This is a genomic window from Arenimonas metalli CF5-1 (assembly GCF_000747155.1).
Lineage (GTDB): Bacteria > Pseudomonadota > Gammaproteobacteria > Xanthomonadales > Xanthomonadaceae > Arenimonas > Arenimonas metalli.
Genome location: NZ_AVCK01000017.1, coordinates 1 through 55943, shown reverse-complemented (window position 1 = coordinate 55943; position 55943 = coordinate 1). Strand labels below are relative to the sequence as shown.

Below are 55943 nucleotides of genomic sequence, written 5' to 3'. Positions count from 1 at the left end.
TGCGCTGCATGAAGCGGGCGACATGGGCGGGCTCGCGCTCGACCAGGGTCTGGAAGGCCTGCTGGGTGACTTCGTAGAGCACGCCCGGGGTCTCGGCCACGGCACGTGCAAAGCGCTGGTGGCGACCGATGAACACCGCGAGCTCGCCGAAGTACTGGCCGGGGCCGAGCAGCTTGTCGGCCAGGCCGTCGTCGAAGCCGAGCCGCACTTCGCCGGTATCAATAAGGAACATGCTCTGCGCGGACTCGCCGCGCCGGAAGAGCTCCTCGCCAGGCAGCACCGCCCGACTGACTCCCGCGCCGGCAAGGACGCGGAACTCTTCGGGCGACAGCTGCGAGGGAAGCCGGGCGTCGCCGCCACCTGAGGCGGCGGCGGGGGCCTGGCTGCCGGGGAGATCTACGGGGATCACGGGCGGCTCGGCAGGAGGGACTGCCCGAGTGTATCCAAGCCCGGGGGTCGGGGACAGCGACTTTCGTCGCATGTCCCCACCCGGGCCGTACGGCGGGGCACGGCCGGGAAAGTTTTACCCGGTGGCTCAGGCCGCGGCGGCCTTGGCCTCGCCGTGGAACTGCTCTTCCTCGGTCGAACCCTTCAGGGCCGTGGTCGAGCTCTGGCCGCCCTGGATGGCCTGGGTGACCGAATCGAAGTAACCGGTGCCGACTTCGCGCTGGTGCTTCACGGCCGTGAAGCCCTTGTCGGCGGCGGCGAACTCGGCCTCCTGCAGCTCCACGAAGGCGCTCATCTGGTTGCGGGCATAGCCGTACGCCAGGTTGAACATCGAGTAGTTGAGCGAGTGGAAGCCGGCCAGGGTGATGAACTGGAACTTGTAGCCCATGGCCGCCAGCTCCTTCTGGAACTTGGCGATGGTGGCGTCGTCGAGGTTCTTCTTCCAGTTGAAGGACGGCGAGCAGTTGTAGGCCAGCATCTTGCCCGGGTACTTGGCGTGGATGGCGTCGGCGAACTTCTTCGCGAACGCGAGGTCCGGCTTGCCGGTCTCGCACCACACCAGGTCGGCGTAGGGCGCGTAGGCCAGGCCGCGGCTGATGGCCTGGTCGGCGCCCGGGCGGGTCTTGTAGAAGCCCTCGACGGTGCGCTCGCCGGTGCAGAACGGCTGGTCGTTCGGGTCGACGTCGCTGGTGAGCAGGTCGGCCGCCTCGGCGTCGGTGCGGGCGACGATCAGGGTCGGCACGTTCATCACGTCGGCCGCCAGGCGCGCGGCGATCAGCTTCTGGATCGCCTCCTGGGTCGGCACCAGCACCTTGCCGCCCATGTGGCCGCACTTCTTGACGCTGGCCAGCTGGTCCTCGAAGTGCACGCCGGCGGCGCCGGCCTCGATCATCGCCTTCATCAGCTCGAAGGCGTTGAGCACGCCGCCGAAGCCGGCCTCGGCGTCGGCGACGATCGGCTGCAGGAAGTCGATGCTGTCGTTGCCTTCGGCATGGTGCAGCTGGTCGGCGCGCAGCAGGGTGTTGTTGATGCGCTTGACCACCAGCGGCACCGAGTTGGCCGGGTACAGCGACTGGTCCGGATACATCTCGCCGGCGACATTGGCGTCGGCCGCGACCTGCCAGCCGGAGAGATAGATGGCGTTGAGGCCGGCCTTGACCTGCTGCATCGCCTGGTTGCCGGTGAGCGCGCCAAGCGCGTTCACGAAGGGCTTTTCGCCCAGGTACTTCCACAGCTTGTTGGCGCCGAGGCGGGCGAGCGAATGCTCGACGGCGACGGTGCCGCGCAGGCGCACCACTTCCTCGGCGGTGTAGCCGCGCTCGATGCCGGCCCAGCGCGGGTCGGTGGCCCATTCCTTCTTGAGCTGCTCGGCGGTGGGGAGGGTCGTGGTCATGTCGTCGTTCCTTGGTTCAAGTGAAGTGGGAGGTAAACGTTTTCTCCCTCTCCCCTTGGGGAGAGGGCCGGGGAGAGGGGTCGGCTCTAGCCAAGCCGCTCGTAGGCCGGCAGCGTCAGGAACGGCACCAGCTCGTTCGCATGCGTCAGCTCATCGAGCAGCGCGATCGCCTCGTTGATCTTCGAGCCGCCCGGCAGCTTCATCCGGTCGGCCAGCTTCGAGGGCAGGGTCATCAGCGCGCGGTCGAACAGCGAGAAGTCCACCGGCGTGCCGTCGTCGAGGTGCAGGTGGCCGCCGCCGTTGTCGGCCATGTGCAGCCACTGCCAGAGCTGGGCGCGGCCGATCTCGGCGGTGGCGGCGTCTTCCATCAGCCAGTGGATGGGCACGCAGCCCTGGCCGTCGAGCCAGGCGGCGATATAGCGCACGCAGACTTCCACGTTGTTGTCGAAGCCCTTGCGGGTGATCGTGCCCAGGCTCGGGCGGATCAGGTCGTCGCGGGTCACGGCCACGTCCTCGCGGCGCACCTGCTGCTGGTTCGGCGTCGGCATCTTTTCGTCGAAGACCTCGCGAGCCACCGGGATCAGCGCCGGGTGCGCGACCCAGGTGCCGTCGTGGCCGGCATTGGCTTCGCGCAGCTTGTCTGCGCGCACGCGGGCGAGGGCTTCTTCGTTGGCGATCGGGTCGCCGGCGATCGGGATCTGCGCCGCCATGCCGCCCATCGCATGCGCGCCGCGGCGGTGGCAGGTCTGGATCAGCAGCTCGGAGTAGGCCTTGAGGAAGGGCTGGGTCATGCCGACCTGGCCGCGCTCGGGCAGCACGCGGTCGCGGTGGCGGCGGAAGGTCTTGAGGTAGCTGAAGATGTAGTCCCAGCGGCCGCAGTTCAGGCCGGCGATGCGGCCGCGCAGCGCGTGCAGGATCTCGTGCATCTCGAACACCGCGGGCAGCGTTTCGATCAGCACCGTCACCTTCATCGTGCCCACCGGCAGGCCGAGGCGCACTTCAGTGAAAGCCAGCACGTCGTCCCACAGCGCGGCTTCTTCCATGCTCTCGAGCTTGGGCAGGTAGAAGTACGGGCCGCGGTCCTTCGCATGCAGGCCGGCGGCGTTGTGGAAGGCGAACAGGCCGAGGTCGAACAGGCTGCCGCTCATGCGCTGGCCGTCGACCAGCACGTGCTTCTCGTCGAGGTGCCAGCCGCGCGGGCGGACGATCAGCACGGTCTTCGAGGTCGCATCGAGCACGTAGTGCTTGCTGCCGTCCGGCGCCATCCAGTCGAGCTGGCCGGTCACGGCCTTGCGCAGCGCGCGCTGGCCGACCAGCAGGTTCTCCCAGGTCGGGCAGGTGCTGTCCTCGAAGTCGGCCATGTAGCAGTTGGCGCCCGAGTTCAGTGCGTTGATGACCATCTTCGGGTCGACCGGGCCGGTGATCTCGACGCGGCGGTCCTGCAGGGCGGCCGGCAGGGGCGCCACGGTCCAGTCGCCATCCCGGATCCCGCGGGTGTCCTCGCGGAAATCGGGCAGCGCGCCGGCGTCGAAGCGGGCCTGGCGCTGGGCGCGGGCCGCGAGGCGCTGCTGGCGGGTGGGCTCGAAGGCGCGGTGCAGGTCGACCAGGAAGGCTTGGGCGGCCGGGGTCAGCAGGTCTTCCTGGCCGGCCAGGCGCGGGCCGGTGAGCGAAAGGGGCGGAACGGTGCGGGCTGCGTCTCCGGCCATGGCCATGACTCCTGAGGGATTCGATGGACCGAACCTAGGCGTCGGAATGGACTTTGACAAAACATATGTTTTGATACTTAGTATTAGCCTTGCTTATACCTGCTTCGGAACAAGGGCTTATGGCCACCGGCAACCCGCGCTTCTACTACAAGGGCGACCGCCTGAAGCCGCTCCGGGCCTTCTGCCAGGTGGCCCGGCTCGGGTCGGTGTCGCGCGCGGCCGAGGCGCTGTTCCTCAGCCAGCCGGCGGTGACCCTGCAGCTGCAGGCGCTGGAGCGGGAGCTGGGCACGGCCCTGTTCGAGCGGATCGGCCGGCGCTTCAGCCTGACCCGGGAAGGCCAGGTGCTGTACGAGATCGCCCGGCCGCTGGTCGAGGGCCTGGACGGGCTGGACGGGGAGTTCCGCAGCAAGATCAAGGGCCTGCAGGCCGGCGAGCTGCACGTGGCGGCCGGCAGTTCGACCATCCTCTACCTGCTGCCCAAGCTGGTGCAGGCCTTCCGGGCCCAGCACCCGGAGGTGCAGCTGGTGCTGCACAACGTCACGGGTCAGGACGGCCTGGGCCTGCTGCGCTCGGACGGCGTCGACCTGGCCGTGGGCTCGATGCTGGACGTGCCGACCGACCTGGCCTACGCGCCGGTCTATTCCTTCGACCCGATGCTGATCTGCCCGCCCGGGCACCCGCTGGCGGACAAGCCCGACCTCAAGCTCGAGGACCTGTCGCCCTACGGCCTGATCCTGCCGCCGCGGCGCCTGACCACCTACCGGCTGGTGGACCTGGTGTTCCAGCAGCGGCGCGTGCCCTACACGGTGGCGCTGGAGGTCGGCGGCTGGGAGGTGATCAAGCAGTACGTGGCGATGGGCCTCGGCATCTCGATCGTCACCAGCATCTGCCTCACCGAGGCCGACGAGCAGCGGCTGGTAGCGCGCAACCTCGGCGACTACTTCCCGCCGCGCAGCTACGGCGTGGTGATGCGCAAGGGCAAGTACCTCAGCCCGCAGGCGCGCGCCTTCATCGACCTGGTCAAGCCCGGCCTGTTCGAGCGCCGCGACTACTTCGACGCCGGCCACTCCGAACGCTGACCGCTCCTGTAGGAGGGCCTTCAGGCCCGAAGCTTTTCGGCGAACAGCTTCGGGCCTGAAGGCCCTCCTACAGGAAGCCCGGGCTCAGAGCGTGTCGCGGTTCTTGCCCATGTGCGGCCGGTAGATGGCGCGGATGCGGGCCATGTCGGCCTCGTAGTCATCGCCCGGGTGGAACAGCTGGTCGAGCAGGATCTGCTTCGACGGATAGTGGAAGGCGGCGCAGAACACTGGAACACCGGCCTGGCGGGCAATCCGCCAGAAGCCAGGCTTCCAGCGCTCGACGCGCTTGCGGGTGCCTTCCGGGGCGAGCACGAACCACATGCGCTCGGCATTGCGGATCTCGGCCGCCGTCTGTTCGACGATGCCGCCGGGCGCGCTGCGGTCCACCGGATGGCCGCCGAACTTGCGCAGCAGCCAGCCCAGCGGGCCGCGGAACAGCTCGGCCTTGGCGATGAAAGTGATGTCCACGCCCATCGCCAGCTTGGCGGCCAGCCCCCAGACCGCATCCCAACCCGAAGAGTGCGGGGCGACGATCACCACGATCTTGGGCAGGTCGGGCCAGTCGCCTTCGATGCTCCAGCCGCCCAGGCGCAGCAGGCTGCGGCCCAGCCAGCGGCCGAAGGCGCTGCCGTTGCGCGGCGCGGAGGGCGGCATCACCGGGATGCGGGTCATTCCTTGTCCCAGCCGCTGCTGCGGCGCTGCTGCTTCACGGTGGAGCGCTCGCGCTTGGCGCCGAGCCGGCGCTCCTTCGAGCCCTTGGTGGGTTTGGTGGCGATGCGCTTCTTCGGCGGCACCAGCACGGCGGCGATCAGCGCGGCCAGGCGCTCGCGGGCGTCCTCGCGGTTGCGGTCCTGGGTGCGGAAGCGCTGGGCGCTGAGCACCAGCACGCCCTCGTCGGTCAGGCGGCGGTCGCGGCGGGCCAGCAGGCGCGCGCGCACGGGCTCGGGCAGCGAGGGCGAGTTCACCACGTCGAAGCGCAGCTCGACCGCGGTGGCGACCTTGTTCACGTTCTGCCCGCCCGGGCCGCTCGAGCGCACGAAGCGCTCGACCAGCTCGTCGTCGGGAATGGCCAGCGTAGGAGAGACCTGCAGCATCGCCAGATTGTAAAGCGGTACCGGGTTCATTTTCTTTCTCCGTGAGACTGGTCCGGCCCCCGGAACCGGGCCAGTCTCACGGAGAAAGAAAATGAACCCGGTACCGCTTTACAATCCCCGGCCTCATGCATGGCCTTAATCCTCCCCAGAAAGAAGCGGTCGCCTACGTCGGCGGCCCCCTGCTCGTGCTGGCCGGTGCGGGCAGCGGCAAGACGCGGGTGATCACCGAGAAGATCGCCCACCTGATCGCCACCGGGCGGCACGAGGCGCGGCACATCGCCGCCATCACCTTCACCAACAAGGCCGCGCGGGAAATGCGCGAGCGCGTCGCCAAGCGCGTGAAGGGCGAGGCCGCCGAAGGCCTGATGGTCACCACCTTCCACTCCCTAGGCCTGCGCTTCCTGCAGATCGAGCATGAGCGCGCGAAGCTGCGCCGCGGCTTCTCGATCTTCGACGGCGACGACCAGATGGCAATCATCAAGGACCTGGCCACGCCGGGCCTGAAGAACGACGCCCTGTACTCGATCCAGAACCTGATCAGCGCCGCCAAGAACAACGCCCTCTCGCCCGAACAGGCCGCCGAGGCCGCCCGCTCGGCCCGCGAGCGCGAGGCCGCCGGCCTCTACGCCCGCTACCAGGCCCGCCTGCAGGCCTTCAACGCGGTCGATTTCGACGACCTGATCCGCCTGCCGCTGACCCTGCTGGAAGCCGACCCCGACCTCGCCGCCGGCTGGCGCGAGCGCATCCGCTACCTGCTGGTGGACGAGTGCCAGGACACCAACGGCGCCCAGTACCGGCTGCTGCGCCAGCTGGCCGGCACCAAGGGCAACATCACCTGCGTCGGCGACGACGACCAGAGCATCTACGCCTGGCGCGGCGCCCAGCCCGAGAACCTCGACCTGCTCGGCCAGGACTACCCGAACCTCAAGGTCATCAAGCTCGAGCAGAACTACCGCTGCACCAGCCGCATCCTGCGCTGCGCCAACACCCTGATCGCCAAGAACCCGCACGCCCACCTCAAGCAGCTCTGGAGCCAGCACGGCGACGGCGAGCCGGTGCGGGTGTGGGCCTGCACCAACAACGAACACGAGGCCGAGCGCGTCGCCGCCGAGATCCACTACCTGCACCAGGCCAAGGAAATCCCCTGGGGCGAGTTCGCGATCCTGTTCCGAGGCAACCACCAGTCGCGGCCGCTGGAAAAAGCGCTGCAGCTGCTGCGCATCCCCTACCACCTCACCGGCGGCACCAAGTTCCTCGACCGCGCCGAGGTGAAGGACGCGCTGTGCTGGCTGCAGGTGCTGGCCAACCCCGACAACGACGCGGCCTTCCTGCGCGCGATCGCCTCGCCCAAGCGCGAGGTCGGCGCGACCACGCTCGAGAAGCTCGCGGCGATGGCGCAGCAGGCCGGCCTGCCGATGTCGGTGGCGGCCGGGCAGATTGGCTTCCTGAAGCAGCTGACCCCGCGCGCGGCCGCCGGCCTCGACGAGTTCAGCCGCATCGTCGACAAGCTGCGCGACGCCGCCGAGAAAGTGACGCCGGCCGAGCTGGTGCCCATGCTGGCCGAGCAGAGCGGCCTGCTGGCGATGGTGCGCAGCCAGTGCAAGGACGAGGCCAGCTTCCTGCGCCGCAAGGCCAACCTCGAGGAGCTGGCCTCGTGGTTCGAAGGCGCCCGCGGCGGCGGCCCGGGCGAGCTGGCCGCGCAGCTGGCCCTGCTCTCGAACGCCGACCGCGGCGAGCCCGGCAACGCCGTGCGCCTGATGAGCCTGCATGCGGCGAAGGGCCTGGAGTTCCGCGCCGTCTTCGTGGTCGGCTGCGAGGACGGCAACCTGCCGCACGAGGCCAGCCTCGAGGAGAACCGCCTCGAGGAAGAGCGCCGCCTGATGTACGTCGGCATCACCCGCGCCAAGGAGCGCCTGTACCTTTCGCACAGCGCCGAGATCAAGCGCTGGGGCAGCGTCGACCACCTGCTGCCGAGCCGCTTCCTCGATGAACTGCCGCAGGGCGACCTGCTCCGCGACGGCACCGACCCGGAGCGCGAGACCGCGGAGAAGAAGCAGCGCGGCCGCGCCCACATGGACGCCATCGCCGCCCTGTTCGGCGACGGCTGAAAAGCGGGGTCCAAGGAACGGGGTCAGGTTCAATTCCCGTGAATGGCATCGGGCTCCCAGGCACGGGTGGTGGGCAGCGGGGAAGTGGACCTGACCCCGTTCTTCTGGCTCGCTCCTGGCCCCCTGTCATGACCCCACCACCCGACCCCGGTAAACTCCGCGCCATTACGAACGGACGCCCGACCATGACCCTGACCAAGACCCTCGCCGTCTCCGCCCTCGCCCTCGCGCTGGCCGCCTGCCAGGCGATGCCCGTGCGCGAGGCGCCCGTCGCCGCACCGGCCGCCCCGGCGCCGACCGCCCAGCCGGCGCCCGCCGCCGGCCCCGGCCACAACGACAACCTCAACGCCGTCGCCTGGGTGCAGGCTTCGCTGGAATACCGCCTGCTGGCCGGCCAGACCTACCGCAGCGCGCTCTACCAGCTCGACCGCGCGCTGAAGACGCCGGACTGGGACGCGCTGACCCCGGACGAGCGCCTGGCGCCGGTCGACGGCCTGCCGCCGGCGGTGATCGTGGACATCGACGAGACCGTGCTGGACAACTCGCCCTACCAGGCCCGCCTGGTCCGCGACGGCGCCTTCTACGACGAAGTCACCTGGGACGCCTGGGTGCGCGAAGAGAAGGCCAAGCCGGTCCCGGGCGCGCTCGAGTTCGCCCAGGCCGCGGCCGCCCGCGGCGTCACCGTGTTCTACCTGAGCAACCGCGCGGCGCACCTCGAGGAGCCGACCCTGGTGAACCTGCGCGAGCTCGGCTTCCCGATCGAATCCGGCACCCAGTTCCTGGGCCTGGGCTTCTTCGTCGAGGACTGCGAGCAGGAAGGCTCCGAGAAGGGCTGCCGCCGCAAGCACGTCTCCAAGAGCCACCGGGTGCTGATGCAGTTCGGCGACCAGATCGGCGACATGGTCACCATCTCGGCCAACACCCCGGCCGGCCGCGAGCAGGCCATGGCGCCCTACGCCGCCTGGATCGGCGAGCGCTGGTTCGTGCTGCCCAACCCGACCTACGGCAGCTGGGAGCCGGCGCTGTTCAACAACGCCTGGACCCTGCCCGAGGCCGAGCGCCGCCAGATGAAGCTCGACGCGCTGGACTACGCCGAGTAAGCCGACGCCCATGCCCGCCGTCCGCGATCGCCTGATCTTCGCCCTCGACGTTTCCACCGCCGCCGAGGCCCGCGCCTGGGTCGACCGGCTGGGCGACAGCGTGTCCTTCTACAAGATCGGCATGGAGCTGCTGACCAGCGGCGACTACTTCCGGGTGCTGGAGGAGCTGGCCGGGCGGGGCAAGCAGGTGTTCGTGGACCTGAAGTTCCACGACGTGCCGGCCACCGTCGGCGCGACGATCAGGGGCCTGGCCCGCTACCCGGTCTCGTTTTGCACCATCCACGGCCAACATGACGGCATGATGCGTGCCGCTTCGCAGGAGAAGGGCGATATCAAGCTCCTGGCGGTGACCGTGCTGACCTCGATGGATCGCAGCGATCTTCGGCAATTGGGCATCGATCGTGAGCCATCCGAGGTGGTGCTGGAGCGCGCCGCCGCGGCCCGGGCCGCCGGCTGCGACGGTGTCATCGCCTCGGGCCAGGAAGCCGCCGCCCTGCGCCAGGCCAACGGGCCGGGCTTCCTGATCGTCTGCCCTGGCATCCGCCCGGCCGGCCCGGCCGGGGACGACCAGAAGCGCACCGTGGACGTGCCGCAGGCCTTCGCGGCCGGCGCCGACCACATCGTCGTGGGCCGACCGATCCGCCAGGCCGCCGACCCCGCGGCCGCCGCCGAGGCCATCCAGGCCCAGATCGCCCGGGTCTTCGCGGCCTGAAGCGGGGCTGGCCGGGAAACCGGCCCGACCCCGGGCCCGGAGCCCCGATCTGCTAGATTCAGCGCCCCAGACCCGTCCAAGACGCCTGACCGCATGACCCCAAGACTGCCCCTGCGGGCCCTGCTCGCCCTGCTGTTGTTCGCCCTGGTGCTGGTCGCCTGCAAGCGCGAGACGCCGGCCGACCAGGCGCGCGCGCCCGGCGACCCGGTCGAGGCGGTCGAGTCCATGGCCGCCGCGCTGCGCCAGAACGACCTGGTGCGCTACGGCCACCTGAGCCTGCCGCCCGACCTGCACGCCCGCAGCGCCGCCCTCTGGGACCGCCGCGCCGCCGAGGCCGAACCGGCCTCGGACGAGGACGCCGAGAAGTACGACCGCCTGATGGCCCGCCTGCTCGCCCCCGGCGCCGAGGAAGACCTGGCCCGCGACCTGGACCAGCAGCTGGCCCGGCTCGAACAGGAGATCGGCGGCCAGTGGCCGCTGATGCAGGCCACCGCCACCATCTTCCTGACCGCCGCCATCCAGGCCAACACCGAGCTGAGCGAGGACGAGAAGGCGCACGGCGCCGAAGTCGCCACCCAGCTGATCGACTGGGCGGACCCGGCCCTGTTCACCGACCGCGAGCGCGGCCGCCAGGCCATCGCCGTCGCCGTGGACACCGCCCGTGAGCTGCAGCTGCCCACCCTCGCCGAGGCCCGCGCGCTCACCCACGGCCCGGCCATGGAAAAGGCCGGCATCGCCCTGGCTGGCACCAAGTCGCTGCTGCGCGTGTACGGCCTGGACCTGGACGCCATGCTGGATGGCGTCGATGCCGAGCTGGTGTCCGCCGAGGGCGACACCGCCACCGTGAAGGTCAGCTACCCGCTGCAGGGCAAGACCGTGGCCTTCGAGATGGAGATGCTGCGCCGCGACGGCGCCTGGTACGGCGCCAATGCCGTCCGCGACGCCGAGGCCGAGCTGGCCGAGGCGGAAGCCGGGATCGCCGACCTGGCCGCGCCGGCCTCCGACGGCGACGGCGCCGCCCGCTAAGCCACGGACCGCCCATGGACGCCACGCCCTCCCCGGCCGCCCCGCCGCCGCGCCCGACCGCGAAGCCGCCCCTGTGGGCGCGCTTCATGGAAAAGCTGCTGCAGCCCTGGATCGAGATCCACCGCGAGCCCGCCACCCCGCCTTTCGACCTCGACCGGCCGATCTGCTACGTCATCGAGACCTACGGGCTGTCGAACACCCTGATCCTGGACCGCGCCTGCCGCGAGGCCGGCCTGCCCTCGCCGCTGGCGGCGCTGCCGGGCGACCCGCTCGGCCGCAAGCGCGCCTACGTGGCGCTGTCGCGCCGCCGCGCCGGCCTGTTCGGGCGGCCCAAGAACCGCAGCCATTCCGACGCCCTCTCGCGCCTGCTGATGGCGCACCGGCTGTACCCGGACCAGGACGTGCAGCTGGTGCCGGTCTCGATCTTCGTCGGCCGCGCGCCGGCGCGGCAGTCGGGCTGGTTCTCGGTGCTGTTCTCGGAGAACTGGGCGCTGGTCGGCCGCTTCCGCCGCCTGCTGGCGATCCTGCTCAACGGCCGCGACACCGTGGTGCAGTTCTCGCCCGGCGTGCGCGTCTGGGAAATCCTGGGCGAGGAGCTGCCGCACGAGCGCCAGGTGCGCAAGGTCAGCCGCGTGCTGCGCGCGCACTTCCGCCGCATCAAGACCGCCGTCATCGGGCCCGACCTCTCCACCCGCCGCCTGCTGGTGGACCGCGTACTCGACGCCGAACCCGTTCGCAAGTCGATCACCGACCAGGCCCGCAAGGACGGCACGGAATACCTCGAGGCCTGGAAGAAGGCGCATCGTTTCGCCTGGGAAATCGCCGCCGACTACTCCAACCCGGTGGTGCGCTCGGCCTCGTTCGCGCTCACCGGCTTCTGGAACCGCATCTACGACGGCGTCAACGTCAACCACCTCGACACGCTCAAGCAGGTCGCGCCCGGGCATGAAGTGGTCTACGTGCCCTGCCACCGCAGCCACATGGACTACTTGCTGCTGAGCTACCTGCTGTACACGCGCGGCATCGTGCCGCCGCACATCGTGGCCGGCATCAACCTCAACATGCCGGTGATCGGGCCGATCCTGCGCCGCGGCGGCGCGTTCTTCATCCGCCGCTCGATCAAGGGCAATGCGCTCTACGCCGCGGTGCTGGGCGAATACGTGGCGCAGCTGGTCGGCGAAGGCTTCTCGCTCGAGTACTTCATCGAGGGCGGGCGCTCGCGCACCGGCCGCCTGCTGCAGCCCAAGGGCGGCATGATCGTGATGACCATCAAGGCCTTCCTGCGCGCGCCGCGGCGGCCGGTGGTGTTCCAGCCGGTGTACATCGGCTACGAGAAGCTGATCGAGGGCAAGAGCTACCTCGACGAGCTGACCGGCCAGCCCAAGGAAAAGGAAACCATCTGGGCCCTGCTCAAGGCCGGCGCCGGCATCCTGCGCCAGCACTACGGCAAGGTGGCGGTGAACTTCGGCGAGCCGATCTTCCTGGACGACGTGCTGGCCCGGCACGCGCCCGACTGGCGCGAGCGCAGCGCCGACCCCGAGGACAAGCCGACCTGGATCAACCCGGCCGTGGCCGAGCTGGCCCAGCAGATCCAGGTCAACATCAACCGCGCCGCCGACGTGAACCCCGTGAACCTGCTGGCCCTGGCCCTGCTGGCCACGCCCAAGCACGCGATGTCCGAGGCCGACCTGCTGGCCCAGCTGGCGCTGTCGAAGAAGCTGCTGGCGAAGCTGCCGTATTCCGACCGCGTCACGGTGACGGCGATGGAGCCGGCCGAGATGATCGCCTACGGCGAGAAGATCGGCGTGCTGACCCGCACCGTGCACCCGCTGGGCGACGTGATCAGCATCGAGGGCGAGACCGCGGTGCTGCAGAGCTACTTCCGCAACAACGTGCTGCACCTGTTCGCGGCCGCGAGCTGGGTGGCGCTGTGCTTCCAGAACAACCGCCGCATGAGCCGCTCGGGCCTGCTGCGGCTGGGCCGCACGATCTATCCGTTCGTGCAGGAGGAGCTGTTCCTGCCGTGGACGCCGGAGGAATTCGCCGCGCGTCTGGACGCCACGCTGGACCTGTTCGTGGCCGAGGGCCTGCTCAGCGTCGCCAGCGAGGACGAGGGCGGCTACCTCACGCGCGGCCCGGGACAGACCGACGAAGTGTTCCGCCTGCGCGTGGTCTCGCACAGCCTGCAGCAGGCCTTCGAGCGCTACTTCATCGCCATCACCACGCTGGTCAAGAACGGCCCGCGCACGCTCAGCGCCGGCGAGCTCGAGACCCTGTGCCAGCTGACCGCGCAGCGCCTGAGCCTGCTGTACGCGCCGGCGGCGCCGGAGTTCTTCGACAAATCGCTGTTCCGCGGCTTCATCCAGAAGCTGCGCGAGCTCAAGCTGGTCTGGATCTGCCCGGACGGCAAGCTCGACTTCGACGAGACGATGATGGTCTGGGAAAAAGACGCCAAGGTGGTGCTGGGCCGCGACCTGCGCCACACCATCTCCAAGCTCTCGCCCGAGGCGGTGAGCCGGGCCACCGGCACCCAGAAGGCGCTGCCGGCGAAGACGGGCTCGACCGAGGCCTGAGCCCGCGGCTCAGGCGTCGAGGTCGGGGATCAGCCGGCTCTCGAGCGCGGCGATCATGTCCTTGATCTTGAGCTTGCGCTTCTTCAGGCGCTTGATGGCCAGTTCGTCGGCCTCGATGCTGGCGGCGAGCCGGCCGATCACCTCGTCGAGGTCGCGGTGCTCGACCTTGAGCTCGACCAACTGCGCGGCAATCCTGGCAAGGTCTTCGTCGGCCATCGGCATCTCCGGTTCGCCCGCAGCTTAACCCTTCACCGCGACTTGTAGGAGGGCCTTCAGGCCCGAAGCCTTTCGCCGAAAAGCTTCGGGCCTGAAGACCCTCCTACAGTCCCTCCCATAGGGAAAGCGACTAAAATGGCCGGCATGACGCTTCCCCTCCACGACCCCCTGCCGCGCAAGGCCAGCCACGAGCGCCACAAGCTGGCGAAGCGGCTGCGCCGCCAGGTCGGCCAGGCCATCGCCGACTACGGGATGATCGAGGAGGGCGACAAGGTGATGGTCTGCCTGTCCGGCGGCAAGGACAGCTACACCATGCTCGACATCCTGCTGCAGCTGCAGAAGAAGGCGCCGGTGCGCTTCGAGCTGGTGGCGGTGAACCTCGACCAGAAGCAGCCTGGCTTCCCGGAGCACGTGCTGCCCGACTACCTGCGCTCGATCGGCGTGGCCTTCACCATCATCGAGCAGGACACCTACTCGGTGGTCAAGCGCGTGGTGCCCGAGGGCAAGACCATGTGCTCGCTGTGCTCGCGCCTGCGCCGCGGCGCGCTGTACCGGCACGCCAAGGAGAACGGCTTCACCAAGATCGCGCTGGGCCACCATCGCGACGACCTGGTGGCGACCTTCTTCATGAACCTGTTCCACCACGCCAAGCTGGCCTCGATGCCGCCCAAGCTGGCCAGCGACGACGGCGAGCACGTGGTGATCCGCCCGCTGATCACCTGCCGCGAGGCCGACCTGATCGAGTACGCCGACTGGAAGCAGTTCCCCATCATCCCCTGCACGCTCTGCGGCTCGCAGGAGAACCTGCAGCGCAAGCAGGTAGGAAGAATGCTGGCCGCGTGGGAGAAGGAAAGCCCGGGCCGCATCGAAACCATCGCCAAGGCGCTGGCCGACGTGCGACCCTCGCAGCTGGCCGACGCCAGCCTGTTCGACTTCGCCGCCCTCGGCCGCCACTCCGACGCGCCCCTGCCCGACGCCCACGCCTGGCTCGCCGGCGACCCCGATACTTCTGCACTGGAAACTTGATGTTCTTTCGTAATTTGACGTTTTTCCGCTTCCCGACCACCGTCGCCAAGTCCCTCGCTGAACTCGATGCCCGCCTGGAGGAGTGCCGGCTCAAGCCGGTCGGTCCGTCCGAGCTGATGTCGCGCGGCTTCATCCCGCCCTTCGGCCGCGACGCCGAGGCGATGAGCCACCGCGTCGGCGACGCGATCTGGATCACCCTCGGCGGCGAAGACCGCCTGCTGCCCGGCGCCGTCGTCAACGACGAGCTGGGCAAGCGCATCGCCGCGATGGAGGAGAAGGAGGGTCGCAAGCTCGGCGGCCGCGCCCGCAAGCGGCTCAAGGAAGACCTGGTGATGGAGCTGCTGCCGCGCGCCTTCGTGCGGCCGGTGCAGACCAACGCCACGCTCGACCTGCAGCACGGCTTCATCGCCGTGGACGCGAGCTCGAAGAAGTCGGCCGAGTCGGTGGTGTCCGAGCTGCGCCACGCGCTCGGCAGCTTCCCGGCGCTGCCGCTGAACGCCGAAGTGTCGGCGCGCGCCGTGCTCACCGGCTGGATCGCCGGCGAGCCGCTGCCGGCCGGCCTGGTGCTGGGCGACGAGTGCGAGCTCAAGGACCCCATCGACGGCGGCGCGGTGGTGAAGTGCCAGCGCCAGGAGCTGCTGTGCGACGAGATCAAGAAGCACCTGGAGTCCGGCAAGCAGGTCAGCAAGCTGGCGCTGGTGCTCGACGACCACGTCAGCTTCGTGCTCGGCGACGACCTGGTGGTGCGCAAGCTCAAGTTCCTCGACGGCGTCGTCGACCAGCTCGAAGGCACCGAACGCGACGGCCTGCACGCCGAACTCGACGCCCGCTACGCGCTGATGGCCGGCGAGCTCAAGCGCCTGTTCGCCGTGCTCGAGCCGGCCCTGAAGCTCAGCCCCGCCGAGGCCTGAGCCGCGCCCCTGTAGGAGGGACTTCAGTCCCGAAGCTCTTCGGAGAAAAGCTTCGGGACTGAAGTCCCTCCTACATTCTTTCGGCTGCTTCCGGCTAAAGTCGCAGCATGTTCCTCAAGCTCACCCGCCCCGCCCCGCCCGCCGTCGAGCTGCGTCCGCTCGCGCTGGCCGACGGGCGCGAGGTGGACGTGCGCTGGGTCCGCGATCCGCGCGCGCGCCGCCTGCGGCTGATCGTCACCGAGAAGGGCGCGCGGCTCACCCTGCCGCGCGGCGTGTCCGAGCGCCTGGCGCTGTCCTTCCTGCACGAACACCGCGACTGGCTCGCCACCCAGTTCGATCGCCAGCCCGCCCTGGCCGAACCGCCGCTGGTGCGCGGCGGCACCGACGCCCTGCCGCTGCGCGGCGGCGAGGTGCCGGTGCACTGGCGCGAAGGCCGCTACGTCCGCACCCGCCTGGAAGACGAGGGCATCGTGCTGCAGCTGCCTGAACGGGCCAGCGACGCCCAGCTCAAGGCCAGCCTGCGCGACTTCTACCAGCAGCAGGCGCGCCAGGACCTCGGCGCCTGGCTGCCGCGCTACCTGCCCGGCCTGCCGCGCGCGCCGCGGCAGTTCACGCTGCGGCCGCTGTCCTCGCTGTGGGGTTCGCTCAGCCCCAGCGACGAGCTCAAGCTCGACCTGAGCCTGGTGCTGGGCCGCCCCTCGGCCTTCGAATACGTGCTGGTGCACGAGCTCTGCCACCTGGTCCACGCCAACCATTCCCGCGCCTTCTGGCGCGAGGTCGAGGCCCGCTGGCCCGGCTGGCGGGAAGAACGCGACTACCTGCGCGGCGACGGCTTGGCCTTGAAGGGGCGGCTTGCGCGTTTGATCCGCTGAAGGGTTCCCGCGCGGGACCCGCCCCGTCCGGAGCCCACCATGTCCAGCCACCGCACCCTGCTGTCCGCCGCCCTGCTCGCCCTGCTGGTGTCGGGCTGCGGCAATTCCGAAGAAGCCGCCTCCGAGGCGCTGGCCGAGCAGGCGCTGGAAGCCAGCACCGGCGCCGAGGTGGACATCGAGAACGAGGATGGCGTGCACCGCGTCACCGCGCAGACCGAGCAGGGCGAACTGGTCCACAGCAGCGGCGAGAACGTGCCGCTGCCCGACGGCTTCCCCACCGACATCACCCTGCCCGGCGACTACCAGGTGATGTCGGTGATGACGATGGGCCCGGCCACCTCGGTCGTGCTGCGCAGCCCCGAGCCGGCTTCGGAAATTTTTTCCCAGATGCGCAGCGGCCAGTCCGGCGCCGGCTGGAAGGAAACGATGTCCATGCAGGGCGCCGACGGCTCGATGCTGGGCTTCGAGAAGGACGGCCGCAGCCTGCTGGTGAACCTGCGCGACGACCTCGACGGCCAGTCGGTGGTGTCGCTGAGCCTGCAGGCCGCGAACTAGCCCGCCAGGAACCGCCGCAGGGGTTCCGCCACCCGCGCCGCCTGCTCCATGTGCAGGTGGTGCCCGCCCGGGATCACCTCCAGCGCGCCGTCGGCCAGGCAGGCCAGGCGCTGCGTGCGCACGTCCGGGGTGAAGTAGGGCGGCGACGGATCGGCCGCCACCACCAGTACCGGCGCTTCGATCGCGCGCAGCATGGCCTGCACCGTTTCCTCGGTCAGGCGCAGCTGGCTGGGCAGCGTGAGCCGCGGGTCGCTGCGCCAGGCGTGGCCGCCCTCGACCCGGCGCAGGTTGCGCTCGACGATCAGGCGCGCGGCCTCCGGCGTCATGCGGCTGGCCGCGAGCCGGGCCGCCACCGCGGTGTCGATGGCGGGGATGACCCGCGGCGCCCTTGCCGCCAGCGCCCGGCGCGCCGTCACGGCATCACGCAGGCGGGTGCCGGCCGCGGCCGGATCACCGGCGATCGGGCCCAACGCTTCGACCAGGGCCAGGCGCCGCACCCGCGAGGGCGCCGCGGCCGCCACCGCGCAGGCGATCGCGCCGCCCATCGAATGACCCAGCAGGTCGGCCTGGTCCCAGCCCAATCCGTCGAGCGCGTCGAGCACGTCGTGGATCCAGTCCGCGAAAGCGTAATCGTGGCCCGGCGCACGGTGCGCCGAGGCGCCGTGCCCCGGCAGGTCCAGCGCCACCAGGTCGAAGTCGGCCAGCTCCGGCGCCAGCGGCAGGAAGCTGGCGGCGTTGTCCAGCCAGCCGTGCAGGCACAGCAGGCGCGGGCCGCCGGCGGTGCCGCCACGCAGCGCCGCCAGTTCGCCGCGCGGGGATTCGAGCCGGATCTCGCGCAGCCCGCCGCCCGGCATCAGTGCGGCCAGCCCTGCAGGTGGCGGCGGGCCAGCGCGGCCAGCGCGGCGACGTGGCCCGGCTCTTCGTTCAGCGCGCTGATGTAGCGCAGCTGCTTGCCGCCCGCGTGGCGGAAGACCTCGTCGTTCTCGACAGCGATTTCCTCCAGCGTCTCCAGGCAGTCGGCCGCGAAGCCCGGGCAGACCACGTCCACCGTGCCCACGCCGTCCTTGCCCCACTGCTCCAGCGTCTTGTCGGTGTAAGGCTGCAGCCATTCCTCGCGGCCGAAGCGCGACTGGTAGGTCAGGAACCATTCGTTCTCCGACAGCCCCAGGCGCTGGGCCAGCAGGCGCGCGCCGGCCTCGCACTGGCGCGGGTAGGGATCGCCGGCGCGCTCGAAGCGCTTGGGCAGGCCGTGGAAGGAGAACAGCAGCTTGTCGGCGCGGCCGCGCAGGTCCCAGTGCGCGCGGATGCGCGATTCCATCGCGTCGAGCCAGCCGCCGTCGTCGTGGTAGTCGGCGATGAAGCGCAGCTCGGGCACGCGGCGCCAGGTCGAGATTTCCTTGTTCACCGCATCGAGCACGGTGGCGCTGGTGCTGGCCGAATACTGCGGATACAGCGGCAGCACCAGCAGGCGCGTCATGCCCTCGGCCTCGAGCTGGCGCAGCACCGAGGGGATGGACGGGTTGCCGTAGCGCATCGCCATCCGCACCGGCAGGTCGGGCAGCGAGTGCTGCATCGCCCTGGCCAGGCGCTGGGTGTGCACCAGCAGCGGCGAGCCGCCCTCCATCCAGATCGAGGCGTACTTCTTCGCCACCTTGCCCGAGCGCAGCGGCAGGATGATGAAGTGCAGGATCGGGCACCACAGCCAGCGGGTCAGTTCGACCACGCGGTGGTCGTGCAGGAACTGGGCCAGGTAGCGCTTCACCGCCGGCCGGGTGGCGGCGTCGGGCGTGCCCAGGTTGACCAGCAGCACGGCGGTCTTGCCGGGGCCGGTGGCGGCGGGGGCATCGCGATAGGGCGGGGTCATGCGTCGCTGTCCGGGTGAGGGGAACACAAACTATCATCGCCGGAATGAAGGCACGGCTCACGCCCGGTTCATGGCGCGAAGCCATACTCGTCCCGTCGCTCGTTCCCGGAGGTCCCCCATGAATCGCCTGCTGGCCCCGCTCGCCGCCGCCCTCGCCCTGCTGATCGCCTTCGCCGCCCCGGCCCGTGCCGGCGAGAAGGAAGACGCCAAGGCCAACGACGCCGCCCGCGTGCTCGGCGAGATCATGCGCATCCCGGAAACCGCGGTGCCGGAGAAGATGTTCACCGACGCCCACGCCATCGCCGTCATCCCCGACGTGGTCAAGGCCGGCCTGGTGCTGGGCGGCCGGGGCGGCAAGGGCCTGATCTCGGTGCGCAGCCCGGACGGCACCTGGTCCAACCCCAGCTTCATCAAGCTCGGCGGCGGCAGCATCGGCTTCCAGGCCGGCGTGCAGTCCTCCGACGTGATCCTGGTCTTCCGCAGCCCGCGCGGCGTGGACAACATCGTCAACGGCAAGTTCACCCTCGGCGCCGACGCCAGCGTGGCCGCCGGCCCGGTCGGCCGCACCGCCCAGGCCGCCACCGACGAGCAGCTCAAGGCCGAGATCTACAGCTACTCGCGCGCCCGCGGCCTGTTCGCCGGCGTGGCCCTGGACGGCACCGTGCTGCGCATCGACCACCGCGCCAACCAGCGCGCCTACGGCCCCAACACCACCCCGCGGGCCATCTTCGAGGGCCGCGCCAATGCCGCCCCGGACGCGCTGGTGCTGTTCCGCGACCGCCTGGAAGAAAACACCCTCGCCCAGTGACCAACGGGCAGCGCAGCCGCGGGCCGGCTGCGCTATCCTTCCCGGCATCGGATCAACGCAGGGAAACCCCCATGGGCAGCTTCAGCATCTGGCACTGGCTCATCGTTCTGGTCGTGGTGGTGCTGGTGTTCGGCACCAAGAAGCTCAAGGGCGTCGGCAAGGACCTGGGCGAAGGCATCCAGGGCTTCAAGGAAGGCCTGAAGGGCAAGGACGAGCCGCCGTCGCAGATCGGCAGCGAGAAGCGCGACATGCCGTCCGACGAGACCTCGCGCCAGGACAGCCAGCGCAAGGACTCCTGAGTCCCGGCCCCGCGCCGGCACCCTTGCCATGTTCGACATCGGCTTCAGCGAACTGCTGATCATCGCGGTCGTGGCCCTGGTCGTGCTCGGGCCCGAGCGGCTGCCCAAGGCGGCGCGCTACACCGGGCTGTGGGTGCGCAAGGCGCGGGCGCAGTGGTATTCGGTCAAGGCCGAATTCGAGCGCGAGATGGCCGCCGACGAACTCAAGCGCAGCGTCGGCAACCCGGCCGCGGACCTGCGCACCGAACTCGAGGCCGTCGGCAAGGAAGTCACCGCCGCCGGCCAGGCCGCCAGCGAGGGCGTCCGCGATGCCGAGGCGCTGGCCAAGGCCGATGCCGACACCGCGCTGCAGGACATCCCGCCAAGAACGGGGTCAGGTTCAGTTCCCGGGACGGACACGTCGACTGTCGCCGCGGCCGAACCGGGAACTGAATCTGAACCCGTTCCCGCCGCGGACCCCGGGCCGGACTTCGAGTTCTACAGCGACCCGGAGCCGTTCAAGCTGACCCCGGACGACGTGCCGGCGGACGCCGAAGCCACCAAGCGGCCCGGGGCGTCCAAGCCATGAGCGCCCCGGCCGAAGAATCGCTGATGGGCCACCTGCTGGAGCTGCGCGCGCGCCTGATGCGCGGGGTGGCGGCGGTGCTGGTGGTCTTCCTGGCGCTGGTGCCGTTCGCCAAGGAGCTCTACAACCTGTTCGCGCAGCCGCTGGTGGCCAAGCTGCCCACCGGCGGCACGCTGCAGGCCATCGACGTGGCGGGCGGCTTCTTCATCCCGATCAAGCTCGCCTTCTTCGTGGCCTTGCTGGCGTCGATGCCCTGGCTGCTATACCAGGCCTGGGCCTTCGTGGCGCCCGGCCTGTACCAGAACGAGAAGCGGCTGGCGCGGCCGATCCTGCTGGCGGCGGTGCTGCTGTTCTACATCGGCTGCGCGTTCGCCTGGTTCCTGGTGCTGCCCACGGTGTTCGGCTTCCTGGCCATGTTCACGCCGGATACGGTGGCGATGGCGCCCGACGTCTCGCGCTACCTCGATTTCGTGCTGGTGATCCTGCTCGCCTTCGGCCTGAGCTTCGAATTGCCGGTCGCCGTGGTGGTGCTGGTGGTGCTGGGCGTGGTGACGCCGGCGCAGCTGCGCGAGGCGCGGGGCTACGTGATCGTGGGCGTGTTCATCCTGGCCGCGATCATCACCCCGCCCGACGTGGTGTCCCAGCTGATGCTGGCGATCCCGATGTGCCTGCTCTACGAGCTGGGCATCCTCGCCGGCGCCATGCTGCGCCCGGCGCGGGCCGCCAGCTGATCGCATGAACCCGCCGGCCGGCTTCTGGCGCCGCTACGCCGCCTACAGCGCCGACGCCAGCGCCATCAGCCTGCTGGCGCTGCCGCTGCTGTGGCCGCGGCTGCAAGACGCCTGGTTCGTTTTCGACCAGGGCCTGCAGACGCTGCAGTCCCGTATCTGGGACCTGCTGGACCTGTCGCAGGCGCGCGGCGACGAACCGCTGCGCCAGCTCGGCCTGTTCACCGGCGACGAGGTGCTGCGCGCGGAGATGACCGGGCTGGCCGGCGAGCTGCTCTGGCTGGTGCTGGCGGTGTCGCTGGTGCTGTTCGCGATCGCGGCCGCGTGGTTCGTGGCGTTCGAGAGCTCGCGCTGGCAGGCCAGCCCGGGCAAGCGCCTGCTGGGCCTGCGCGTCACCGACCTCCAGGGCGCGCGCTGCGGGCCGGGCCGGATCGCGCTGCGCTTCGTGGCCGGCATCCCGAGCTGGTTCGCCCTGCACCTGGGCCACGCGCTGTCGGCGTTCTCGCCCGGCAGGCGCGCCCTGCACGACTACCTCGCGGGCACCCGGGTCGAGCTGGCGCCGGGCGCCCCGGCGGCGATGCCGCGCGGCGGCCGCAGCTGGCTGCTGCTGCAGGTCGCGCTGTTCTTCGGCGCGGTCGGCTTCATCGGGCTGCGCTACGTGCAGCTCATCGTCGAGGTCGCGCAGGGCGGCCTCTGAGCGACGCGAATCAGGCTTCCAGCGCGTCCACCGGGCCGTCGGCGACCTCGCCGAAGATCTCGCGCCACGCGTGGTAGTAGAAGCCGAACATCACCACGTAAATCACCAGCATCAGGACCAGGTAGAGCGGCACGATCACGGCCATCGCCAGCACCGGGCTGACCAGGCCCAGCAAGCCCGCCACCAGGCCGGCCACGAGCGCGAAGACCAGCACCAGCACGAAGCCAACGACCATGGCGACGATGAAGAAGCCGACCAGCGGCAGCAGGTTGCGCAGCGTCGCCGCGAGCCCGCCGCCCACCGCACCCACCGCGCCCTGCCCGGCCATCGCGGCGTGGGCGAAGGCCAGCATGTAGGCATTGCCCAGCACCACCAGGAAGGCCGACGCCGCCAGCAGCCACAGCAGGAAGCTGGGCGGCAGCGGCGGCATGCCGGTCATGTCGGGCTGCCCGCCGGGCGGCGTGGCGGCCGCGCGCGCGAACAGCTCGGAGAAGAACTCCTTGCCCGGCACCACCGTGAACAGCAGGGCGAATACCGCGAGGTAGGCCACCATCAGCAGCAGCGCGGTCATCACCATCCGCACCGCGAAGTCGCGGTCGCGGTAGCCGTTGAAGAGATCGGTCGCGGCGGCGGGCCGGCCCGTCTCGCAGTCGTGCAGCAGGCGGAACGCGGCGCCGCTCAGCGGCGGCATCAGCACCAGGCTCAGGCCGATCACCGCGCCGTAGGCCACCATCAGCGCGCCCGGCGAGGCGGGGAACAGCGCCTGGGCGGCCAGCTGCAGCACGGACGGCACCATGCCCACGGCCAGCAGCAGCGCGAAGCCACCGAACAGGGCCCGCGGCTGCCGCCGCCCGGCGTCGAGCGCCCTCATGAACCAACGGAAGGGGGCGGCCATGCTTACGGAACGTGCGGTCATGCGGATTTCCTGCTGCGGGCGCGCGCATGCGCCACGTGGATGAAACGACGAAGCACCCGGCGCGCCAGCGGGGCCGGCTTCACTTCCGCCAGCAGCTGGCGGTGGCAGCTGCCTTCCGCGGCCAGCGCATCAGCGCGGGCCTGGATGTAGCCGCGCATCATGTGGGTGCTGAATTCAGGGTGGAACTGCACGCCCCAGGCCGCCTCGCCCCAACGGAAGGCCTGGCAGTCGTCGCGTTCGGAGCGCGCCAGCACCGCGGCGCCCGGGGGCGGGGCGGTGACCGTCTGGAGGTGGGTGGTCTGGGCGTCGAAGGCGCCGAGCCCCGCGAACAGCGGGTCGTCGGCGGCGGTCGGCGCCGCGGCCACCGGCACCGTGCCCATCTCGCGGCCGCGCGGGTTGTAGTCGACCGTGCCGCCCAAGGCATGCGCGATCAGCTGGTGGCCGTAGCAGATGCCGAACAGCGGCTGGCCGGCGTGGGCGGCGTCGCGCAGCCAGTCGGCGGTGCGCTCGCTCCAGTCCAGCCGCTCGGTGACCATGGCGCCCGAGCCGGTGACCAGCACGCCGGCGTAGTCGGCCGCGTCGGGCAGCGCCTCGCCGTCGAGCACGTGGCAGTGGCGGACGTCGCGGGCGTGCAGCCCGGCGGCGACCCGGATCCAGTGGCCGAAGCCACCGTGCCGGCGCAGCTGCGGCAGGGGCCGCCCGGTCTCGAGGATCAGGAAAGGTTTCATCGGGCGTGTCGCGGGCCGTGCGGGGGTTCGCCGCTATACTAGCGCGCTGAATCGACAGGGCGAATCCGCGATGAGCGCACCCACCTTCCAGGAACTGATCCTGAGGCTCAACCAGTACTGGGCCGACCAGGGCTGCGTCCTGGTCCAGCCGCTCGACCTCGAGGTCGGCGCCGGCACCTTCCACCCCGCCACCTTCCTGCGCGCGCTGGGCCCCGAGCCCTGGCGCGCCGCCTACGTGCAGCCCTGCCGCCGCCCCACCGACGGCCGCTACGGCGAGAACCCGAACCGCCTGCAGCGCTACTACCAGTACCAGGTGGTGCTCAAGCCGAACCCGGACGACATCCTCGACCTGTACATCGGCTCGCTGAAGGCGCTGGGCATCGACCCGCTGGTGCACGACCTGCGCTTCGTCGAGGACAACTGGGAATCGCCGACGCTGGGCGCCTGGGGCTTGGGCTGGGAAGTCTGGCTCAACGGCATGGAAGTCACCCAGTTCACCTACTTCCAGCAGGCCGGCGGCATGGAGTGCCGCCCGGTGACGGGCGAGATCACCTACGGCCTCGAGCGCCTGTGCATGTACCTGCAGAACGTGGACAACGTCTTCGACCTGGTCTGGACCCGCGGCCCGCAGGGCGACGTCACCTACCGCGACGTCTACCACCAGAACGAAGTCGAGCAGAGCACCTACAACTTCGAGCACGCCGACGTGGCCGAGCTGTTCCACCGCTTCGACGCCTGCGAGGCCGAGGCGCTGAAGCTGGTCGAGGCCGGCCTGCCGCTGCCCGCCTACGAGCAGGTCTGCAAGGCCAGCCACTCGTTCAACCTGCTCGACGCCCGCCGCGCGATCTCGGTCACCGAGCGCCAGCGCTACATCCTGCGCGTGCGCACGCTGTCGCGCGCCTGCGCCGAAGCCTATTACGCCCAGCGCGAGAAGCTCGGCTTCCCGGGCCTCAAGAACCAGGAGGCCGCCCATGGCTGACCATCTGCCGCTGCTGATCGAACTGGGCACCGAGGAGCTGCCGCCCAAGGCCCTGCCCGACCTGGCGCAGGCGTTTTACGACGGCGTGCTCAAGGGCCTGGCCGCGCGCCGCATCGACGTGCGCACCGACGCCAGCGACCTGCGCGCCGGCCCGCTGTATTCGCCGCGCCGCCTGGCGGTGTTCCTGCCGGCCGTGGCCGTGCAGCAGCCGCAGCAGCAGAGCGAAGTGCTGGGCCCGTACATGAACATCGGCCTCGATGCCGAGGGCAAGCCGACCCCGGCCCTGCTCGGCTTCGCGCAGAAGAACGGCATCGCCTGGGAGAAGCTCGACCGCGTCACCGACGCCAAGGGCATGCGCTTCGTCGCCCGCAGCTCGCGCCCCGGCGCGGCCACCCTCGACCTGCTCGCCGAGATCACCGCCGAGGCCCTCAAGGGCCTGCCGATCCCGAAGCCGATGCGCTGGGGCAGCCGCGACATCGCCTTCGTGCGCCCGGTGCACTGGCTGGTGATCCTGCTCGGCCGCGACGTCGCGCCCGGCGAAGTGCTGGGCCTGAAGGCCGACCGCATGAGCCGCGGCCATCGCTTCCACCACGGCAAGGGCGTCTGGCTCAACGACGCCGGCGAGTACCTGCAGGCGCTGCGCGAGGCGCACGTGCTGGCCGACCCGCGCGAGCGCCGCGAGCGCGTGCGCGCCGAGATCGCCGCCGCCGCGCGCGAAGCCGGCGGCCAGGCCCGCGTGCCGGCCGAGCTGCTCGAGGAGGTGAACTGCCTGGTCGAGTGGCCCAAGGCCATCCTGTGCAGCTTCGAGCCCGGCTTCCTGCGGGTGCCGCACGAGGCGCTGGTCTCGACGATGGAGGCGAACCAGAAGTTCTTCCCGGTGCACGGCGCCGACGGCAAGCTGAGCGAGAAGTTCATCGGCATCGCCAACCTCGACAGCAAGGACCCGGCCGAGATCCGCAAGGGCTACGAGCGCGTGATCCGCCCGCGCTTCGCCGATGCGCAGTTCTTCTTCGACGAAGACCTCAAGCAGGGCCTGCCGGCGATGGCCGAAGGCCTGGCCTCGGTTACCTACCAGCAGAAGCTGGGCACGCTGGCCGACAAGACGGCGCGCGTGGCCGAGCTGGCCGCCGCGCTGGCGAAGGCGCTGGGCATGGACGAAGCCGCCGCCCGCCGCGCCGCCGCGCTGGCCAAGGCCGACCTGCAGAGCCGCATGGTCGGCGAGTTCCCCGAGCTGCAGGGCATCGCCGGCCGCTACTACGCCACCGCCGCGGGCGAGCCCGAGGCCGTGGCCCGGGCGATCGACGAGGCCTACCAGCCGCGCTTCGCCGGCGACGCCATCGCCTACTCGCCGCTGGGCCGCGTGCTGGCTATCGCCGAGCGCCTGGACAGCCTGGCCGGCGGTTTCGCCGCGGGCCTGAAGCCGACCGGCAACAAGGACCCGTTCGCCCTGCGCCGCAACGCGCTGGGCCTGGCGCGCACGATCATCGAGGGCGGGCTGGAGCTCGACCTGCCGGCGCTGGTCGCGATCGCCGCGAAGTCGCTGCCGGCGGGCGTCTCGCTGGACGCGAAGGAGCTGGAGGACTTCATCCTCGACCGCCTGCGCGGCTACTACGCCGACCAGGGCGTGCCGGGCACGCAGTTCGACGCCGTGGCCGACGTGCGGCCGGCCTCCCTGCTCGATTTCGACAAGCGCCTGAAGGCGATCGCCGGCTTCGCGCGCCTGCGCGAGGCCAGCTCGCTGGCGGCCGCGAACAAGCGCATCCGCAACATCCTGCGCAAGGTCGAGACGCCGATCCCGGCCGCCGTGGATCCGGCGCGCCTGGTCGAGCCCGCCGAGCAGTCGCTGCACGGCGCGCTGGCCAAGGCCCTCGCCGACACCGACCCGCTGCTGGCCCAGCGCGACTACGTCGGCACGCTCAAGCGCCTGGCCGAGCTGCAGGGCCCGGTCGACAACTTCTTCGACCGGGTGATGGTGATGGCCGACGACGCCGCGGTGCGCGACAACCGCCTGGCGCTGCTCAAGCTCATCGCCGACCGCTTCGCCAAGGTGGCGGCGGTGGAGCAGCTCTCAGCCAGCTGAGGGCGCGCGGGCGCGCGCCTGCTCGCGCTCGCGCCGGCGCGCCAGCCCGGCGCGCTTCTTCGCGCGGCGATCGAGGTAGAGCTGCAGGCCGGTGACGGTGAACAGCGGCATCGCCAGGCTGGCCACGCAGAACACGAACAGCCCGATCCCGCCGAACCAGCTGCCGCTGTGCAGCGGGAAGATGCCCGCCATCAGGCGCTGGCCGATCGGCTTGTCGAGATAACGCTCGTGCGCGGCCACCGCCAGCGTGGCGGGATCGAGCACCAGCCGGTTGTTGGCGCGCTCGTGCGGCGGCGCGGGATCCTGGTAGCTCCATTCGAGCGGCTGCCCGGCCGCGGCCGGCAGCCGCAGCGTCACCGTGGACCAGGCCGGCACGGCGCCTTCGAACGACGCGAAGGCCGCCGCCACGTCCACGTCCGGCGCACCGCCCCCGGCTTCACCCCGGCCCGCGGCGGCCGGCGGCCCGCGCTGCGCGTTGTCCGGCGTGCCGCTGAGCGCCAGCAGGCCCTCGCGGTACCAGCCGTAGGACCAGTACAGCCCGCTCAGGGCCATGACCAGGTAAGGCAGCAGCAGCCACGTGGCCACCACCGAGTGCAGGTGCCATAGGAAGCGGCGGCCGGTGAGGGCCCCGTCCAGGTGCAGCCATGCGCGCGGGCTGGTCCAGCGCCGCGGCCAGCGCAGGTAGATCCCCGACACGCAGAAGAACACCAGCGCCAGCGTGGAGGCGCCGACGATCTGCTTGCCCACCTCGCCCGCGGCCAGCCAGCGATGCAGCTGCATGGTGGTGCGGAAGAAGGCTTCGCCGCGGGGCTTCGGCAGCAGCGCGCCGGTGTACGGGTCGACGTAGCGCGTCTCGCCGCGCGCGCGGCCGCCCGGCGCCGCGGCGGCGCCCGGCGTCGGCGCGAAGCTGACGCGCGCCGCCCGCGTGGGGTCCGCGGACAGCGTGAGCGCCTGCGCAGGCATCGCGTGCTGCGCCTGCACGCGCGCCAGCAGCACCGTGGGCGCCAGCGCCTGCCGGCCCTCGGCGGAAACGGTCATCACGCCCGGGTTGAGCGCGCGCAACAGCGGCTGCTCGTACGACAGCACGGCGCCCGTCACGCCGACGAGGGCCAGCACCAGCCCGGCGGTGATGCCGAGCAGCCAATGCGTCTGGAAGATGAGTTTGCGCAGCATGGGTTCCCTCAGGCGTCCGACCAGCGGCGCAGCAGGTTGTGGTACACGCCGGTGAGCTGCACCAGCGCGGGATCGCCCGGCGCGGCGACGGTGAGCCGCTGTATCGCGCGGTCGAGTTCGAACAGCTCGCGGCGCTGGCCGGCGTCGCGCACCAGGCTCTGGGTCCAGAAGAAGCTGGCGAGGCGCGCGCCGCGCGTCACCGGCGTCACTTCGTGCAGGCTGGTGCCCGGGTACACGACGAGGTCGCCGGCGGGCAGCTTCACGCGCTGGGTGCCGTAGGTGTCCTGGATCACCAGTTCGCCGCCGTCGTACTCGTCGGGCGAACTCAGGAACAGCGTGGTCGAGACGTCGGTGCGCACCGGCACCTGCGCGCCGTTCGCGCCGCGCTCGTAGCGGATCGCGTTGTCGACGTGGAAGCCGAACGACTGCCCGCCCGCGTAGCGGTTGAACAGCGGCGGGAAGATCCGCCGCGGCAGCACCGCGCTGAAGAACAGCGGGCTGCGGCCCAACGCATCGAGCACGCGGCCGCCCAGCTCGCGCGCCACCGGGTCGGCCTCGGGCAGCTGGGCGTTGTCCTTGGCCTGCGCGGACTGGTAACCGGCGGTGCGTTTGCCGTCGGCCCAGCCGGCGCCCGCCAGCCTGCTTCGGAAATAGGCCACCTCGTCGGCGGACAGCACGTTCGGGATGTGCAGCAGCATGCTCAGGCTCCGGGTGGGCCCGCGTCGCCGCGGGCCTGCCGTGGATGGGTCAGAAGGCGAGGTTGGCGGTCAGCACTAGCGAGCGCGCCTCGCCGGGTGTGGCCCAGCCGTTGTTGCGCACGCGGGTGAAGTACTGCTTGTCGAAGAGGTTGTTGGCGTTGAGCTGCAGCGCCAGCGTTCCGTTCACCGCCCAGGCCAGCATCGCCCGGTGCGTGGTGTGGCTCTTGACGTCCGGCAGGCCGGCGACGCGGCCGCCGTCGAAACCGCCCTGGTAGGTGATGCCGTAGCCCACCGTCCAGTCCGGCGCGAAGGCGTAGGTGGTCCAGGCGCTGGCGGATTGCTCGGGCGTGTTGATGATGCGCTGGCCCCGCTGCGGATCCGGGTTCGCGGGCGTGTTGGTGCAGCCGTTGAGGCCGGGATTGGCCAGGCAGTAGTCGGACACCGACTGCAGCACCTCGCTGTCGAGCAGGGTGGCGTTGGCGAACACCGACCACTGGTCGGTCAGCTCGCCGGCGATGCCGAGCGACACGCCGTCCACGCGCGCCTGACCGTCCAGCTGCTGCTCGCCGCTCGGGTTGGCCGGATCGAAGTCGGCGACGCGGTAATTGGTGCGCTCGTTGCGGAACACCGCCGCCGTCAGCGCGAGGCGGCCGCCGAGCACGTCCCACTTGGTGCCCAGCTCGAGGTTGCGCGCCTCTTCCGGATCCACGCCGCAGGTGGCGGCGCTGCAGGCGCCGTTCACGGACGCCTTCGAGGGCGTGTTGCTGTTGGCGTAGCTCAGGTAAACGCTGCCGTTCTCCGAAGGCTTGAAGACCAGGCCACCGCGCCACGAGAACAGGTCCTCGTCGCTGCGGAAGTCCGGGCCGCGCGCCACCAGCGAACCCAACCCGGTGTTGTCGGCGCCGGCGGCAGCCGAGTAGGTCTTCACCGTCCAGCTGTGGTTGGCGCCCTCGTTGCGCTCGTAGCGCGCGCCGAGGTTCAGCAGCCACCGCTCGCCGAAGCCCAGCGTGTCGAACACGTAGATCGCCTGGTTCCCGAGCGTGCCGGACGACTTCCCGGTGCGGAAATAGTTCACCGGCCCGGTCCAGCGTGAGTCCGGATGGCCCAGGTCCATCACCGGCAGCGGCGCCGGGCTGCCGTCGGCGTTGCGCAGCACGTTGCCGGTGTCGAGCTCGAAGGTTTCGCGGGTGAAGGCGACGCCGGCCACCAGCGCGTGGGTCACGCCGCCGGTCTTGAAGCGCGCGGTCAGGTCGGTCTGGCTCGCGAACAGGCGGTTTTCGGTGTCGCGCCGAAGGCCGCGCGGACCGCTGGGCTGGTAGGTGCCGGGCGCCGCGCAGGCCGCGCCGGTAGCCGGGTTGATGCCGCTGTCCAGGCACCAGGTGCCTTGCACGGCGTCCACCACGGTGGTCTGGTCGACCGCCTGGTAGCGCGCGAGGCTGCGCAGGTGCAGGTCGGCGCTGAAGTCATGCTCGAACACCGCGGTCACCGTGTCGTTGGCGATCTCCTGGCGGTCGAGGTTGTGGTAGCCGTAGTAACCCTCGCGGTCGGCGCCGGGCAGCAGGCCGCCGTAGGCAGGGAAGTACGGCACGCCGTACTGCGGCACGTTGTCGTCGCGCTGCACCAGCGCGCCCAGGGTGAGGCGCGTGTCGGAATCCAGGCCGAGCCCCAGCGAGGGCGCGAAGCCCCAGCGCTCGAACGACTCGAAGTCCCGGCCCGGCACGTCGTTCTGGTGGACCATCGCGTTCAGGCGCAGCGCATTGGCCTCGCCGAGCCGATGGTTGCTGTCCGCCGTGAGCCGGCCGTAGCCGTCGGTGCCCGCGCCGGCCGAAAACGCGCTGAAGTCCTCCAGCATCGCCACCTTGCTGACCAGGTTGATGTTGCCGCCGACCGAACCGGCGCCGGAATGCACCGAGTTCGCGCCGTTGACCAGCTCCAGCGACTCAAGGTTGAAGTTGTCCGAGCGGGTGTACTGGGCGCTGTCGCGCACGCCGTCCACGGTCAGGTCGGCATTGGCGCTGAAGCCGCGCAGGTTGATGCTGTCGCCGTAGCCGCCTCCGCCCTCGCCCGCGCCGAAGGTGATGCCCGGCAGCGTGGTCAGGATCTCGCGCAGGGTGACCAGGCCCTGCTGGTCCATCGTCGCCTTGTCCACGACGGTGATCGTCTGCGGGGTATCCACCAGTGCCTCGGTGTACTTGGGCGACGCGGCCTTCTCGATCCGCTCGCCGGTGACCTCGACCCCGTCGAGGCGGGTGGCGCGGTGGGCGCCGTCGGGCTGGGCCGGGGTTTCGCGGCCCGCGGCCTCCGTGGCGGCGGTGGCCAGGGCCAGGGGAGCGGCGGCAGCCAGCACCGAGGCGATGGCGAGCGAAACGAGGCGCGGCGCCGGCCAGCGGCCGGCCGACGGGGTCGGGATGGACATCAGTGGAGTTCCTGCGGACGTATTGCTGGCTTGGCCGTTGCGGCTAGCTAATGCGAATCAATCTTATTTGCATCGGAACCGTTTCGCAACCGTTTCCTCGCAAGGCAAGAACATGGCCGCCGGGTATTCTTGGGCCACATGCCAAACGCGCGCCGCCTCCCCCCGCTCCTGCCGCCCGCCCTGCTTGCCTGCGCCCTGCTGCTGCCCGCCCCCGGTTCGGCGCTGGAGCTGCGCGCGGTCGAGGTGCGCGGGCTGGACGACGAGGACATGCGCGACAACGTGGACGACACGCTGTCGATCCAGCGGCTCAACCCCAACCGCCGCAAGGCGCTGACTGAAAGCCGGCTGTCCTACCTGCTGCGCCAGGTGCCGCGGGAGACCCGCGAGGCGCTGGAGCCCTTCGGCCACTACGACCCCAAGGTCGTGACCGAGCTGGTGCGCGAGGGCGAAGTCGTCACCGTGATCGTGCAGGTGGACGCGGGCGAGCCGGTGCGCGTGCGCGGGCGCGACCTGCGCATCGACGGCCCGGCCGGCGAGGACCCGGCGATCACCCGGCGACTGCAGCGGCTGCGCCCGCGCGAGGGCCAGCCCTTCGACCACGGCGTGTACGAAGCCGGCAAGGCCCAGATCGACGCCGGCCTGGCGGCCCGGGGCTATTTCGACGCCGTACTCGAGACCCATCGCGTCGAGGTCAGCCGCGCCCAGCGCAGCGCCGACATCACCCTGGCCTGGCGCAGCGGCGAGCGCCACCGCTTCGGCGAGGCGCGCTTCGAAGGCCACCCGTTCCGCCCGGGGCTGCTGGAGAACCTGGTGCCATGGGAGCCGGGCGATCCCTACCAGCAGTCCGAGCTGCTGGCGCTGCAGACGTCGCTCGCCGAACTCGACTACTTCAGCGCCATCGACATCCAGCCGGAGCCGGCCGAAGGCGACGACCTCACGGTACCGGTGGAGGTATCGCTGGCGCCGGCCAAGCGCAGCATCTATTCGGCCGGCCTGCGCTTCGGCACCGACACCGGCGCGGGCGTCACCGCCGGGCTCGAGCGGCGCTGGGTGAACAATCGCGGCCACAAATTGCGCAGCCAGGTCAGCCTGGCCGAGCGCCGCAACGACCTCACGGTGCAGTACCGCATCCCGGCCTTCGCCTGGCTCGACGGCTGGTACACGGTGGCGGCCAGCGTGCGCGAGGAGCCCTTCGACTTCATCGACAGCGAGCTGATCGAACTGGTGGGCAGCCGCAGCGGGCGGATCGGCAACTGGGAGCTGGTGGCGGGCCTGAACTACCGGCGCGAGCGCTTCGACGACTCGGTGACCGGCGAGAACCGCAGCTACAGCAGCCTGGTCTATCCCTCGCTGTGGGCGAAGTGGGGCGACCGCGACAACGCGCTCTACCCGCGCAGCGCGCAGTCGCTCGAACTGGAGCTGCGCGCGGGCAGCACCGCGCTGGGCTCGGACATCGACTTCCTGCAGCTGCGCGCCGAAGGGCGGATGGTGCGCAGCTTCGGCCGGCGCAACCGCGTGCTGCTGCGCGCCGAGGCCGGCACCACGGTCAGCGACGACTTCCCCGATTTCCCGCCGTCGCTTCGTTTCTACGCGGGTGGCGACCGCAGTGTGCGCGGCTACGGCTACCAGGAGATCGGCCAGTTCTTCGAAGCGGCGGACGGCCAGCGCCTGGTGTTCGGCGGCAAGCACCTGATGGTGGTGAGCGCCGAGGTCGAGCGCATGTTCAACCGCACCTGGGGCGCCGCCGTGTTCGTGGACGCGGGCGATGCCTTCGATGACTTCAACGCCTACGACTGGGAGATCGGCGCCGGCGTCGGCCTGCGCTGGCGCTCGCCGGTGGGTCCGGTGCGGCTGGACGTGGCGCATGGCTTCGGCGACGCGGCGCAGCAGTCGGTGCGCCTGCACCTCAACATCGGGCCCGATCTGTGACGGCCGCGCCGCGCCCGCCGCGTTCCTTCGCCCGGCGCTGGGGCCGGCGCGTGGGCGGGGGCGGCGTGCTGCTGGTGCTGGCGGCCGGCGTGCTGCTGTTCTGGCTGCTGGCGACCAGCGGTGGCCGCGATGAGCTGCTGGGCCGGCTGCTGCGGACGCTGCCGCCGGAGTCGCTTCAGTACTCGCGCGCCGAGGGCACTGTGTCCGGACCGCTGGTGCTGCATGACGTGGTGTATCGGCAGGAAGGCCTGGAGTTCCGCGCGCGCCGCGTGCTGCTCGATGCGCGCGTGCTGCCGGCGCTGGGTCGGCGGCTGCAGCTCGAGGCGCTGGAGGTCGACGGCGCCGAGCTGATCCTCGCGCCCGGGGAAGACACGCCGTTCGCGCTGCCGGAGTGGCCGGAGGTCCTGCCGCGGCTGGCGGTGCCGCTGGACCTGCGCGCCAAGCGCTTCGTGATCGATGGCTTCGTGCTGCGCCAGGGCGAGTCCCCGCCGTGGACGCTGGTCCGCGCCGAGGGCAGCGACCTGCGCCTGATGGAGGGCGGCCTCCGGGTCGGCGCGCTCGAGGCAACGCACGCAGCCGGCCGGCTGTCGCTGTCGGGCGAATACCTGCCGGACCGGAATTTCCGCACGCAGCTGAAGGGCCGGCTCGACCTGCCGGCCACCGACGCCCTGCCCGCCGCGAGCCTGGCCTTCGACGGCCAGGGCGACCTCGACCGCTTTGCCCTCGAGGCCGCGGGCACGCTGTCCGAACGCAGCGCGCTGTCGCTGGCGTTCGAGGACGGTGCCGGCCCGGCGCCGGCCTGGACGCTGTCGGCGGAATCGGCCGGGCTGCTGCCGGCGCGGTTCGGGTTCGGCGAAGGCGAAGCGGTGGCGTTCAAGCTCGACGCCCGCGGGTCCGGCGGCCTGGCCGAGGTCGAAGGTCGGTTCGCGCAGGGCGAACTCGCGCTCGACGTGCTGCCGTCGAAGCTCACGCTCGCCGCCGGCCGGCTGCAGGCCGATCCGCTGCGACTGCAGCACGAGAACGGCGAGGTCGTGGTGGCCGGCGACCTCGAGGTCGAGGGCGAATCCCCGCGCTTCGACCTGCGCCTGGCCACCGAACGCTGGCGCCAGCGTCCCACCACCGCCGGGGCCGACGCCCTGCCGGTGGATGTTTCCGGCGAAGTCACCGCGCGCGGCCGCTTCGAGGCCTGGGAAATCGCCGGCGACGTGGCGCTGGTGCGCGCCGGCGAACGGGCCGACGTCACGCTGGCCGGACGCGGCGACGCGCGGCAGCTCGCGCTGGACACGCTGCGCGTGCGCACGCCCGGCGGCCAGCTCGACGGCCGCGGCCAGGTCGCGTGGTCGCCCGGCGTGGCGGTACGGCTCGACGCCGCGCTTGGCGGCTTCGACCCGGGCTACTTCCTGCCCGACTATCCGGGCGCGGTGAGCGGCCAGCTGGTGCTCGATGCGACGCAATCCGACGATGGCCGCTGGCAGGGCCGCGCCTCGCTCGACGGCCTCGCGGGCCAGCTGCGCGGCCGCGCGCTGGGCGGCCGGGCGCGCGCCGACTGGAACGGCCAGCGCGGCGAACTCGACGCCGCGCTGCGCATCGGCGACAGCCAGGTCGAGGCGCGCGGCGGGTTCGGCGATCGCTACGACCTGCAGGCCCGGTTCGCGCCGCTGCAGCTGGCCGACCTGGTGGCGGACGGCCGCGGCCGCATCGAAGGCACGCTCTCGGTGCGCGGTCCGGCGGCGGCGCCCGACATCGATGCGGCGCTCGCGGGCCGCGACCTCGCGTGGGGCGGCGCCACGGCCGACGCCGTTTCGCTGTCGGGCCGCCTGCCCGCACGCGGCGCGGGCGGCGACCTGCGGCTGCAGGCCACGGACTTCGGCCTCGCCAACCTGGCCGCGGACACGCTGGACCTGCACGCCCGCGGCAGCCAGGCTGCGTTCGCGCTCGACGCCAGCGCGACCGGCCCGGATGGCGACCTCGCGCTCGCCGGCGACATCACGCGCACCGGGGCCGAGTGGCGCGCGCAGCTGGACACGCTCGCGCTGACCCCGAAGCCCGGCCCCCAACTCTCGCTGCAGGGCGGCGCCGACCTTCGCTACGGCCCCGCGGGCCTGCGCCTGGCGCGCAGCTGCCTGGTGGCCGACGCCGGTGGCCGGCTCTGCGCCAGCGCCACGGGTGACCGCTTCGATCTCGAAGGCGAGGCGCTGCCGCTCGCCCTCGCCCAGCCCTGGCTGCCGCAGGACGACGCGCTGCCGCTGTTCGCCGACGGCACGCTCGACCTGCGTGCCAACGGCCAGCGCGGCCGCGACGGCCGCTGGCGCGGCGAGGCGCGCGTGGATTCCGAACGCGGCAGCCTGCGCCTGAGCCCGCAGGCGCAGCGCGAGGTGTTCGGCTACACCGCGCTGTCGCTGCAGGCCACGCTGGCCGGCGACCAGCTCGACGCCCGGCTCGAGGCCGCGCTGGCCGACGCGGGCCGCATATCGGCCACGCTGCGCAGCGGCCTCGACCCGGCATCCACGATGGACGGCCAGCTGGTGCTCGACGTCCGCGATCTCGCCTGGCTCGAGCTCTTTTCGCCTGACCTCGCGTCGCCGGTCGGACGCCTGCAGGGCCGGCTCGCGCTCGCCGGCCGCCGCGACGCGCCGGAAATCTCCGGCCAGGCCCGCCTCGGCGGCTTCGCGGCCGAGCTGCCGGGCCTGGGCCTGAAGCTGGCCGACGGCGAGTTCACCCTGGTCGGCGACGTCGACGGCAGCGCGCGCCTGGACGGCAGCCTGCGCTCGGGCGAGGGCCTGCTGCGCTTCGACGGCAGCCTCAATTTCCGCGACCGCGAGGCGCCGCTGCAGCTGGTGCTGCAGGGCGAGCGCGTCACCCTCGCCAGCACCGCCGAGTTCTACGTCATCGCCAGCCCGGACATCACGCTGCGCCTGCACGACCGGCAGCTCGAGCTGCGCGGGCGCATGGACGTGCCCGAGGCGCGCATGGACCTCGAGGCGCTCGACAGCAGCGCCACCGTGTCCGACGACGTGGTGGTGCTCGATCCGATCGATGGCCCGCGCGAGCGCCGGATGCCGCTGGACATGCGCTTCACCGTGGCGCTGGGCGACGACGTGCGCCTGAAGGGCTTCGGACTCGACGGCCGCATGCGCGGCTCGCTGGCCCTGCGCGAACGCCCCGGCCGCCCCGCCACCGCCACCGGCACGCTCGACGTCAGCGGAAGCTACCGCGCCTACGGCCAGTCGCTGCAGATCGAACGCGCGCGCCTGGGCTTCGCGAACTCGCCCTACGACAACCCCACCCTCGACATCCGGGCCGAGCGTGAGTTCGACCGCGTCACCGTCGGCGTGCAGGTGCGCGGCACCGCGCGCCGCCCGCAGACCACGGTCATCTCGAACCCGGCGATGGACACCAGCGAAGCGCTGTCGTGGCTGGTGTTCGGCCGCCCGATCGGCACCACCACCGGCAACGAGGGCCAGCAGCTCAACGCCGCCGCGATGGCGCTCGGCGCCGGCGGCAACCTGGTGGCGCAGCAGATCGGCGCGCAGCTGGGCCTGGACGAAGCCGGCGTGGTCGATTCGCGCAACCTCGGCGGCGCCACCTTCACCGTCGGCAAGTACGTCTCGCCGCGGCTGTTCCTGAGCTACGGCGTGTCGCTGATCGGCACCGGCCAGGTGGTCACGCTCAAGTACCTGCTCACCCGCGGCTTCGACGTCAGCATCGAATCCGGCAACGAGAACGCCGCCTCCCTGAACTGGCGCCTCGAGCGGTGATGGTTATTCAGGCGCCGTCGTCACCGGGAAAGCGAGCGTCGCTTCCGCGGTGGCCCCGGCGCCAGACCCCAGGCGCATGGGCAAAAAGAAAGGCCGCCCGGAGGCGGCCTTTCGGGTACTGCGATGGCGCTGGGATCAGAACGTGGTGCGCAGGCCCAGGCCGAAGGTGTTGCGGTCCTGCAGGTCGTCCGCGAAGCGGCCGTTGTAGGACAGGTAGGCCGTGGTGGACTCGCCGACCATGAACTGCACGCCGACGTCGGCGCTGATCCAGTCCTGCGACGGCGTGAAGCCGCCGAGGGTGAAGCGGCCCGGCATCGAGTTGGAGCCGGCGTTGACGCGGACCTGGTCGTCCTCGCCTTCCTCGTTGAACGCCACGCGCGCGAACGGACGGATCGCACGCTCGCTGTCGCCCAGGTTGCCCATCAGCTGGTAGCCGACGCGGGTGACCAGCGAATCGCGGTCGAACTCGGAGAAGTTCATCGCCGTGGCCGAACCGCTGTCCTCGGCGTAGCCGTCGACCGTCTGCTGCACCCACTGGGCGCCGATGAACGGACCGTGCTGCAGGCCGTCGGCGGAACCGAACAGCCAGCCCAGGCCCAGCTCGGCGCCGTACTGGCTGGCGTTGGTGGTGCCGGACTCTTCGCGGACGGTGGCGCCCATCTCGATGAAGCGCGAGATCTCGACATCGGTGCTGCCGCCGCTGACGGCGCCGTGCACGTAGCCACCGCCGCCGAAGCGCAGCGCGCCGCCGATCGAGCCGATCACCGAGTTGCTGTCGATGTCGGCGCTGGCCACGGCGTTGTCGTGGTTGCCAAGCGTGATGCCCACGCCCCAGTACGCGTTCTCGCTGATGCGGTGGTTGGCGCCGAGGGTCAGCGACAGCGCATCGGCGTCGCCGCCGAGGATGTTGGTGCTGGCGTTGTCCTCGTACTCATGCTGGCCGAAGTTCACGGTCGCGAAACCGCGCACCGAGCCCACCTCGCGGTTGAGCTGGAAGTCCGACATCAGCTCGTCGTTGACGGCGCGGCTGTGGTCCGCGGCGGCCTGCAGGCCGCCTTCACCGGCGTAGGACACCTGGATCGGCGCCGCGATGGTGGACAGCACGACGTTGGCCAGGATGCGGTGCGCAGCGCCGGTCGGGTGCACGCCGTCGGCAAACAGATAGGTGTCGTTGGTGCCCGGCGCGTAGCTCGCCGGCAGGCCCGAGCCCGACGGGCCGCAGGCCACGGACGAGCCGGTGCAGGCGACGCCGGTGACGTTGGTGAAGCCGTACAGACCCGGGTTGCTGACGATCTCGGCGATCAGGCCGAAGGTGTTGATGGCGATGATGCCGTCGCCCAGCGACGCCAGGCCGGTGTTGAGCGCCGTGTTGTAGACCACGGTGATCTGCGACACCGACGAAGCCACGGTCGGGTTGGCGCCGAACTGCGGCGTGGCGCCGAGGTTGGGCAGGTTGTAGACGATGACGTAGCGCGCGCCGGCGGCCTGCAGGCGGCCGATCTGCTGCACGTAGGCGGTGGCCGCGGCGACCGTGTTGGCCTGCGCGGTGGCCGGCGTGCCCAGCGAGGCGAAGATGTCGTTGGCGCCGCCCCAGATGCTGTACAGCGCATTCGGATCAGCGCGGCCGCCGGTGCTGGCGAGGTACTGCGAGACCTGGGTCGGGATGTTCGGGACCGGGTTCAGGCAGGGGCCGGTGGCGTTGACGCAGGAGCCGCCCCAGGCGAAGTTCGGGCCGCCGGCCAGCGAATTGGTGTCGGGCAGGCCGAAGTAGCGGGCGATGATTTCAGCCGCGACCGGATCCGGGTTGGTGGTGAAGCTGTTGCCGGGCGGCAGGCCCGAGATGGCGGCGACGTTGCCGGCGTCGCTGAGGCTGTCACCGAAGACGAAGAAGCCAGTGAAGTTCTGCGCCTGGGCGGCGCCGGCGCAACCGAGCGCGAGCGCAACGGCGCCGGCCAAACGATGGAAACGGGGCATGGGAAACTCCTGTCGGACTGTAGTTAAGTGCGTGACCACGCGCCCAGGGTCTCCTCAAGATGCCGCGCGGCGCATGCGCCGGCTGCACTCCCTCCCCTAGAGCCGCTGCCTCCACCCCCGGTTGGCCGGAGGCGTCGCTGCACCTTAATCCAAAGCCTGAATCCGTACCACTAGGTACAGTCGGGCCGTTCCCGTTCAGGGTTGGACGCGGGCGCCGCGCAGGCGGGGCTGGCCGTCCACGACCTCGGTCCAGGCCAGCCAGGCCTGGCCATCGCGCAGCTGCATCCGGGGGAAGCCGGTGCCGCGGCCGCGGCCGGCGATGTCGGCGACCTTGACCCGGAACTGCTCGGCGTCGAGCGCGGGGCTGAAGCGGGCCAGCCACAGCGACTGCCGGCCGCCGGTTTCCTGCACCCAGCTCATCCAGACGCCGCCGGCATCGGCCGCCAGGTCGACGCGACCCTGCTGGGCCTCGCCCACCGCCACTTCGCGCATGCCGCCGAAGGTGTCGCCGCCGTCGGTCGAGCGCGCGACCCGCACCGAGGGCGCGGCGCCGGCGCCGGTGTACCAGGCCACCCAGGCGGCATTGCCGCGGGCGGCGATGGCGGGTCCGTTCACCGGGCAGGCCGGCATGAACCACTGGTCGGCGTGTACGCGCGCCGGCGCCGTCCAGGCCTTGCCGTCGAAACGGGTGACGCGGATGTCGCGGATCTCGCCTTCGGCGCGGTCGCGGTAGGCCAGCAGCACGCCGCGGGCGCCGATCGCGCTGTCGGTCTGGCAGCAGTCGCAGGTCATGGCGTCCACCTCGGCCTCGCCGCGCTTGCCGCCATCGGCGCCGTAGCGCGCGCTGCGCAGCGTCATCGCACCGCCGTGGCCGTCGTGGCCGCCGCCGTGGCCGCCGGCGCTGTTCCGGCCGTCGAGCCAGGCGACGCCGACCTCGTCCTTCGATTGCGGCCAGAGGGTGGCGAAGCCGTGCTCGGTCGGCGTGCCGTCGTCGTGCACGGCGCCGAGGATGCGCCAGGTGCCGCCGCCGTCGCGCGACACCTGCAGGCGCACGTCGTAGGCATAGGTGGCGTCGCCGTTCTTGACCAGCGTATGCGACCACAGGCTGCCGTCGGGCAGGGCCTGCAGCGCGGGGAAATCGGCCCAGTTGACGAACCAGTCGTCGCCTTCGGCGATGGTGCGCGCGGGCGACCAGGCCGTCGCGCCGGTGCTGCGCGCGAAGCGCAGGCGATGGCCGCCCTCGCTGCGTCGCTCGATCCAGCTCAGCAGCAGGTCGCCGCCGGGCGCGACCGACAGGTTCGGCTGGGACGCACCGGCCGGCGCGGGCAGCGACCAGGGCGAGACGGAGGCGGCCGCGGCGAGGCCGGGGGCGAGCAGCAACGTGAGCAGGATCTTCATGCCGGCAATCTAGTGAAGCCGGCGCCGCCTGTCACTTCCCGGCGGGCGGCTCCGGGTCCTTCGGCGCGTGCAGCAGGTGCAGCGCGCGCAGCTGCGCGCTGAAGTGGCGCGCCTCCCAGGCGAGCAGGCGCCAGCCCAGGTCCAGCAGTACGGCCAGGCCGAGGCCCGCGACCAGGCCGCCCACCACCAGCGCATTGACGCGCGTGCCGATCTCGCCGACGCCCTCGCCGTAGCCGGTGAGCGCGATCAGCCACTGCCCCAGCGCGTGCGTGCCCAGGTAGATCGGGCCGAGCGTGAGCGGGTTGGTGATCATCTGCAGCGCGATCATCACCGTGAGGTTGCCGCGCACCAGGATCGCCAGCGCCAGGCCGATCGCGACCTGCAGGCCATAGACCGGCATCAGCGCCAGCACCGCGCCGACGTAGAGCGAGGGCATGACCTGTGCGCGCTTGAACGACCACAGGTAAGGGCGCTTGCGGGCGGCGACCGCGAACCACTTGATGATCGGATAGCGCGCCACGTTGGCGCGGCGCGGCAGCGGCCGCAGCCAGCGCCGCAGCCGGCGGCGGCGGGCCAGCCACTGCCGGTGCAGCGGATGCGAGCGGACCGGCATCGCGGCTCAGGCCACGCGTTTGCCGCGGCGCTTGGCCAGGCAGACCAGCAGCAGCGAGATGGCCGCCGGCGTCATGCCGGGGATGCGCTGGGCCTGGCCGATGGTTTCCGGGCGCACGGCGGCGAGCTTGGCCTGCAGCTCGGCCGAGAGGCCGGGGATGCCGGCGTAATCGAAGCCTTCCGGCAGCCGGGTGTCTTCGTTGCGGCGGCTGCGCGCGATCTCGTCGTGCTGGCGCTCGAGGTAGCCGGCATACTTCACGCCGATCTCGACCTGCTCGGCCACGGCGGCGTCGTCCACGCCCGGCGCCAGCGAAGGCAGCGCGGCGATGGCGGAGTAATCCAGCTCCGGCCGCTTCATCAGGTCCAGCGCGGTGCACTCGCGGCTGAGGCTGACGCCGGTGGCCTGCTCGAGTTCGCGCGCCAGCGCGCCGCCGGGCGTGGCCCACACCGCCTGCAGCCGCGCGCGTTCGCGTTCGACCGCTTCGGCCTTGCGCGAGAACGCGGACCAGCGCGCCTCATCGACCACGCCGAGCTCGCGGCCGACCGGCGTCAGGCGCGCGTCGGCGTTGTCTTCGCGCAGCTGCAGCCGGTACTCGGCGCGGCTGGTGAACATGCGGTAGGGCTCGGTGGTGCCATGCGTCACCAGGTCGTCCACCAGCACGCCGAGGTAGGCCTGGTCGCGGCGCGGCGACCACGCCTCGCGGCCCTGCACCTGGCGCGCGGCGTTGAGGCCGGCCAGCAGGCCCTGGGCCGCCGCCTCCTCGTAGCCGGTGGTGCCGTTGATCTGGCCGGCGAAGAACAGCCCGTCCACGAGCTTGGTTTCCAGCGAGGCCTTCAGCCCGCGCGGGTCGAAGAAGTCGTACTCGATGGCATAGCCGGGGCGGGTGATGTGCGCGTTCTCGAAACCCTTGATCGAGCGCACCAGCGCGACCTGCACTTCATACGGCAGCGAGGTGGAGATGCCGTTGGGATAGACCTCGTGCGTATCCAGGCCTTCGGGCTCGATGAACACCTGGTGCGAGGCCTTGTCGGCGAAGCGCACCACCTTGTCCTCGATGCTCGGGCAGTAGCGCGGGCCCACGCCTTCGATCACGCCGGCGTACATCGGCGACTGGTCGAGGCCGCCGCGGATGATCTCGTGGGTGCGTTCGGAGGTATGCGTGATCCAGCAGCTCACCTGGCGCGGATGGTCTGCGGCGCTGCCCAAGAAGGAGAACACCGGCACCGGCATATCGCCCGGCTGCTCGGCCAGGCCGGTGTAATCGATGCTGCGGCCGTCGATGCGCGGCGGCGTGCCGGTCTTGAGCCGGTCGATGGCGAACGGGCGCTCGCGCAGGCGCTGGGCCAGCGTGGTCGCGGGTGGATCGCCGGCGCGGCCACCGGGATAGTTCACCAGCCCGACGTGGATGCGGCCGGCGAGGAAGGTGCCGGCGGTCAGCACCACCGCGCGCGCGTCGAAACGCAGGCCGCTCTGGGTGATGACGCCGGTGACGCGGTCGCCCTCGATCACCAGGTCATCCACGGCCTGCTGGAACAGCGACAGGTTGGGCTGGTTCTCGACGATGCCGCGGATGGCCTGGCGATACAGCACGCGGTCGGCCTGGGCGCGGGTGGCGCGCACGGCCGGGCCCTTGCTCGCGTTGAGCGTGCGCCACTGGATGCCGGCGAGGTCGGCGGCGCGGGCCATGGCGCCGCCCAGTGCGTCGATCTCGCGCACCAGGTGGCCCTTGCCGATGCCGCCGATGGCCGGGTTGCAGCTCATCTGGCCGACGGTCTCGAGGCTGTGGGTCAGCAGCAGCGTGTGCGCGCCGGCGCGCGCCGAAGCCAGGGCGGCTTCGGTGCCGGCGTGTCCGCCGCCGATGACGATGACGTCGTAGCTGTGCATCCAGTTTTCCGAGGGGTCCGCCGGCCGGGCCGCGGGTGGGGCGCGGATTATCCCGCGCACCGTGCCAACCTGCACACGACGGGGTTGGCACGCTTCATGCTTAATCCCAATGGCACCTGCCGCGGCCAACGCCGGGGGGCGTCGACCAGACTGAACAGGGGCTGGTCAGGCGCGCGACAGGGATGCCAGGGTCGGGAACTCCCGGGGGGGAGTTCCCGACCCTTTTTTTTTGCGGTTTTGAAAGAAGGACGCGATTTCGCGGTCCTGGAAGAAAGTCGGCGCCCGGCGGGTCTTGGAACAGGGGGAATCCAGGGGACCTGGTGCCGGGCGCCGAACAGGCGATGCGGGGGCATTCGCGAGCGTCACGATGTGACGCTCCGGGTCAGTCAGCGGTGACAGGATGCGCCGGCCCTTCGGTCGGCGCAACGTGGTGACGGCCAAAAAACCTACTGTTCGTCGATGCGTCCTTCGTTTTGTGACGGATTTCTCGTTTCCGGGGGTGCCTGGCGCGGCGGCGGCGGCGCGGGTCGCGGGGCCGGCTCCGGCCGGCTGGCTGGCGGAGCCGGGCGATAGACCTCACGGGGGGCCATGCGAGGCTCCATCCGCGGCTCTGGCCGCGGGGCCATGCGCGGTTCCATCCGCGGCTCGGGGCGCATCATCGGCTCCTGGCGCGGCCTCGGGCGCGGCGTCTCGTAGTCGCCGCCGCGCGACGGCGGCGGCGATTCGAAGCGGCGGTAGTCCGGCGCGGGGCGCGGCGCCGGCCGCGGCGACGGTTCGGAACGGATCGGCAGCGGGCGACCGACGTCGCCAGCCTCCGTTTGCTTGCGGCGGGAGTCGCGGAAATCGGGGCGCGGCAGCGGGCGCGCCTCACGGTCGGCCGGGCGCTCGATGGGCCGCTCGGTCGGCATGTCGGTGCCGGGACGACCCGGACCCGCCGGCGGGAAGCCGGCACCGGACTGGCCGGGACGGCCTTCGCGATCGACGATCACCGGGCGACCGGGGCCGCGGCTCGGTGCACCGGGCCGGGGCAAGGGCGTCGTGCCCACCCCGCCGGTGTCGCCGCCGGGCGGCGGGCCCGGGGGCGGGCCGGGCGGCTGCGGGCGGCCGCCATGGTCGGGCCGGGGCCGCGGGTAGTGGGGGCGGTAGTAATAAGGGTCGTACCAGGGCGACCAGTAGCCGCCGTAGCCACCCCAGCCGCTGTAGCTCCAATGGCTGCCGATGCCGAAACTCCACCCGGAATGGACCGGAGCGTAGTAGCGGCTCCAGAACGGCGAGCAGCCATACCAGCCCAGGCAGGAGTAGCGGTCGTAGCTCCAGGACGAATAGCCGTAGTACGGGTCGTCGTAATAGTCGGGCGCTTCGTAGTAGTCGCCGTAGCCGTCGTCGGCCGGGTAGTAGTAGCCGCCGTCCTGGTAGTAGCGGTCGCGTTCGGTGTAGTACTCGCCGTAGCTGACGCAGCCGGTGAGTCCGAACCCGAGCAGCACGGCGAGCAAAAGGTTGCGGCGCGACATATGGCGTTCCCCCCGGAAGTCGGGCCAGTCTCGGCGCCGGGCGGTGAATCCGTGCTTAACCCTCCCCGTCGCCGACCGCGTGCTAATGTTCGCCGCCTTCACGCCCACGGGACCCGTCCATATGTCGCTGCACCAGGCCTCCGGACGATGGCGCTTGGGCCTGCTGCTGGCGCTGGTGACGGCCGCCTGCTGGGCCACGCTGCCGGTGGCGCTCAAGGTCACGCTGGAGCAGGTCGATCCCTACACCCTCACCTGGTTCCGCTTCCTGTTGGCGGCCGTGCTCATGTTCGCGTGGCTCGCGGCCCGGCGCGGGCTGGGCGGCTTCGCCACGCTGGACCGCAAGCGCTGGGCCATGCTGCTGGCGGCCGCGCTGCTGCTGATCGGCAACTACGTCTTCTACCTGCTGGGCGTGCAGCAGACCTCGCCCGCCAATGCGCAGCTGCTGATCCAGCTGGCGCCGCTGCTGATGGCGCTGGGCGGCATCTTCGTCTTCCGCGAACGCTTCAACGGCTGGCAGTGGCTGGGCCTGGCCACGATCGTCGGCGGGCTCGGGCTGTTCTTCCGCGACCAGCTCGACGGCGGCGGCGCCGGCTACCTGTTCGGTTCATCGCTGGTGGTGTTGGCCGCGGTGGTCTGGGCCGGCTACGCGCTGCTGCAAAAGCAGCTGCTGCTGCGGCTGTCGTCGCCGGCGATGCTGCTCTTCATCTACGTCGTGGCCAGCCTGGTGCTGCTGCCGCTGGCGCGGCCGGTCACGCTGCTGCAGCTCGACGGACTGCACTGGGCGCTGCTGCTGTATTGCGCGCTGAACACCCTGGTGGCCTACGGCGCCTTCGCCGAGGCGCTGGCGCACTGGGAGGCCTCGCGAGTGTCGGCCATCCTCGCCACCACGCCCCTGCTCTGCCTGGGCGCGGTGGCGGCAACGCAGGCGATCTGGCCCGGCAGCCTGGCGCCGGAACAGGTCGGCATCGCCGGCTACGCCGGCGCCGTGCTGGTGGTCGTGGGCTCGGCGCTGGCCAGCCTGATGGGCCAGCGGCCCGGGCGCTGAAACCCGGGCCGCGGCGCGCCGTTCAATCCACCAACAGCCGCGCCAGCAGGTCGCGGCAGTCGGGCGAGCGCAGCTGCCCCTCGAGGCCGGCCAGCGTGTCCCGGGCCACCGCGCGCAGCGGCGGATGCAGGCGGCGCCAGCCTTCGAATCCGCCGAGCAACCGGGCCGCCACCTGCGGGTTGGTCGCGTCCAGCGCCGCGAGCCGTGCGGCCACCAGGCGGAAGCCGGCGCCGTCGGCGCGGTGGAAGGCGCGCGGATTGCCGCGCTGGAAATTGCCGAGCACGGCGCGCACGCGGTTGGGGTTGGCGGGCTTCCACCACTCGGACGCCAGCAGCGCGGCAACGTCGTCGCTGGCCGAGGCCTGCGGGCGGGTGACGACCCAGCCGATCCACTTGTCGGTCACCAGCGGGTCGTGGGCGAACTGCGCGCGGAAATCCGCCAGCGCGGCCGCGGCGCCCGGCGCGCCGAAATGCAGCAGGCAGCGCAGCGCCGCCCCGCGTTCGGTCATCGTGCGGGCGGCGTCGAACTGCCGCTGCGCCAGCCTCGCCGCCGGGTCGTGGCGGGTCAGCCAGGCCAGGCAGGCGTTGCGAAGCGCACGGGCTGCCATCGCCGGGCCTTCCAGGCCCTGTGCGGCGGCGTCGGCCATGGCGTCGTAGCGCGCCAGCAGCGGCGCCGACAGGGCGCGCGACAGCCGGTCGAGCAGGGCGTCGCGCGCGTCCAGCAGCGCGTCCGGCTCCACCGGTGCCATCGCATCGGCCAGCGTGTCGAAGTCCGGCAGCGCCAGGCATTCGGCGACGAAGGCGGGATCGGCGGCCGGATCCGCGAGCAGGTCGTCCAGCGCCGCTTCCAGCGCATCGGCGGCCAGCGCGTCGTGCTGCAGGATCGCCCGCATGGCCAGGCGCTGCAGGCCGTCCCAGCGGTACACCTCGTCGCGCTCGACGCGCACGCTGCGCGCCAGGTCGGCCGGCGACTGCGCGAACGCGATCTTCACCGGCGCCGCGAAGCCCTGGTTGAAGGTGGCCAGCGGCTTGCCCGGCAGGCCGCGCCAGCGCAGCACGTGGCGCGCGGCGACCAGCTCGACGATGGCGCCGTTGGTCGCAACCCCGTGGAAGCCCGCCGGGTTGATCGCCGCGTCGGTTTCCGGTGCGGCGGTGATGGCGGCGCCGGCGACGTCGTACAGCGCAAAGCGCAGCGGCACCAGCATCGGCTGCTTCAGCGGCTGGCCCGGCGTCGGCGGCACGTGCTGCTCCACGGTGAGCGTGTAGTCGCCGGTGGCGGCATCGAAGTCTTCGGCGATCGACAGTTCGGGCGTGCCCGCCTGCGAATACCAGAGCGCGAACTGCGCGAGGTCGCGGCCGCTGGCGGCGGCGTGCGCGGCCAGGAAGTCCTCGATCGTCGCCGCGCGCCCGTCGTTGTCGGCGAAGTAGCGGTCCATGCCGGCGCGGAAGACGTCTTCGCCCAGCAGCGTGTGCAGCAGCCGGATGACCTCGGCGCCCTTCTCGTAAATGGTGAGCGTGTAGAAGTTGCTGATCTCGCGGTAGCGATCGGGCCGCACCGGATGCGCCAGCGCGCCCGAATCCTCGGCGAACTGCCGGCCGCGCAGCACCCGCACCGCCTCGATGCGCTTGATGGCCCGCGAATGCAGGTCGGCGCTGAACTCGCTGTCGCGGAACACCGTCAGGCCTTCCTTCAGCGAAAGCTGGAACCAGTCGCGCAGGGTGACGCGGTTGCCCGACCAGTTGTGCAGGTACTCGTGCGCCACCACCGATTCGATCGCCAGGAAATCGGCGTCGGTGGCCGTGGCCTCGTCGGCCAGGATGTAGCGGGCGTTGAAGATGTTCAGCCCCTTGTTCTCCATCGCGCCCATGGTGAAATCCTGGGCAGCGACCACGTTGAACACGTCGAGATCGTAGCCGCGCCCGAAGCGGCGCTCGTCCCAGCGCAGGCTGCGCTCGATCGCGCCCAGCGCGTACTCGCAGCGGGCGACGTCGCCGGGCTCGGCCCAGACGTTGAGCTCGACCTCGCGGCCCTCGGCGGTGCGCACCGAGTGCGTGACGCGGTCGAGGTCGCCGGCGGCGAGGGCGAACAGGTAGCAGGGCGTCGGGTGCGGGTTTTCCCAGGTCGACTCGTGGCGGCCATCGTCGAGCTCGCGACGCGCGACCGGGTTGCCGTTGGCCAGCAGCACCGGGAAGCGCTCGCGCGCGGCGCGCAGGGTGATGCGCCAGCGCGGCATCACATCGGGGCGGTCGGTGAAGAAGGTGATGCGGCGGAAGCCTTCGGCCTCGCACTGGGTCAGCAGCAGGCGGCCGCTCGGGTACAGGCCTTCGAGCCGGGTGTTGCCGGCCGGATGGATGCGCACGCGGGTCTCGAGTTCGCAGGCGCCGGCCAGGCCGTCGATGCGCAGCGTGGCGCCGTCGTAGGTGTAGCGGTCGGCGGCCAGCGGCCGGCCATCCACGGCGATCGACAACAGCGTGAGTTCCTCGCCGTCCAGCACCAGCGGCTGGCCGGGCTGGTCCGGGTCCGGATCCAGCGACAGCCGGGCGTGCACCTCGGTGGCGTCGGGGTCGAGGTCGAAGGCGAGGTCGGCGTGGCGGATGCGCCACGCGGGCGGGACGTAGTCGGCCAGGTGGACGTGGCCGTCGTCGCGGGGGAGGCTCATTCTGTGCGGGTTTCCGGGGGAGGCAGGCAGCGGTTTGCTAGGCTAGCACGCGCCCCACGACGGACCGCCCATGACCCCCGACCTCCCCGGCTTCGACGACGTCCTCGCCGCCGCCGCCCGCATCGCCCCGCACGCCCGCCGCACGCCGGTGCTGCGCTCACGCTCGCTCGATGCGCTGGCCGGCGCCGAGCTGCACTTCAAGTGTGAGAACTTCCAGCGCAGCGGCGCCTTCAAGTTCCGGGGCGCCTGCAACGCGGTCTGGTCACTGGACGAAGCCGTCGCGCCCCGCGGCGTGGTCACGCACTCCTCCGGCAACCACGGCGCCGCGCTGGCGCTGGCGGCACGCAGCCGCGGCATCCCCGCCCACGTGGTGGTGCCCGAGGGCGCGGTGCTGAGCAAGCTGGCGGCGATCGAAGCCTACGGCGCCGTGCTGCACCGCTGCGCGCCCACCATCGCCGCGCGCGAGGCCGCCGCCGCACGCGTACAGGAAGAAACCGGCGCTACCCTCGTGCATCCCTACACCGACCCGCGCGTGATCGCCGGCCAGGGCACGGCCGCGCTCGAACTGCTGGACGAGACCGGCCCGCTGGACGCGCTGCTGGCGCCGCTCGGCGGCGGCGGCCTGGCCAGCGGCACCCTGCTGGCCGCGCGCGGCACCCCGGTGTTCGGCGCCGAGCCGGCCGGCGCGGCCGAGACCTTCGAATCCCTTCGCCAGAACCGCCACGTCACCGACTTCACGCCCGACACCGTCTGCGACGGGCTGCGCGGCACCGTCGGCGCCATCAACCTGGCCATCATGCGGCGCGACGGCCTGCAGGCCCTGGTGGTGACCGACGCCGAAACCGTGGCGGCCATGCGGCTGGCCTGGGCGCGGCTCAAGATCATCATCGAGCCGTCCTGCGCCACCGTGCTGGCGGCGGTGCTGCGCTACCCCGAGCCCTTCGCCGGCCGCCGGATCGGGCTTATCCTGTCGGGCGGCAACGTGGACCTGGCCGCGCTCCCCTGGTAACCCCCCGAGGCAAGACATGATCGTCGACGGCAACCGCGCGGCCGACCGCGCCATCGAACTGGTGCTGGCCTACTACAGCGCCTTCAACCGCGGCGACTGGGAGGGGATGCTGGCGCGCCTGGACCCCGACGTGGCGCACGACATCAACCAGGGCGCGCGCGAGAACGGCAAGGTCGCCTTCGCCGCCTTCCTGGCGCGCATGAACCGCTGCTACCGCGAACAGCTGCGCGACATCGTCGTGATGGCCAACCAGGAAGGCACCCGCGTCGCCGCCGAGTACGTGGTGCACGGCGAGTACCTCGCCAACGACACCGGCCTGCCGCCCGCGCACGGCCAGAAGTACGTGCTGCCCGGCGGCGCCTTCTTCGACGTCGAGGATGGCGCGATCACCCGCATCACCAACTACTACAACCTCGAGGACTGGATTGCCCAGGTCTCGGCATGACCCCCCCAGGAGCCCCCATGGACACCGAACGCAGCGAATGGACCGGCACGCCCTCGCAGTGGCAGAACGCCGGCTGGTTCCTCGCCTGCCTGCTGCTGATCCCGATTCCGTGGGCACTCTGGCGCTGGCTGGTGGTGCGCAACACGGTGTACACGCTGACCGACCAGCGGCTGTCCATCCGGCGCGGCGTGTTCAACCGCAGCACCGAGGACCTCGAGCTCTACCGCGTGCGCGATACGCGGCTCGAGCAGACCTTCTTCGAACGGATGTTCGGCCTGGGCGAGGTGGTGCTTTTCACCACCGACGCTTCGACGCCTGAAATCCACCTGCCCTGGCTGAAGGACGCCGAGTCGCTTCGTGAGCGCATCCGCCGCCTGTCCGAAGCGCGCCGCGACGCCAAGCGCGTGCGCACCTTCGAGTCGGGCGGCGGCGGCCACGCGGATCTCGGCGGCCACGACGCGCTCGACTGAGGCGGGCGTCGCGCGGGAGGCGCGGCCCCGGGCTCAGCCGCGGTCGATGGCGGACTGGAAGCGGTCCACGACCTCGCCCGCCTGTCGCCGCGCATCGGTCGCCACCGGCACGCGCAGCGTTTCCAGGGCGCGCTGGGTCGCGTAGGTCAGGCTCGAGGTGCGGACGCTCGTGGTGATCACCATCCCGAATTCGATCGTCGGCGGATCGGAGGCCACGTAAGCCACGCTCTGCAGCCGCCGCTTCCCGGTCGGCGACAAGGGGAAGTAACCGTCGCCGACCAGCACGCCGCGATCGGAGAAGATGACCTCGACGCCGCTGGCCGGGGTGTCCTTCGGCGGCCGGTAGAAATTGACCAGGATGCTGGCCGCGGGAATCCGCTGCTGTTCCTCGCGGAAACGATCGAACTCTTCGGCAGGCACCGTCCAGCGCGCGATCGCGCTGCGGCCGCCCTGCAGGTCGCGGAAGACCGGGATCATCCTGAGGTAATGGACGAAGGCGATCGGGCACAGCAGCGCCGGAAACAGCCCCAGCGCGAGCCATGGCGAACCGCTCCGCCCGGTTTCGCGCATGTCGACGGCGCCCATCCAGACCAGGGCGACGCCCGCGAGCGTGGCCAGCCCGAACACCACCGCGTTCCGCGCGGGATGCCGGATGCCGCGGCTCCTGGCTCGCTTCTTCTTCAACTGACGGCGCTCACCAGCCAGGCCAGCACCAGCCATGCGCTGTTGATCGAGAAGCAGGCTGCCCCTGTCCTGTTGGCCATCGTCTTCCCCGGTTCGAATCAGGATCCGTCAGGCCGGGCCCGCGGCGAGCCAGGCCAGCACCGCGACCGCGAGCAGCGCGGCCCAGCCGGGATGGCGGCCGCGGGTACCCACGAACACCAGCACCGCGCCGCCCGTGTAGGCGGACACTACCGCCGCCACCAGTATCGACTCCAGCGAGCGGGCGCCCGTCGCAAGCGCCACCAGGGCCCCGGCGAAGGCCCAGCCGAACACGCTGCCCAGGTGCCAGGTGGCCCACAGGATCCGCACGTGGCGTCCGCGCAGCGGCGGTGCGTCTTCGGACGGCACGAGCGTGCCTTTTCGCAGGTGCCGGAAGATCAGGCGCTCGCCCAGCACCGAATGCACCAGGCCCGTGATCGTCGCCAGCCCGGCGGCGAGGTAGTAGAGGGATGACACGTCGCGTCCTCCTGTCCGGTTCGCCGAGGGGCGGCTCAGTCCTGGCTGCTGTCCAGCACTTCGATCAGCTGCCAGTGCCGCCCGCTGCCGTCGGCAGGCGGGTTGGCCACCGTGGTCTCGCGAATGCGCAGCACGTACTCCACGCCGACCTGCCAGTCGAAGCCTTCGATGTCGCCATAGTGCAGCTCCCACGGCGCACCCGGCTGGGTGCGCACCTGCAGGCACAGCTGCTGGGCGATGCCGGTGCACGGCGCGCGCTGGCCGGCGATCTGGACGATGCGCTCGCGCGGCGCGTTGGCGACCGGCGGGCGGCTGTCGAAGCGCCAGCTGGCGCCATCCGCGGCGCGCAGCTGCAGGAACGGGCCGTCGAAGCCGAGCGTGAGCGGCGCCATCATCGCCTGCACCAGCGCCGTTTCGCGCGCCATGATCTGCGGCGGGCACATGCGGCGGGTGCTGGCGATCGCCGCACCTTCCCCGCCGAGGCGCAGCTGCATGCCGTCGCGCGACCAGCCGCCGGTGTGGCTGTTGCACGGGCCGCCGAGCGAAAAACGTTCCGCCTCGAAGCGGAGCGTGGCGGCGCCGGGGCCGACGTCGGGCACCGAGGCCTCGCCGGGCGCGGCGACCAGGCGCCACTCGGTGCCTTCCAGCACCGCGGCGTCATCGGTGGACGCGATCTCGGTGCGCGTGGTGGCGCAGCCGGCGAGGCTGGCGGCCAGCGCGAGGACGAGCAGGCGCTCGGAGGAAAGACGAGTCATGGCGGCTCCGGGTCGGGGGGACCCGGCGAGTCTACCGCCGCCGCACCGGAATGCGATCGGCCGGGAAGCTGGCGAGGTCGGCGCCGCCATCGCGTCGCGGCGCGCCCGGCGCCGGGCCCCAGGCCTGGGCGGTGATCACTTCCCAGGTGCTGGGCAGCACGCCGTCGCGGCGCAGCGCTTCGTACTGCGCGGTGACGCGCTGCAGGCGACCGCGGCCGCCGAGCCCGCGCGGGCGGTCGTGGCGCGCGTCGCCGGCGCCGATCGCGCGCAGCTCCTGCATCAGGCTGCGCAGGTCGGGATAAGTGAGCGTGTACTCGTCGCGCTCGAGCACCGGGTCCTTGAAGCCGGCGGCCAGCATCGCGTCACCCACCTGCTGGATCTGCGCGAACGGCGACAGCGGCGGCACTTCGCCGCAGGCGAGGTAGGCATCGCGCAGTTCCGACAGCGTGGCCGGGCCGAAGGTGGACAGCAGCATCAGCCCGCCCGGACGCAGCACGCGGCGGAACTCCGACAGCGTGGCGGGCAGGTCGTCCACCCACTGCAGGCACAGGCTGGAGAAAATGACGTCGGCGCACTGGTCGGCCAGCGGCAGCTGCGAAACGTCGGCGTTCACCCGCCGCACCGGGCGCCAGAAGCGGGTGTGGCGCGGCACTTCGCGCAGCATCGGCAGGGCGGCGTCGAGGGCGATCACCTCGGCCTTGGGCCAGCGCTTCTTCATCGCGCCGGCGGCGCGGCCCGGGCCGCAGCCCAGGTCGAGGATGCGCGCGGGCTGGCGGTCGTCGAGGTAATCAAGCTGCTCGAGCAGGCGCGCCTCGGCCTCGCGCTGCAGCGCGGCCACCGCGGCGTAGTTCGGCGCGGCGCGGCCGAAGGCGCGGCGCAGGTGGCGGCGGTCGAACAGGCCGCTCACGGCGCGCAGTCCGCGGCGAAGGCGAGCAGCGCATCGGCCACTTCACCGGCATGCGTGAGGAAGGGCGCGTGGCCGCCGCTTTCCACCTGCACGAAACGGCCCTGCGGCGCGGCTTCCGACGCGGCGAGCATCGCCGCGGGCGACACCAGCCGGTCGCGCCGGCCGGCCAGCCAGAGGCTTGGCATCGCAAGCGCCGGCAGCGCGGCGCGCAGGTCGCTGTCCTCCAGCAGGCCCAGGCCCTCGCACAGCACGTCGGCGGCCGGCTCGCCGTGGGCGAAGACTTCGGCGCGCAGCAGCTTCAGTTCCTCGCGCACGTGGTCCGAGCCCTGCGCCTCGAGCATCAGGAAGCGATCGAGGGTGCCGCGGTAGTCGCGGCCCAGCTCGCTGGCGAAATTGCGGAAGACCGCGGCGTCCATGCCCGCCGCCCAGTCCTCGCCGCGCACGAAGCGCGGGCTGGCGGCCAGCATCACCAGGCCGCGCACGGCCTGCGGTCGCGTCGCCGCCTGCTGCAGCGCCACCAGACCGCCCAGCGACCAGCCCAGCCACAGCGCGCGTGCCGGCACCACCGCGGCCACCGCGTCGGCGGCTTCCGCGAGCCGCAGCGGCAGCCCGGTGCCGGCGCTGCGGCCATGGCCCGGCAGATCGACCAGGTGCAGGGTGAAGTGCGGCTCGAGCCGGGCCACCAGCGGCGCGAAGATGCCCGCGTGCATGGCCCAGCCATGCAGCAGCACCAGGTCCGGGCCCTGGCCGCGCACGTCGTGGAACAGGGTCATGCCGGCTGCGGGGCTTTGCGGGCGCCGAGGGCTTCCGCGAGGGCGGCCAGCAGGCCGTCCACATCGCGCTCGTTGTGTTCGCAGCTCAGCGTGATGCGCAGCCGCGCCTGCTGCTCCGGCACCGTCGGCGGCCGGATCGCGGTGACGAGGTAGCCGGCCTGCTCGAGCGCGGCCGACAGCGACAGCGCGCGCGCGTTGTCGCCGAGCACGATCGGCTGGATCGGCGTGAACGATTCCTGCAGCGGCAGCCCCAGCGCCGAGGCGCCGCGGCGGAAACGCGCCACCAGCGACGCCAGCTTGGCGCGCCGCCAGGGCTGGCTGCGGATCAGCTTCAGGCTCGCGCGCATCGCGGCGGCCATCGCCGGCGCCGGCGCGGTCGAATACAGATACGGACGCGCGGTCTCGGCGATGTGGCCGACCACCGCGTGGCTGCCCAGCAGCATCGCGCCCTGGCCGCCGAAGGCCTTGCCCAGCGGCACCAGCAGCAGCGGCACTTCGCGCGCGCCCAGGCCCGCGACCGCCAGGCTGCCGCGGCCTTCCGGCCCCAGCACGCCGACGCCGTGGGCATCATCCACGTACAGCAAAGCGTCCTGCGCGCGCGCCACCAGCGCCAGGTCGGCCAGCGGCGCCTGGTCGCCGTCCATGCTGAAGACGCCGTCGGTGGCGAGGATCGCCACGCCGTCGCGGCGCGTCATCAGCTGGCGCATCGCGGCCTCCACGTCGGCGTGCGGATAGCGCTTGAGCTCGCAGCGCGACAGGCGCGCGCCGTCGATCAGGCAGGCGTGGTTGAGCTTGTCCTGCACGCACAGGTCGCCCTCGCCCAGCAGCGACTGCAGCACGGCGAGGTTGGCCTGGTAGCCGGTGCCGAAGAACAGGCCGCGCTCGTAGCCCAGCCACTGCGCCATCTCGCGCTCGAACGCGGCGTGCTCGGCGTGGTGGCCGCTGACGCCGGCCGAACCGGTGCTGCCGACGCCGTGCCAGGCGGCGGCTTCCTGCAGCGCGGCCACGACGTCGAGGTGCTGGCTCAGGCCCAGGTAATCATTGCCGCAGAAGCTGGTGAGCTGGCGGCCATCCACCAGCACCTGCATGCCTTCGCGCGCCTCGACCACGCGCCGGGTGCGCACGGCCTGCGCGGCCTCGCGGTCGGCGCGGGCGGCGGCAAGGCGTTCGGCGAGGCGCTGGCGCGGCATGTCAGGCGGCGCAGGAGGCGGTGGCCGGCGCGACGATGTCGGCATGCACGGTGTTCGATTCCTGCACGACCTCCATCGGGCGCAGGCCCAGGCGCTCGAACAGGGCGCGGTCGGCGTCGACGTCCGGGTTGCCGGTGGTCAGCAGCTTCTCGCCGTAGAAGATCGAGTTGGCGCCGGCCAGGAAGCACAGCGCCTGCAGCTCGTCGTTCATCTCGGCGCGGCCGGCCGACAGCCGCACCATCGAGGCCGGCATCACGATGCGGGCGACCGCGATCGTGCGCACGAACTCGAACGGATCGAGCAGCGCGGTGCCCTTGAGCGGCGTGCCTTCGACCTGCACCAGGCGGTTGATGGGCACCGAATCCGGGTGCGCCGGCAGGTTCGCCAGCGCCTGCAGCAGGCCGGCGCGCTGCGCGCGCGACTCGCCCATGCCGACGATGCCGCCGCAGCAGGTCTTCATGCCGACGTCGCGCACGTGGCCGAGGGTGTCCAGGCGGTCCTGGTACTCGCGGGTCTTGATCACGTCGCCGTAGAAATCAGGCGCGGTGTCGAGGTTGTGGTTGTAGTAGTCGAGGCCGGCGGCGCGCAGGGCCACGGCCTGGTCGGCCTTGAGCATGCCGAGCGTGGCGCAGGTTTCCAGGCCCAGGGCCTTCACCTCGCGGATCATCTCGGCCACCTTCGGGATGTCGCGGTCCTTCGGGCTGCGCCAGGCGGCGCCCATGCAGAAACGCGAGGCACCGGCGGCCTTGGCGGCGCGGGCCTTCTCGAGCACTTCGTCGGTGGACATCAGCTTGGTGGCGTCCACGCCGGTGTTGTAGCGGGCCGCCTGCGGGCAGTAGGCGCAGTCCTCGGGGCAGCCGCCGGTCTTCACCGACAGCAGGGTCGAGACCTGGACTTCGCTGGGGTCGAAGCGCTCGCGGTGCACGGCGCCGGCGCGCTGCATCAGCACGGGGAAGGGGAGATCGAACAGCGCGAGGACTTCTTCGCGCGTCCAGTCGTGGCGGATGACGGCAGACATGGCAAACCCCTGACGGCGCTGCATTAATGGAGTGCGGCAGTCTGGTGAGCATGCCCACCCCTGTCAACCAAACCGCACTGCCCCAGGTTGACGGCCGACCCCCGACCGACCGCGAACCCGAAGCCGGAGGCTATCCCCGTCCGCGCCCGCCGATCCGTGAAGTGGAGCACATCGCGGCATGACCTGGCCTGTCCGATTTTCTCGGTGGCTGGGCCGGGCCCTGCTGCCCCTGCGCTGCCTGGTCTGCGGGCTGCCCGGCGCCGACGGGCAGGATCTCTGCGCGGCCTGCCGCGGCGACCTGCCCTGGAACCACCCCGCCTGCCCCACCTGCGCCCTTCCGCTGCCCGCCGGGCCGGGGTTTCGCTGCGGCCGCTGCCTGCGCCGGCCGCCGCCGCTGGACGCCACGGTCGCCGCGCTGGCCTACCGCTTCCCGCTCGACCGGCTGCTGCCCCGCTTCAAGTTCCACGGCGACCTGGCCGCCGGCCGGCTGCTGGCGGAGCTGATGGCTACCGGGCTCGCCCGGGGCCTGGCCGGGGCGCCGCGGCCCGGGGCCTTGGTGCCGGTGCCGCTGCATCCGGCCCGGCTGCGGCAGCGCGGCTACGACCAGGCGCTGGAGCTGGCGCGGCCGGTCGCGGCCGCACTGGGCGTGCCGCTGCG

49 protein-coding genes and 1 pseudogene (1 of these 50 running past the window's edge) are annotated in these 55943 nt (G+C 71.6%); 24 read left to right on the top strand and 26 right to left on the bottom strand.

Features of this window, described 5'->3' with window-relative positions; all coding sequences use genetic code 11:
• The 3 genes from N787_RS07270 to aceB all read right to left on the bottom strand — a co-directional run.
• Window positions 1-409 carry the beginning of a GGDEF domain-containing protein gene (locus N787_RS07270; protein WP_169742294.1) on the bottom strand. It extends 611 nt beyond the left edge of the window, so 409 of the gene's 1020 nt are visible here — the first part of the coding sequence; the start codon lies at window positions 407-409; its stop codon lies off the left edge, out of view.
• A 126-nt stretch (window positions 410-535) separates the two neighbouring features.
• The gene (gene aceA, locus N787_RS07265; protein ID WP_034212158.1) at window positions 536-1840 is read right to left on the bottom strand and encodes an isocitrate lyase; all 1305 of its coding nucleotides are present in this window, start codon (window positions 1838-1840) and stop codon (window positions 536-538) included.
• Between the two features lie 86 nt (window positions 1841-1926).
• Complete coding sequence (gene aceB / locus N787_RS07260) at window positions 1927-3552, bottom strand: malate synthase A (RefSeq protein WP_034212155.1); 1626 nt, start codon at window positions 3550-3552, stop codon at window positions 1927-1929.
• Between the two features lie 113 nt (window positions 3553-3665).
• On the opposite strand from aceB, the gene N787_RS07255 reads away from it, so the two are divergent.
• Window positions 3666-4625, top strand: coding sequence for a LysR family transcriptional regulator (locus N787_RS07255; protein WP_034212154.1), 960 nt, complete (start codon window positions 3666-3668; stop codon window positions 4623-4625).
• Window positions 4626-4709: 84 nt separating this feature from the next.
• Here the strand turns inward: N787_RS07255 and N787_RS07250 are convergent, their stop codons facing one another.
• Both N787_RS07250 and arfB read right to left on the bottom strand, forming a co-directional pair.
• The gene (locus N787_RS07250) at window positions 4710-5297 is read right to left on the bottom strand and encodes a lysophospholipid acyltransferase family protein (RefSeq protein ID WP_084590690.1); all 588 of its coding nucleotides are present in this window, start codon (window positions 5295-5297) and stop codon (window positions 4710-4712) included.
• A complete protein-coding gene (gene arfB / locus N787_RS07245) occupies window positions 5294-5719 on the bottom strand; it encodes an alternative ribosome rescue aminoacyl-tRNA hydrolase ArfB (protein WP_034212152.1) in 426 nt (141 codons plus the stop codon). The genes N787_RS07250 and arfB overlap by 4 nt, the downstream gene beginning before the upstream one ends.
• A gap of 125 nt (window positions 5720-5844) precedes the next feature.
• Here arfB and N787_RS07240 point away from each other — a divergent pair, with 125 nt between their 5' ends.
• From N787_RS07240 to plsB, 5 genes are all read left to right on the top strand, one after another.
• Window positions 5845-7827, top strand: coding sequence for a UvrD-helicase domain-containing protein (locus tag N787_RS07240; protein WP_034212150.1), 1983 nt, complete (start codon window positions 5845-5847; stop codon window positions 7825-7827).
• A 185-nt stretch (window positions 7828-8012) separates the two neighbouring features.
• Window positions 8013-8927, top strand: a complete 915-nt coding sequence (locus N787_RS07235) for a 5'-nucleotidase, lipoprotein e(P4) family (RefSeq protein WP_034212148.1) — start codon at window positions 8013-8015, stop codon at window positions 8925-8927.
• 10 nt (window positions 8928-8937) lie between these two features.
• The gene (gene pyrF, locus N787_RS07230; protein ID WP_034212146.1) at window positions 8938-9639 is read left to right on the top strand and encodes an orotidine-5'-phosphate decarboxylase; all 702 of its coding nucleotides are present in this window, start codon (window positions 8938-8940) and stop codon (window positions 9637-9639) included.
• A 93-nt stretch (window positions 9640-9732) separates the two neighbouring features.
• On the top strand, window positions 9733-10665 hold the full coding sequence (locus N787_RS07225; protein WP_034212144.1) for a hypothetical protein: 933 nt from the start codon (window positions 9733-9735) through the stop codon (window positions 10663-10665).
• Window positions 10666-10679: 14 nt separating this feature from the next.
• Window positions 10680-13238: a glycerol-3-phosphate 1-O-acyltransferase PlsB gene (gene plsB / locus N787_RS07220; RefSeq protein ID WP_052575246.1), complete on the top strand. Its 2559-nt coding sequence runs from the start codon at window positions 10680-10682 to the stop codon at window positions 13236-13238.
• Window positions 13239-13247: 9 nt separating this feature from the next.
• Here plsB and N787_RS07215 read toward each other — a convergent pair whose 3' ends face one another.
• Window positions 13248-13454, bottom strand: a complete 207-nt coding sequence (locus N787_RS07215) for a YdcH family protein (protein ID WP_034212208.1) — start codon at window positions 13452-13454, stop codon at window positions 13248-13250.
• A 144-nt stretch (window positions 13455-13598) separates the two neighbouring features.
• Here N787_RS07215 and ttcA point away from each other — a divergent pair, with 144 nt between their 5' ends.
• From ttcA to N787_RS07195, 4 genes are all read left to right on the top strand, one after another.
• Entirely contained in the window at window positions 13599-14480 is an 882-nt protein-coding gene (gene ttcA, locus N787_RS07210) for a tRNA 2-thiocytidine(32) synthetase TtcA (RefSeq protein WP_034212142.1), read from the top strand.
• Entirely contained in the window at window positions 14480-15391 is a 912-nt protein-coding gene (locus N787_RS07205; protein ID WP_034212140.1) for a recombination-associated protein RdgC, read from the top strand. The genes ttcA and N787_RS07205 overlap by 1 nt, the downstream gene beginning before the upstream one ends.
• Before the next feature lie 107 nt (window positions 15392-15498).
• Complete coding sequence (locus N787_RS07200; protein ID WP_034212138.1) at window positions 15499-16263, top strand: M48 family metallopeptidase; 765 nt, start codon at window positions 15499-15501, stop codon at window positions 16261-16263.
• 39 nt (window positions 16264-16302) lie between these two features.
• Window positions 16303-16818 (top strand): hypothetical protein, encoded by a 516-nt coding sequence (locus tag N787_RS07195; RefSeq protein ID WP_034212136.1) that lies wholly within the window; start codon window positions 16303-16305, stop codon window positions 16816-16818.
• Here the strand turns inward: N787_RS07195 and N787_RS07190 are convergent.
• Window positions 16815-17672 carry an alpha/beta fold hydrolase gene (locus N787_RS07190; protein WP_052575245.1) on the bottom strand — a complete coding sequence of 286 codons (858 nt, stop codon included), beginning with the start codon at window positions 17670-17672 and terminating at the stop codon, window positions 16815-16817. The genes N787_RS07195 and N787_RS07190 overlap by 4 nt on opposite strands.
• Complete coding sequence (hemH, locus tag N787_RS07185) at window positions 17672-18682, bottom strand: ferrochelatase (RefSeq protein ID WP_052575244.1); 1011 nt, start codon at window positions 18680-18682, stop codon at window positions 17672-17674. Before hemH ends, N787_RS07190 begins: the two co-directional genes overlap by 1 nt.
• Before the next feature lie 127 nt (window positions 18683-18809).
• Between hemH and N787_RS07180 the strand changes: the two are divergent.
• The 5 genes and pseudogenes from N787_RS07180 to N787_RS14295 all read left to right on the top strand — a co-directional run.
• A pseudogene (locus N787_RS07180) lies at window positions 18810-19484 on the top strand (lipid-binding SYLF domain-containing protein); the annotation flags it as partial.
• 77 nt (window positions 19485-19561) lie between these two features.
• On the top strand, window positions 19562-19789 hold the full coding sequence (gene tatA, locus N787_RS07175; RefSeq protein WP_034212134.1) for a Sec-independent protein translocase subunit TatA: 228 nt from the start codon (window positions 19562-19564) through the stop codon (window positions 19787-19789).
• Window positions 19790-19817: 28 nt separating this feature from the next.
• Complete coding sequence (gene tatB, locus N787_RS14690) at window positions 19818-20357, top strand: Sec-independent protein translocase protein TatB (RefSeq protein ID WP_084590688.1); 540 nt, start codon at window positions 19818-19820, stop codon at window positions 20355-20357.
• Window positions 20354-21085, top strand: a complete 732-nt coding sequence (gene tatC, locus N787_RS07165) for a twin-arginine translocase subunit TatC (protein ID WP_034212132.1) — start codon at window positions 20354-20356, stop codon at window positions 21083-21085. The genes tatB and tatC overlap by 4 nt, the downstream gene beginning before the upstream one ends.
• A 4-nt stretch (window positions 21086-21089) precedes the next feature.
• Window positions 21090-21779: an RDD family protein gene (locus N787_RS14295; protein ID WP_052575242.1), complete on the top strand. Its 690-nt coding sequence runs from the start codon at window positions 21090-21092 to the stop codon at window positions 21777-21779.
• A 10-nt stretch (window positions 21780-21789) separates the two neighbouring features.
• Here the strand turns inward: N787_RS14295 and N787_RS07155 are convergent, their stop codons facing one another.
• Window positions 21790-22695, bottom strand: a complete 906-nt coding sequence (locus tag N787_RS07155; protein ID WP_156968947.1) for a hypothetical protein — start codon at window positions 22693-22695, stop codon at window positions 21790-21792.
• Window positions 22692-23423: a glutamine amidotransferase gene (locus tag N787_RS07150; protein ID WP_034212128.1), complete on the bottom strand. Its 732-nt coding sequence runs from the start codon at window positions 23421-23423 to the stop codon at window positions 22692-22694. Before N787_RS07150 ends, N787_RS07155 begins: the two co-directional genes overlap by 4 nt.
• Before the next feature lie 70 nt (window positions 23424-23493).
• Between N787_RS07150 and glyQ the strand changes: the two genes are divergently transcribed.
• Both glyQ and glyS read left to right on the top strand, forming a co-directional pair.
• On the top strand, window positions 23494-24402 hold the full coding sequence (gene glyQ / locus N787_RS07145) for a glycine--tRNA ligase subunit alpha (RefSeq protein WP_034212126.1): 909 nt from the start codon (window positions 23494-23496) through the stop codon (window positions 24400-24402).
• The gene (gene glyS / locus N787_RS07140; protein ID WP_034212124.1) at window positions 24395-26482 is read left to right on the top strand and encodes a glycine--tRNA ligase subunit beta; all 2088 of its coding nucleotides are present in this window, start codon (window positions 24395-24397) and stop codon (window positions 26480-26482) included. The genes glyQ and glyS overlap by 8 nt, the downstream gene beginning before the upstream one ends.
• Here glyS and N787_RS07135 read toward each other — a convergent pair.
• The 3 genes from N787_RS07135 to N787_RS07125 are packed head-to-tail and all read right to left on the bottom strand — an operon-like array spanning window position 26471 to window position 30700.
• Window positions 26471-27655, bottom strand: a complete 1185-nt coding sequence (locus tag N787_RS07135; protein WP_052575241.1) for a PepSY-associated TM helix domain-containing protein — start codon at window positions 27653-27655, stop codon at window positions 26471-26473. The genes glyS and N787_RS07135 overlap by 12 nt on opposite strands.
• An 8-nt stretch (window positions 27656-27663) precedes the next feature.
• Complete coding sequence (locus tag N787_RS07130; RefSeq protein ID WP_034212123.1) at window positions 27664-28353, bottom strand: Fe2+-dependent dioxygenase; 690 nt, start codon at window positions 28351-28353, stop codon at window positions 27664-27666.
• A 49-nt stretch (window positions 28354-28402) separates the two neighbouring features.
• Window positions 28403-30700: a TonB-dependent receptor gene (locus tag N787_RS07125; protein ID WP_425387855.1), complete on the bottom strand. Its 2298-nt coding sequence runs from the start codon at window positions 30698-30700 to the stop codon at window positions 28403-28405.
• 207 nt (window positions 30701-30907) lie between these two features.
• On the opposite strand from N787_RS07125, the gene N787_RS07120 reads away from it, so the two are divergent.
• Together N787_RS07120 and N787_RS07115 are read left to right on the top strand one after the other, a co-directional pair.
• A complete protein-coding gene (locus N787_RS07120; RefSeq protein ID WP_052575239.1) occupies window positions 30908-32698 on the top strand; it encodes an autotransporter assembly complex protein TamA in 1791 nt (596 codons plus the stop codon).
• A 50-nt stretch (window positions 32699-32748) separates the two neighbouring features.
• Window positions 32749-36456, top strand: a complete 3708-nt coding sequence (locus N787_RS07115; RefSeq protein WP_156968946.1) for a translocation/assembly module TamB domain-containing protein — start codon at window positions 32749-32751, stop codon at window positions 36454-36456.
• A 135-nt stretch (window positions 36457-36591) separates the two neighbouring features.
• Here the strand turns inward: N787_RS07115 and N787_RS07110 are convergent, their stop codons facing one another.
• The 5 genes from N787_RS07110 to N787_RS07090 all read right to left on the bottom strand — a co-directional run bounded on the left by N787_RS07110 (window position 36592) and on the right by N787_RS07090 (window position 43836).
• The gene (locus tag N787_RS07110; RefSeq protein WP_034212119.1) at window positions 36592-38430 is read right to left on the bottom strand and encodes an autotransporter domain-containing protein; all 1839 of its coding nucleotides are present in this window, start codon (window positions 38428-38430) and stop codon (window positions 36592-36594) included.
• Window positions 38431-38625: 195 nt separating this feature from the next.
• Window positions 38626-39828 carry a sialidase family protein gene (locus tag N787_RS07105; protein ID WP_052575237.1) on the bottom strand — a complete coding sequence of 401 codons (1203 nt, stop codon included), beginning with the start codon at window positions 39826-39828 and terminating at the stop codon, window positions 38626-38628.
• Window positions 39829-39859: 31 nt separating this feature from the next.
• Window positions 39860-40441, bottom strand: a complete 582-nt coding sequence (locus tag N787_RS14290; RefSeq protein WP_052575236.1) for a DUF2062 domain-containing protein — start codon at window positions 40439-40441, stop codon at window positions 39860-39862.
• Window positions 40442-40447: 6 nt separating this feature from the next.
• The gene (gene mnmG / locus N787_RS07095; protein WP_034212117.1) at window positions 40448-42325 is read right to left on the bottom strand and encodes a tRNA uridine-5-carboxymethylaminomethyl(34) synthesis enzyme MnmG; all 1878 of its coding nucleotides are present in this window, start codon (window positions 42323-42325) and stop codon (window positions 40448-40450) included.
• 446 nt (window positions 42326-42771) lie between these two features.
• A complete protein-coding gene (locus N787_RS07090; protein ID WP_034212116.1) occupies window positions 42772-43836 on the bottom strand; it encodes a hypothetical protein in 1065 nt (354 codons plus the stop codon).
• 121 nt (window positions 43837-43957) lie between these two features.
• Between N787_RS07090 and N787_RS07085 the strand changes: the two genes are divergently transcribed.
• Window positions 43958-44881: a DMT family transporter gene (locus tag N787_RS07085; protein WP_034212114.1), complete on the top strand. Its 924-nt coding sequence runs from the start codon at window positions 43958-43960 to the stop codon at window positions 44879-44881.
• Between the two features lie 22 nt (window positions 44882-44903).
• On the opposite strand, the gene pepN is transcribed toward N787_RS07085, so the two are convergent.
• Window positions 44904-47540, bottom strand: coding sequence for an aminopeptidase N (gene pepN, locus N787_RS07080; protein WP_034212112.1), 2637 nt, complete (start codon window positions 47538-47540; stop codon window positions 44904-44906).
• A 70-nt stretch (window positions 47541-47610) separates the two neighbouring features.
• Here pepN and N787_RS07075 point away from each other — a divergent pair, with 70 nt between their 5' ends.
• From N787_RS07075 to N787_RS07065, 3 genes are read left to right on the top strand one after another with little or no spacing between them, the layout of a single operon-like run.
• Window positions 47611-48549, top strand: a complete 939-nt coding sequence (locus N787_RS07075; protein WP_034212111.1) for a pyridoxal-phosphate dependent enzyme — start codon at window positions 47611-47613, stop codon at window positions 48547-48549.
• Between the two features lie 16 nt (window positions 48550-48565).
• Entirely contained in the window at window positions 48566-48994 is a 429-nt protein-coding gene (locus tag N787_RS07070) for a ketosteroid isomerase-related protein (protein ID WP_034212110.1), read from the top strand.
• Between the two features lie 17 nt (window positions 48995-49011).
• Entirely contained in the window at window positions 49012-49464 is a 453-nt protein-coding gene (locus N787_RS07065) for a PH domain-containing protein (protein ID WP_052575235.1), read from the top strand.
• Window positions 49465-49497: 33 nt separating this feature from the next.
• On the opposite strand, the gene N787_RS07060 is transcribed toward N787_RS07065, so the two are convergent.
• The 7 genes from N787_RS07060 to bioB all read right to left on the bottom strand — a co-directional run bounded on the left by N787_RS07060 (window position 49498) and on the right by bioB (window position 55286).
• Window positions 49498-50184, bottom strand: a complete 687-nt coding sequence (locus N787_RS07060; protein ID WP_156968945.1) for a hypothetical protein — start codon at window positions 50182-50184, stop codon at window positions 49498-49500.
• 72 nt (window positions 50185-50256) lie between these two features.
• Window positions 50257-50643 (bottom strand): hypothetical protein, encoded by a 387-nt coding sequence (locus N787_RS07055; RefSeq protein ID WP_034212107.1) that lies wholly within the window; start codon window positions 50641-50643, stop codon window positions 50257-50259.
• 35 nt (window positions 50644-50678) lie between these two features.
• Window positions 50679-51398 (bottom strand): META and DUF4377 domain-containing protein, encoded by a 720-nt coding sequence (locus N787_RS07050; RefSeq protein ID WP_052575234.1) that lies wholly within the window; start codon window positions 51396-51398, stop codon window positions 50679-50681.
• A gap of 31 nt (window positions 51399-51429) precedes the next feature.
• Window positions 51430-52305: a malonyl-ACP O-methyltransferase BioC gene (bioC, locus tag N787_RS07045; protein ID WP_034212105.1), complete on the bottom strand. Its 876-nt coding sequence runs from the start codon at window positions 52303-52305 to the stop codon at window positions 51430-51432.
• Complete coding sequence (bioH, locus tag N787_RS07040) at window positions 52302-53078, bottom strand: pimeloyl-ACP methyl ester esterase BioH (protein ID WP_034212104.1); 777 nt, start codon at window positions 53076-53078, stop codon at window positions 52302-52304. The genes bioC and bioH overlap by 4 nt, the downstream gene beginning before the upstream one ends.
• Entirely contained in the window at window positions 53075-54268 is a 1194-nt protein-coding gene (gene bioF / locus N787_RS07035; protein ID WP_034212103.1) for an 8-amino-7-oxononanoate synthase, read from the bottom strand. The genes bioH and bioF overlap by 4 nt, the downstream gene beginning before the upstream one ends.
• Before the next feature lies 1 nt (window position 54269).
• Complete coding sequence (bioB, locus tag N787_RS07030; RefSeq protein WP_034212102.1) at window positions 54270-55286, bottom strand: biotin synthase BioB; 1017 nt, start codon at window positions 55284-55286, stop codon at window positions 54270-54272.
• A 178-nt stretch (window positions 55287-55464) separates the two neighbouring features.
• Here bioB and N787_RS07025 point away from each other — a divergent pair.
• A partial coding sequence (locus tag N787_RS07025; RefSeq protein WP_034212101.1) for a ComF family protein occupies window positions 55465-55943 on the top strand: 479 nt, incomplete at its 3' end.

What these genes read in the sequence shown, in the direction of transcription:
- aceA (WP_034212158.1), bottom strand. Translation starts at nt 1,840, where the DNA reads ATGACCACGACCCTCCCCACCGCCGAGCAGCTCAAGAAGGAATGGGCC.
- aceB (WP_034212155.1), bottom strand. Translation starts at nt 3,552, where the DNA reads ATGGCCATGGCCGGAGACGCAGCCCGCACCGTTCCGCCCCTTTCGCTC.
- N787_RS07255 (WP_034212154.1), top strand. Translation starts at nt 3,666, where the DNA reads ATGGCCACCGGCAACCCGCGCTTCTACTACAAGGGCGACCGCCTGAAG.
- N787_RS07250 (WP_084590690.1), bottom strand. Translation starts at nt 5,297, where the DNA reads ATGACCCGCATCCCGGTGATGCCGCCCTCCGCGCCGCGCAACGGCAGC.
- arfB (WP_034212152.1), bottom strand. Translation starts at nt 5,719, where the DNA reads ATGCTGCAGGTCTCTCCTACGCTGGCCATTCCCGACGACGAGCTGGTC.
- N787_RS07240 (WP_034212150.1), top strand. Translation starts at nt 5,845, where the DNA reads ATGCATGGCCTTAATCCTCCCCAGAAAGAAGCGGTCGCCTACGTCGGC.
- N787_RS07235 (WP_034212148.1), top strand. Translation starts at nt 8,013, where the DNA reads ATGACCCTGACCAAGACCCTCGCCGTCTCCGCCCTCGCCCTCGCGCTG.
- pyrF (WP_034212146.1), top strand. Translation starts at nt 8,938, where the DNA reads ATGCCCGCCGTCCGCGATCGCCTGATCTTCGCCCTCGACGTTTCCACC.
- N787_RS07225 (WP_034212144.1), top strand. Translation starts at nt 9,733, where the DNA reads ATGACCCCAAGACTGCCCCTGCGGGCCCTGCTCGCCCTGCTGTTGTTC.
- plsB (WP_052575246.1), top strand. Translation starts at nt 10,680, where the DNA reads ATGGACGCCACGCCCTCCCCGGCCGCCCCGCCGCCGCGCCCGACCGCG.
- N787_RS07215 (WP_034212208.1), bottom strand. Translation starts at nt 13,454, where the DNA reads ATGGCCGACGAAGACCTTGCCAGGATTGCCGCGCAGTTGGTCGAGCTC.
- ttcA (WP_034212142.1), top strand. Translation starts at nt 13,599, where the DNA reads ATGACGCTTCCCCTCCACGACCCCCTGCCGCGCAAGGCCAGCCACGAG.
- N787_RS07205 (WP_034212140.1), top strand. Translation starts at nt 14,480, where the DNA reads ATGTTCTTTCGTAATTTGACGTTTTTCCGCTTCCCGACCACCGTCGCC.
- N787_RS07200 (WP_034212138.1), top strand. Translation starts at nt 15,499, where the DNA reads ATGTTCCTCAAGCTCACCCGCCCCGCCCCGCCCGCCGTCGAGCTGCGT.
- N787_RS07195 (WP_034212136.1), top strand. Translation starts at nt 16,303, where the DNA reads ATGTCCAGCCACCGCACCCTGCTGTCCGCCGCCCTGCTCGCCCTGCTG.
- N787_RS07190 (WP_052575245.1), bottom strand. Translation starts at nt 17,672, where the DNA reads ATGCCGGGCGGCGGGCTGCGCGAGATCCGGCTCGAATCCCCGCGCGGC.
- hemH (WP_052575244.1), bottom strand. Translation starts at nt 18,682, where the DNA reads ATGACCCCGCCCTATCGCGATGCCCCCGCCGCCACCGGCCCCGGCAAG.
- tatA (WP_034212134.1), top strand. Translation starts at nt 19,562, where the DNA reads ATGGGCAGCTTCAGCATCTGGCACTGGCTCATCGTTCTGGTCGTGGTG.
- tatB (WP_084590688.1), top strand. Translation starts at nt 19,818, where the DNA reads ATGTTCGACATCGGCTTCAGCGAACTGCTGATCATCGCGGTCGTGGCC.
- tatC (WP_034212132.1), top strand. Translation starts at nt 20,354, where the DNA reads ATGAGCGCCCCGGCCGAAGAATCGCTGATGGGCCACCTGCTGGAGCTG.
- N787_RS14295 (WP_052575242.1), top strand. Translation starts at nt 21,090, where the DNA reads ATGAACCCGCCGGCCGGCTTCTGGCGCCGCTACGCCGCCTACAGCGCC.
- N787_RS07155 (WP_156968947.1), bottom strand. Translation starts at nt 22,695, where the DNA reads ATGACCGCACGTTCCGTAAGCATGGCCGCCCCCTTCCGTTGGTTCATG.
- N787_RS07150 (WP_034212128.1), bottom strand. Translation starts at nt 23,423, where the DNA reads ATGAAACCTTTCCTGATCCTCGAGACCGGGCGGCCCCTGCCGCAGCTG.
- glyQ (WP_034212126.1), top strand. Translation starts at nt 23,494, where the DNA reads ATGAGCGCACCCACCTTCCAGGAACTGATCCTGAGGCTCAACCAGTAC.
- glyS (WP_034212124.1), top strand. Translation starts at nt 24,395, where the DNA reads ATGGCTGACCATCTGCCGCTGCTGATCGAACTGGGCACCGAGGAGCTG.
- N787_RS07135 (WP_052575241.1), bottom strand. Translation starts at nt 27,655, where the DNA reads ATGCTGCGCAAACTCATCTTCCAGACGCATTGGCTGCTCGGCATCACC.
- N787_RS07130 (WP_034212123.1), bottom strand. Translation starts at nt 28,353, where the DNA reads ATGCTGCTGCACATCCCGAACGTGCTGTCCGCCGACGAGGTGGCCTAT.
- N787_RS07120 (WP_052575239.1), top strand. Translation starts at nt 30,908, where the DNA reads ATGCCAAACGCGCGCCGCCTCCCCCCGCTCCTGCCGCCCGCCCTGCTT.
- N787_RS07110 (WP_034212119.1), bottom strand. Translation starts at nt 38,430, where the DNA reads ATGCCCCGTTTCCATCGTTTGGCCGGCGCCGTTGCGCTCGCGCTCGGT.
- N787_RS07105 (WP_052575237.1), bottom strand. Translation starts at nt 39,828, where the DNA reads ATGAAGATCCTGCTCACGTTGCTGCTCGCCCCCGGCCTCGCCGCGGCC.
- N787_RS14290 (WP_052575236.1), bottom strand. Translation starts at nt 40,441, where the DNA reads ATGCCGGTCCGCTCGCATCCGCTGCACCGGCAGTGGCTGGCCCGCCGC.
- mnmG (WP_034212117.1), bottom strand. Translation starts at nt 42,325, where the DNA reads ATGCACAGCTACGACGTCATCGTCATCGGCGGCGGACACGCCGGCACC.
- N787_RS07090 (WP_034212116.1), bottom strand. Translation starts at nt 43,836, where the DNA reads ATGTCGCGCCGCAACCTTTTGCTCGCCGTGCTGCTCGGGTTCGGACTC.
- N787_RS07085 (WP_034212114.1), top strand. Translation starts at nt 43,958, where the DNA reads ATGTCGCTGCACCAGGCCTCCGGACGATGGCGCTTGGGCCTGCTGCTG.
- pepN (WP_034212112.1), bottom strand. Translation starts at nt 47,540, where the DNA reads ATGAGCCTCCCCCGCGACGACGGCCACGTCCACCTGGCCGACTACGTC.
- N787_RS07075 (WP_034212111.1), top strand. Translation starts at nt 47,611, where the DNA reads ATGACCCCCGACCTCCCCGGCTTCGACGACGTCCTCGCCGCCGCCGCC.
- N787_RS07070 (WP_034212110.1), top strand. Translation starts at nt 48,566, where the DNA reads ATGATCGTCGACGGCAACCGCGCGGCCGACCGCGCCATCGAACTGGTG.
- N787_RS07065 (WP_052575235.1), top strand. Translation starts at nt 49,012, where the DNA reads ATGGACACCGAACGCAGCGAATGGACCGGCACGCCCTCGCAGTGGCAG.
- N787_RS07060 (WP_156968945.1), bottom strand. Translation starts at nt 50,184, where the DNA reads ATGGCTGGTGCTGGCCTGGCTGGTGAGCGCCGTCAGTTGAAGAAGAAG.
- N787_RS07050 (WP_052575234.1), bottom strand. Translation starts at nt 51,398, where the DNA reads ATGACTCGTCTTTCCTCCGAGCGCCTGCTCGTCCTCGCGCTGGCCGCC.
- bioH (WP_034212104.1), bottom strand. Translation starts at nt 53,078, where the DNA reads ATGACCCTGTTCCACGACGTGCGCGGCCAGGGCCCGGACCTGGTGCTG.
- bioF (WP_034212103.1), bottom strand. Translation starts at nt 54,268, where the DNA reads ATGCCGCGCCAGCGCCTCGCCGAACGCCTTGCCGCCGCCCGCGCCGAC.
- bioB (WP_034212102.1), bottom strand. Translation starts at nt 55,286, where the DNA reads ATGTCTGCCGTCATCCGCCACGACTGGACGCGCGAAGAAGTCCTCGCG.